Origin of the sequence: Micromonospora sp. NPDC005299 (genome assembly GCF_042872345.1) — a bacterium.
Classification (GTDB): Bacteria; Actinomycetota; Actinomycetes; order Mycobacteriales; family Micromonosporaceae; genus Micromonospora.
On the sequence record NZ_JBIAKG010000003.1, the window covers coordinates 602356 to 658351 of the forward strand.

Genomic DNA, 55996 nt, shown 5'->3' on the forward strand with positions numbered 1-55996 from the left:
GCGCCGCGCACGCCAGCTGCTTCTCGATGGCCCTCTCCAAGCAGCTCGCCGACGCGGGCGCCACCGACGCCTCGGTCGACACCACCGCCAAGGTGCACTTCGACAAGACCGACGCGGGCATGACCGTGACCCGGATCGACCTGGAGACCGTCGGCCAGGTCCCGGGCCTGGACGAGGCCCAGTTCACCAAGCTGGCCGAGGCGGCCAAGGAGAACTGCCCGATCTCCCGGCTGCTCTCCCCCGGCGCGCAGATCACGCTGAACGCCCGCCTGGCCTGACCACGCCGGACACGGCAGGGGTGCCCCACCGGGCGCCCTTGCCGTGCCGCGCGCCGATGTGAAGGGGTGACCGGGCCGCGTGGCCGTGCAGATGAGCCGGGAGCGGTTCGAGGAACTCGTCGGCGAGGCGCTCGACGAGGTGCCCGAGGAACTGCTCGGGCTGATGAGCAACGTGGTCATCCTGGTCGAGGACGACCCGCCGCCGGGCGAGGACCTGCTCGGGCTCTACGAGGGGCACGCGCTCACCGAGCGGGGCTGGGACTACGCCGGCGTGCTGCCGGACCGCATCCTCATCTACCGCAACCCCATCCTGGCGATCTGCGACACCGAGGACGACGTCGTGGACGAGGTCGCGGTGACGGTGGTGCACGAGATCGCCCACCACTTCGGCATCGACGACGAGCGCCTGCACGCCCTCGGCTGGGGCTGACCGGGCCCGTGTCGCGCCCCGCTCGGCCGATCCCCGCTGTTGCGCGGGTCCCCTAACCTCCGGTGCAGGCACACCCCGATGCAGGAGGAAACCCATGCGCAGCGCGCTGTTCTCCGCGGAGAACCTTGAGAAGGAATCCCAGCAGCCGGGCATGCGGCTGCAGAACTCCAAGATGCTGAAGATCGAGCTGAACGGCGAGGCGATGGCCCGGGTCGGGTCCATGGTCGCGTACCAGGGTCAGGTGCAGTTCCAGGCGCTCGGCTCCGGCGGCATCGGCAAGTTCATCAAGCAGCGGCTCACCGGTGAGGGCGTGCCGCTGATGAAGCTCTCCGGGCGCGGTGACGTCTTCCTTGCCGAGCTCGCCAAGGACGTGCACATCATCGACCTGGAGCCCGGCGACGCCCTGTCGATCAACGGCTCCAGCGTGCTGGCCTTCGACTCCACCCTCCAGTACGACATCAAGATGGTCGGCGGCGCCGGGATGGCGTCCTCGTCCGGCCTGTTCAACTGCGTCTTCAGCGGCCACGGCCGGATCGCGATCACGACCAAGGGCACCCCGGTCGTGCTCAACGTCGACCAGCCCACCTACGTCGACCCGCAGGCCGCGGTCTGCTGGTCGGCCAACCTCCAGACCGGCTACCACCGGGCCGAGCAGCTCGGCCTGGGCACGCTGCTCGGCCGGAGCACCGGCGAGGCGTTCACGATGAGCTTCGCCGGTCAGGGCTTCGTCGTGGTCCAGCCCTCCGAGGAGCCTCCGGTGCAGGGCAGCGGCGCCCAGCAGCAGCAGGGCGGCCTGCTCGGCGGCCTGCTCCAGTGACCGCCCGGTGTGCGGGGTGCCCGGTCCGGGCGCCCCGGCACCGTCAGTTCAGCTCGCCGGCGCGCAGCCGGGACAGCCAGGCCGCCGCGTCCGCGTAGTCGGTGTCGGAGAGCCCGGCCGGAGCGGGGACCGGTCGGTCGCCCGCCGCCGGGCTCCAGCGGTGCCGGGGGTACGACCCGAGGAAGCGCACGCCGGCGCAGACCCGGCGCAGCCCCTGCAGCGCCTCGCCGAGGCGTACGTCGGCGACGTGGCCGGTGCAGTCCAGGAAGAAGACGTACCGGCCGAGCGCCTCGCCGGTGGGGCGGGACTCGATCCGGGTCAGGTTCACCCCGCGGGTGGCCAACTCGGTGAGCACCGACAGCAGCGCGCCGACCCGGTCGTGCGCGATGTAGACCGCCAGCGAGGTCACGTCGTCGCCGGTCGGAGGCGGGGGCGGGCCGGGGCGGGAGACCAGCGCGAACCGGGTCACCGCGTCCGGGTGGTCGGCGATCTTGTCGGCGAGCACGGCCAGCCGGTGCCGGGTGGCGCCGATCGGCGCGCAGATGGCGGCGTCGTACTCGCCGCTCGCCGCGCCCGCCGCGGCGGCGCCGTTGGAGAGCACGTCGACCACCGTGGCGTCGGGCAGGTGGTCGCGGAGCCAGCCCCGGCACTGGGTGGACGCCTGCGGGTGGGCCGCCACGTTGCGCACCTCGGCCAGCGCGATCCCGGAGCGGGCGGCGAGGACGAACTCGACCGGCAGGATCACCTCGCGGGTGATCACCAGGGGGTCCCCCTCGGCCAGCTCGTCCAGGGTCACCCCGACCGCGCCGCCGATCGAGTTCTCCATGGGCACCAGAGCGGCGTCCGCCTCGCCGGCCCGTACGGCGTCCAGCGCCTCGCCCACGCTGCGTGCCGGCGTCCGGCCACCTCGCTCGGCGGCGGGGACGGTGCGCAGCGCCTGCTCGGCGAAGGTGCCCTCGGGACCCAGGTAGACGAAGCGGGTCGGCGGTGTTCCCGGCATGTCGACCAGATTACGCACCCGGGGTGCCGTCGCAGGCCAGGGTCCGGATGCCGGACGGGCCGGCGGCGCGTACCTCCACGCCGCAGACGTCGGTGCCAGCGGTGACGAGTTCCAGCGCGGCGGGCCGGCCCCGGGTGACCACCTGGAGTTCCTCGTGCCCGCTCACCGCCAGCACGGTGTACTGCCAGCCCTCCGCGCAGAGCGGCCCCGTCCGCACCGTGACCCGGACGTCGCGGGGCAGCACCCGGGCCGAACCGCGCAGCAGGGCGACCACGCGGTCGCCGGAGGGGCCGGACCGGCAGGGTGTGGCGGTCGGGTCCGGGGTCGGGGCCGTGCGGGCCGGTCCGGTCGGGGTCGCCGGTGCGGTCGGCGTCGCGCTGGGGGTGGCGGAGGCGGTCGGGGCGGTGGTCGCGGACGCGGCCGGGTCCCGCAGCTCGGGCGGCGCGCCGCAGCCGGCGAGGGCGAGCAGGGCGGCCAGCGCCACCGGGAGGCGTCGGCGGGCGGGGTGGGGCGGGATGCAGGGCACGGTGCGATCCTCGGCATCGAGGGATGTCGTCATGGCCGGTCGGCCGAGCCCATCGTAGGAGGATCACCCGGGCGGGTGAAGTCACGCGAGGATCCGGTGCCCGGCCCGCTCCAGCGCACTCGTCGCCTCGGCCAGCCGCACGGCGGGCACCAGCAGATGATCGGTGTCGTACGTGGAGAAGGCCACCACGTTGACCCGGGCCTGGGCGAGCGGGTCGACCAGCGCGGCGAGGGTGCCGGTGACGGCCGCTTCCAGCGGGCCGACCAGCCGCAGGCAACGCCATTCGGTCTCCATGTCCGCCCCGGCGGGTGCCCGCTCGGCGGGGCAGATCACCGAGATGCCGTCGGCGGTCCAGCTCACCGTCACCACGTCGCGGTCGCCCAGCGCGCCCCAGATGTGCGGGGGCAGCACGGTGCCGGCCGGCAGGCGGCACACCGCGTACTCGCCCGGCAACAGAGCGACATCGAGCATGAGGGCACCCTACGGCCTCCACGCGGCTGTGCCCCAGCACCGTCCGGTGCGGCGGTCGCCACACGTCCTCGCAGGTCAGACCGCCGAGAAGAAGGTGAGCGAGCCGGCCACCTGGCCGTCGGTGAGCACCGGCGTGGAGATGGCGTCCACCGTCGTGCCGGCGTCGGAGCCGGGCCCCTGGACCCGGAGCAGCCCCCGGGCCAGCCGGCCGGAGAGCAACGCGAGCAGCGGCGGGATCTTGTCGGTCTCCTGCTCGGTCAGCTCGCTCGGGCTGGCGGTGAAGTCGACCAGGCGCAGGCCGCCCTCCAGCAGCGGCCGGCCGATCACGTCCTCCGGGGCGCCGAGGCAGAGCAGGTCGCAGCCGGACGAGGAGATCGCCACCACGGTGGTGTCGGCGTCGATCAGCAGGCACGGCTCGGCGGCCCGGGAGACCATGCCGGACCACCGCCCGACGTTGTCGGACTCCTGCTCGGTCGGTGTCCCCGCCGCGGGCACGAACACTTCCGAGAGCGAGAGTTCGACGTGGGCCACCGCGCCTCCTATGTACACCGACGGTCTGTCCACGCTAGCCGGTCGTCGCGACGACCGCCCGACCGCGCTGCGTCTCCGGTCGCCGGAGCCGCTCGGGTCGTCCGGGGCTCGGCGGGACCGGGGGACAGGTGTCGGCGCGTCGGTGCCCGGTGCCGGGCGGCCGGGCACGGCGCGGGGCCGACGGCACCACCGGGGCGGAGCCGCGGACCGCGTGGCGTCGCCGGAGACGTTACCGGCGAGCGGCCCGCTTGTCAGCGGCCGTTCGGCCCTCGTCGTACCACCGGTAGTCGGCCGCTGGACGGTACGTGCCGTTGAGCCACGTCGACGGGGCCTGGGCGACCCGGGAGAGCTTCTCGGCGGTGGCCGGACTGATCCGGTTGCCACCGGCCACGAGCAGGCGGTCCAGCTCCCGGTGGGTGGCCATGAGGCAGTCCTTGGGCAGGCCGTAGACGCTGATGACCCCGGAGCCGACGAAGGTCAGCACCGGGGTCACCGGGATCGGCAGGCCGACGGCGTCGGAGAGGGCCTTGCTGGCCCGCTTGGCGTCGCGGCGCGCCTCGGCCACATAGGGCGGACGCTTGCCGTTGATCTGCACGACGTCGCCCGCGACGAGCACCCGGGCCCGGCCGTGGTCGGCGATGGTGACCGCGAAGAGCCCGCTCGGCCCGATGGCGAGGAACCCGGCCCGCTCGTCCCGGGTGCGGTCGAGCAGGACGTCCGCGGTGTCGGTGCGGGGCCACTCGATGACGTGCCAGGCGGGGCCGAGGTGGTCGAGTTGACCGAGGGCCCGGGCCCCGGCCGCCTCCAACCGGCGGGCCCCCCGCTCGGCCCGTCGGCGGCGGGCCCACTCCAGCGGAGTCGGTCGGGCCGGCTCGAGCACCGAGGTGGACTCGACCCGGGGGTGCGGCACCGAGACGGGCGGCAGTGCCCGGCTCGGTACGGCTCGGCGAGCGGGAAAGACAGTCATCGCGACCTCCGGCAAAAGGTCTCTCGAAGTTATGTCTCCACTACCCTACGTTGCGCACCCCGGTGGTCGGCAAGTTGGAGCGCCGGAATGAGTGCGGATGAATGCCATATTCATTCACACTCCTTTTCTCGGATGGTGCGGAAGCCTGTCCTAGGCTGCGAAGGTGACCCACTACGTGGACAGCGAGGTCGGTCGGCTCGGCACGGTGCTGCTGCACCGCCCGGGGCCGGAACTCGCCCGCCTCACCCCACGCAACAACGACTCCTTGCTCTTCGACGCTATCCCATGGGTGGGCCGGGCGCAGGAGGAGCATGACGCCTTCGCGGCCGCCCTGCGGTCCCGCGGGGTCGAGGTGCTCTACCTGGCCACGCTGCTGGCCGAGACCCTCGCCGTGCCGGACGCGCGGGTCGAGCTGACCGAGCTGGTGCTCCGCTCGCCCCGGTTGGGCGACACGCTGCGCCGACGCGTCGCCGACCACCTGACGTACCTCGACCCGGCCGCGCTGGCCGACGTGTTCATCGCCGGGCTGGCCCACGAGGAGCTGCGGATCGGCCCGGACCGCCCCGGCGGTCTGGTCTGGACGCTGATGGACCGGCACGACTTCGTCATCGACCCGCTGCCCAACCTGCTCTTCACCCGCGACTCGTCGGTCTGGATCGGGGACCGGGTCGGGGTGACCAGCCTGGCCATGCCGGCCCGCCGGCGGGAGACCACGCTGACCGACGCGATCTACCGCTACCACCCGCGCTTCGTCGGCACCGAGTTCGTCTACCACCCGGAGCTGGAGCACCTGGAGGGCGGCGACGTGCTGCTGCTCGCGCCGGGGGTGCTCGCCGTCGGCGTGGGCGAGCGGACCACGCCGGCCGGGGCCGAGCGGCTGGGCCGGCAGGTCTTCGCCGCCGGCCTCGCGCACACCATCCTGGTGGTGCCCATCGCCCAGGAGCGGGCCACCATGCACCTGGACACGGTCTGCACGATGGTCGACGTCGACGCCGTGCTGATGTATCCGAACATCGCCAGCGAGCTCTCCGCGTACACGGTCATCGCCGGCGCGGACGGCGAGGACCCGCGGGTCGACGGCCCGGCGCCGTTCCTGCGGGCCGCCGCCGACGCCATGGACCTCGACCAGCTTCGCGTCATCGACACCGGGCTGGATCCGGTCACCGCCGAACGGGAGCAGTGGGACGACGGCAACAACACCCTCGCGCTCGCCCCCCGGCTCTGCGTCGGCTACGAGCGGAACGTGGAGACCAACGCCCAGCTCGAACGGGCCGGCATCGAGGTGATCGCGATCGCCGGGTCCGAGCTGGGCTCCGGCCGGGGCGGACCCCGCTGCATGTCCTGCCCGCTGGTCCGCGAACCGCTGCGCCGCTGAAGGAGGGGACCCCTTACCCGCTCAGCGCAGGGTGAGTTGGCGGCCGAGCAGGCCCTGGCGGGCCCGGCGCCCGGCGGCGTCCAGCGGCTCCCGCTCCTCCAGCGCCTCGGCGTACCGCTTGGCGAACCCGGTCACCGGTTCCTCCCAGTCGGCGGCCGGCACGTCCTCGGGCAGGTCCCAGACCGGCACCAGGCGGCCGTGCGCCCGGAACATGCCGGCGAACCGGGTGTCGTCGCCGAGGGTCAGGGTGCCGGCCACGCTGAGCCGGGACAGCGCGTCCAGCGCCGCGTCCTCGTCCTCCGGCAGCACCCAGCGCACGTGTGCCTTCTCCGGCACCTGACACCAGTACGCGGCCCGCGCCGCGGCCAGCTTGACCGTCGGGTAGATAGCCGCGTTGGCCCGCTCCAGGGACGCCTGCACGCCCGGGTCGTCGGCGGCGCCCGGGTCGAGCCAGAACTCGAAGCCGTCGTGCATGCTGATCTCCAGCGGGCCGTCCACCAGGATGTCCTGGAGGCGGGGGCCCGGGCCGGGCAGCGGCGGCACGCTCACCTGACCGCCCGGCTCGGTCCGCAGCGCGCAGAGCAGCGCGTCGGCCAGGTCCCGCGAGACGTCGCCGGACTGCTGGTGCCGCTGGAGGCCGATGAAGACCCGCCCGTCCGGCTTGGTCATCGCCGGGGCGGCCATCGGCAGCACGGTGGCCAGGGTGACCGGCCGGTCGCCGTGCTCCTCGACCAGCTCGGGGGTCAGCCGCAGCGGCGCGGAGGCGGCCGGGACCAACTCGCGCAGGGCGATCCACTCCGGCTCGTCGACCAGACCCTCGAACGGTCGGGGCACGAAGACGTCGCGCACCTTCTCCCGCTTCGGGGTGGCTTCGGCGGCCCGCTGGCTCTTTCGACGCTTGCTCACGGCGACACAGCCTAGATGCCGGACCGGACGGCCGTGGGGAGGACCCGCCTCCCCGGTCGGCTCAACCGGCCACGACCAGGTCCGGTCGGGTCGACCAGGTCGGGTCGAACTCCGCCCAGACGCTCTGGCCCAGCCCGTCCCGCTCGACACCCCAGCGGCTGGCCAGCCCGGAGACGATGTGCAGGCCGCGCCCGTCGACGGCGTCCGGGGTGGCGACCCGCATCAGCGGGCCGGAGACGGAGCCGCCGTCGGTCACCCGGAGCTGGACGGTCTGCCCAGTGGCCGCCGCCCGCAGCCGCCAGGCCACCCGGACCACGCCCCCGGGCAGCGGGTCCGCGTGCCGCACGGCGTTGCCGACCAGCTCGGCGAGGACCGCGACCAGGTCGGCCAGCAGGGTCGGGGGTACGACGTCGGCGAGCTCGTCGGCGAGCCGGTGCCGGGCCAGGCGCGCGCCGGTGGCGTGGTGGGGCACCACCACGCACCACGATCGTTCGGCCGAACCCGTCCCCACCGTCGTTCCTTCCACCCCGTGCGGGCCGGGTTCACCCCCGTGGCAGCCGCACCTCTGCGACCGTACCCCCACCGGCCCTCGGTCGTAGGGATACCCATCCATTCTGCTGTTCAACGATCTGCCGGACGAGATAGAGCCCCAGCCCGGCCCCCGGGTAGCGACGCCGGTCGCCGGACTCCCCCTGCCAGAACCGGTCGAACGCCCGCTCCACGTGCTCCGGCCGGATGCCCATGCCCCGGTCGGCGACCCGGAAGGAGACGGTGCGTTCGTTCGCCTCGGCGCAGACCTCGATCGGGGTGTCCGGCAGCGAGTACTTGCCGGCGTTGGTGCTCAGCTCGGTGAGCACGGTGGCCAGGCTGTACCGGTCGCCGAGCGCCTTGGGCAGGTCGGCCGGCAGGTCGAGGACCACCCGGTGCCGGACGTCCGCCGGCAGGTCGGGCACCGCCGCCCGCAGCGCGTCGGCCAGGTCGAACGGGGCGGCCGGCTCGCCGCCGGGGCGGTTCTCGGTGGCGGCGGTGAGCAGCCGGTCGACCAGTCGGGCCAGCTCGTTCGCGCGCTGCCCGATGATCCGGGCGGCCTGCCGCCGGTCGTCGTCGCTGAGCGACTCCCAGTGGTCGGTGAGGGTGTCCGCGTACCCCTTGATCACGGTGACCGGGGTGCGCAGCTCGTGGCTGGTCACCGCGACGAAGAGGTCGCGGTCGTGGTCGCGCCGCTGCTGGTCGGTGATGTCGCGGAAGGTGACCACCCGCAGCGTGCCCGGCCCGGGCAGCTCGCCGGACGTGATCCGCAGCCAGCGGCCGTCCGGCAGCCGGTGGTCGAGGACCTGCCCGGACGGGGGGAGCGGGAACGGCAGCGGCTGGCTCAGCGCCTCGCCGGCCGGCCGCCCGGTCACCTGGGCGGCGGCCGGGTTCCAGAGCCGTACGTGGTGCTCGCGGTCCACCACGGCCAGGCCGTCGGCGAGCGCCGCCACCACCGGGCCGTCGCCGTGCACCGGCAGGCCGGTCTGGTCGCCGTACATGTGGGCGATGCAGGCGGCCACGTAGCCGACCACGGCGCGCTGGGAGGCGTCCAGCGGCCCGTCCTCCTGATAGAGGGCGTGCAGGCTGCCCACCGTCAGGCCGCCGATCTCGGCGCGGGCCAGGATCATCCGGCGCAGCCCGCGGGCGGTGAGCTCGTCGGCGAGCGCGCCGGGGATCGCGTCGACCCGGACCTCGCGCACCGGCGGGCCGGAGAGCAGGCAGACGGTGGCCGGGTCGGTGGCCGGCAGCGGGCAGCCGGTGGCGAACTCGGCGCTGCCGGTCGCGGCGATCACCCGGCCGCCGGCGGGGGCGAACTCCACGAACACCAGGCCGGCCGCGCCGATGGCGGGCTCCACCTCGCGGAGCAGCCTGGTGAGCACCGGCAGGCCGGACTCACCCGAGTTGATCATTTTGATCACGCTGGTGTGGCCGGCGATGAGGGCGGTGAAGTCGGTTCGCTCCGGCATGTCCCGAGTGTGCCCCGCCGCCCGGTGCGGGGACACCCCCGGCCGGGCGACCGCCCACCGGTCGGACCGGCCGGCCTCACCGGCCCAAGCGGGCCAACGTCCGGGCCGGGCGGTCGGTGATCACCCCGTCGACCCCGGCGGCCAGGACCAGCTCCAGGTCCGCCCGTTCGTTCACCGTCCAGACGTAGACCTGGTTGCCGGCGGCCCGCAGCGCGGCGACGAGCTGCGGACGGGCGCGGACCAGGCCGATCCCCGGCCCGGCGATCCGGGTGCCGAACGGCAGCCGGCCCAGCCGCAGCCAGCGCGGCAGCACCTCCAGCAGCAGCACCGTGGGCAGCGCCGGCGCGAGGTCCCGGATCCGGCGTACGGCCAGCGGGGAGAAGGACATCACGGTGACCCGGACCGGGTCGTCCGGACCGGGCTCGGCCAGGCCGTACCGGCGCAGCACGGTGACCAGGCGGCGCTCGACGTCCCCGCCGTAGCGGGACGGGTGCTTGGTCTCGATCAGCAGCCGGACCGGCCGCCCGGCGGCCAGCACGGCGTCGAGCAGCCGCTCCAGCGTGAGCAGCCGGGTGTGCGACTCGTCGAGCTGTTCGTCCCCGTCCGCCGCCACCCCGCCGGGGTGCCACGAGCCGAAGTCGAGCGCCTCCAGTTCGGCGAGCGTGCGCGCGCTGACCAGCCCGCGACCGTTGCTGGTCCGGTCCAGCCGGCGGTCGTGGACGCAGACCAGGTGCCCGTCCCGGGTGAGCCGGACGTCGCACTCCAGCCCGTCCGCGCCCTCGTCGAGGGCGCGCAGGTAGGCGGCGAGCGTGTGCTCCGGCAGGTCGTACGACGCGCCGCGGTGCGCGAAGACCAGGGGAACGGTCATGGCCGCGCCGCGCCTCAGGCGACCCGGCCCGGCTGCCCGTCGTCGGTGATCACCGGGCGGCCGGCGGCGGCCCAGTCGCCCATCCCGCCCTCGACGTTGCGCACCTGGTCCCAGCCGTTGCGCATCAGGTAGGCGACCACCTGCGCGGACCGCCCGCCGGAGCGGCAGATCACGGCCACCTCGCGGTCGTCCGGCACCTCGGCGATCCGGGCGGGCAGCTCGGTCATGGGCAGGTGGTGGGCGGCGGGCGCGTGGCCCACGGCCCACTCGTCGTCCTCCCGGACGTCGAGCAGGTAGACGTCGTCGGGCACGGCCGACGCGGGCACGCTGGGAACCTGGGGTCCGAACACGGCTACCAAGCCTAGACGGTTGATCCGGTCAGAGTCGGTTGACCCAGCGGGGATTGGCGGCGGCCCACTCCGGCATCCGGGTGCCGCGCACCGCGTCGAAGAGCCCGCCGCCGCCGTTGTCCAGCACCACGTAGGAAACCTGGTCGATGGTCTGCGGGTAGGAGGGCACCTGGACGCCGTGTAGCGCGTCCGCGGGCAGCCCGCGGAGCGCGAGGAGCAGGTCCTCCAGGGGTACGCCGTTGCTGTCCAGGGTCAGCGCCCCGCCGACCGCCCGGAGCACCCGGTCCAGCTTCACCGGGTCGCTGCGCAGGTGGGTCTGGCCGGCCCGGTCGAGCACCGCCCGGAGCATCTGCTGCTGGTGTCGCTGCCGGTCGAAGTCGCCGCCGGGCAGGTCGTAGCGCTGCCGCACGTAGTCCAGCGTCCGGGCGCCGTCCATCTGCTGGCAGCCGGGGTCGAACTGGGTCTTCGTGTGGATCGACCGGACCGGGGTGTCGACGCACATCCGGATGCCGCCGAGCAGGTCGATGACCTGCTTGAAGCCGGAGAAGTCGATCAGCGCGGCGCCGTCGAAGCGAATCCCGGTGAGCCGGGCCAGGGTGGCGCTGAGCAGCCGGGCCCCGGCCTCGCCACCGCCGCCGTGCTCGTACGCCGCGTTGACCTTGTCCCGGCCGCCGCCGTAGCCGGGCGCCGCCGGGATGGCGACCAGCAGGTCGCGCGGGACGGAGATCAGGTACGCCTGCCGGAGCCCGGCCGGCACGTGCACGATCAGGATGCTGTCCGAGCGCTGGTCCTCGGGGTTCGCGCCGGGCCGGTGGTCGGAGCCGATCAGCAGGTAGTTGAGCGGGCCGGAGAGGTCGGTACGCGAGTGCCGGGCCGCCGCGTCGAGCAGTTGTTCCTTGGTGACCGTGCGGTCGTACCGGTTGCCGAGCCAGTGCAGCCCGGCCACGCCGAGGGTGGCGAGCAGGAGCAGGGCGAGACCGGCGCCGAGCAGGAACCGGGGCCACCGGGCGGGTCGACCCCGCCCGCGTGTGTTCCGTGCTGGCCTGGACGTGACATTCCCCCCGTAGCCGCGACATGAGACCCGCTCACGTCAGGCTACGGGGGGAAGCTCCGGCCGGTGCCGCTTTGGCGCGGCTACCGGCCGGTCACCAGGTCATTTGCGGGTGGACAGGACGGACGGGTTCGACACCACGAAGTCCGCGAGCTTGTCGTTCTTCACCGCCTGGAACATGTCCATGGTCGTCTCGTTGAACTTCTCCCGGCCGTTGCCGGCGGTGCTGTAGGTGCCGCCGTTGGTGCGGAGGGTGACCAGGTCGTTCCCGTTGACGCCCTTGAGCGTGAAGATGAAGTTCGCGATCGGCACGCCGCCGGTGTCCAGGATGAACGCCTTGCCGGCCGCCTTGATCAGCTGGTTCAGCTTGATCGGGTTGGTCAGCATGCCCTTGTCGGTGGCCTTCTTCGCCATCGCCTTGATCAGCTGCTGCTGGTTCTGCTGCCGGTCGTAGTCGCTGTTCGGCAGACCGTAGCGCTGGCGGGCGAAGTCGAGGGCCTCCCAGCCCTCCATCTCCTTGCAGCCCTTCTTGTGCACCACCGGGGTCATCGCCTTGCCGGTCTTCTTCGCGTCCGCGTTCCACATGGGCTTGCCGTCGACCATCATCATGTGGTGCGACTTGACCTCGTGGCTCACGCAGATGCGCACGCTGCCGAGGGCGTCGATCACGTTCTTGAAGCCGCCGAAGTTGATGATCGCGGCGCCGTCGAAGCTGATGCCGGTCATCGACTTGATGGTCTTGGCCATCAACTGGGCGCCGCCCTCCCAGCCGCCGCCGTTGCGGGCGCCGATCTGGAAGGCCGCGTTGATCTTGTCCGTGCCGCCCCGGTAGCCGTTCTTCTCGAAGGCCGGGATCTGCGCCTCGGTGTCCCGGGGGATGGAGATCAGATAGGCCTGGTCGTGGGTGGCCGGGATGTGCAGGATGATGATCGTGTCCGAGCGGACGTCGTCGGCGGCCCAGCGCTGGCGGGCGTCGACGCCGAGCAGCAGCATGTCGATCGGGCCTTCGAGGCTGTTGCCGCCCTCGGCGTCGGTCTTGCCCGCCTCACCGAGCAGGTTGCCCTGGTCGATGCTGCTGGTCGCCTGGCCGATCACCGCCTTGCTGCCGACGATCGCGACACCGCTGGTCATCATCAGCACGGCACCGAGGATCACGGTGAGTTTGGCCCAGAGCGGGTCCTTGCGCTTGGTGCGCTTCTTCCCGCCGCCGGGCCCGCGGCCGCCGTGGCCCGGCTGCGTGGGGACGATCGGGGGAACCCGCCCGGGTGATCCGGGCTCCAGTGACTGAGGGCGACGGCTGGTCTGGACCGGCATGCGTGCTCCAGCTCGGTGATCGGGGGCGGGACCACTGTACGTATCTGTTCCCGTTCTCGCGACCTCGTGCGAGGGCTATTCCCGTCAATCTCGGCCAATGGCTCAGGGTTGTGTCCGAACGGCCAATTGAAAAGATCCGGTCGGCGGTTGGCTCACCATGGGAAGAGCCTTGACCGCCGACCGGATGTGTCGCCTCGCGGGGCGGCGTCAGCCGCCGCTCCCGTCACTGTCGGTCTTCTGGTTGGCCTTCACCCAGTCGGCCATCGTGTCCGACGCGATGGCCTTGTACATGGCCAGCGCCTTCTCCCGGTCCGAGACCACCACCGACTGGCCGTCGATGGTCTGGCCACCCAGGTTCGGGCTGGTGATGAAGGTCAGGTTCTCCCCCCGCAGGCTCCGGAACTGCAGCGCCATGTCGGTCAACGAGAATCCCTGGTCGACCGTGACGGCGGCGGTGACCGCCTTGAGGAAATCGTTGAGCTTCTTGGGGTTGGTCAATGTCCCAGTGCTCGCCGCCTTGTCCATCAGCGCCTTGAGGAACTCTTGCTGGTGACGCATCCGGGCGAAGTCGCCGTCGGGGAACTGCTTGCGCTGCCGCACCCAGTCCAGGGCCTCGGCGCCGTTCATGTGGTTCACGCCCTTGGTGAACGTCCGGTACGGCTTGTGGATCGAGTTGATGGTCCGCTCCACCTTGAGGTCCACCCCGCCGAGGGCGTCGGTGACCTCCTTGAAGCCGGCGAAGTCGATCGCCATGACGTGGTCGATCCGGACGTCGCTGAAGCACTCCACGGTCTTCACGGCGAGCGGCAGGCCGCCGAACGCGAAGGCTGCGTTGATCTTGTTGCGCGAACCCGAGTCGCAGGACGCGCCGGCGCTCTCCGGGATCGGCACGTACAGGTCACGCGGGATCGAGACCAGGTAGGCCTGCTTGTGGTCGGCCGGGATGTGCATGACGATCAGCGTGTCCGCCCGCCACTTGCCGGCGGCGTCCACCTCGGCGTCCGGGTCCCGCGAGTCGCTGCCGACCAGCAGGATGTTCAACGCGCCGTCGACCTGCTTGGCCGGCCGGCCCCCGGTGATCTGGGAAAAGGGGTCCGTCCGGGCCAGGTCGCCGTTGAGGTTGCGGGCGTAGAGCCAGGCACCCGCGCCGCCGAGCAGCGCCAGCACCAGCACCGCGACGCCGGCCACCAGGCCGATGCGTCCCCAGTGCGGCCGCGGGCCGCGCCGGCCGGGACCGCCGGCGCCGCCGCCCGGCCCGCCCGGCCCGGTCGGTCCGCCCGGACCCCCCGGACCGCCGGAGCGCGGCTCGTCGTCGTGCGAGGGGTACCAGCGGGCGTCGGTCGCGCGGGCACGCCCGGTGGTGGCCCGGCCGGAGCCGGGGACCTGGGCGCGGCCCGCGCTCCGACTCAGGCGTGCGGGGAGCGGGACGCCGGCAGACGAGGTCGCTGACATGTAACCGAGGGTAGGTCGGCCGAGCCACCCGCGCCCTGAGGCGCAGCCGGGTGTCAGCCTCCTCCCAGCGGGGCTCAGTACCCTAGCCGGCCGCGGAAGTACTCGATCGTGCGTCGGAGGCCGTCTTCGGGCGTCACGGTGGGCTCGTATCCCAGCAGCTCACGGGCGAGCGTGAGATCGGGGCGCCGCATCTCCGGATCGTCGGCGGCGCGGGTGATGTAGCTCACCTCGGAGCTGCTTCCGGTGAGTGACACGATCGTCTCGGCCAGTTGCCGCATGGACATCTCGTGCTCGGTGCCGCAGTTGATCGGACCGGTCTCGGTCGAGTCGAGCAGCAGCAGGATGCCCCGCACCAGGTCGTCGACGTAGCAGATCGACCGGGTCTGGTTGCCGGTGCCGTGCACGGTGATCGGCTCGCCGCGCAGCGCCTGGGAGATGAAGGTCGGGATGGCCCGGCCGTCGTCCGGCCGCATGCGCGGGCCGTACGTGTTGAAGATCCGGACGATCGCGGTGTCGGTGCCCCGGCTCCGGTGGTAGGCCATGGTGGCCGCCTCCGAGAAGCGCTTGGCCTCGTCGTAGACGCTCCGGATGCCGATCGGGTTGACGTTGCCCCAGTACGTCTCGCGCTGCGGGTGCTCCTTCGGGTCCCCGTACGCCTCGGAGGTGGAGGCCATCAGGAACCGGGCGCCGTCGGCGGTGGCCCGCTCCAGCAGGTGCAGGGTGCCCACCGAGCCGACCCGCAGGATCTCCACCGGCAGCTTCTCGAAGTCGGTGGGGCTGGCCGGGGAGGCCATGTGCAGGATCGCGTCGAACCGCTCGGCCATCGCCGGGTGGTCGGTCGGCAGCCCTTCGGAGATGTCCGCCTCGATCAGCGTGAAGGTCGGCTTCTCGAGCAGGTGGGCGATGTTGTCCTTGGAGCCGGTGACGAAGTTGTCCAGCACCACGACCGTGCAGTCGCGCTCGATGAGCCGGTCGACCAGGTGCGACGGGACGAAGCCGGCGCCGCCGGTGACGAGGATGCGATGTCCGGAGCCGAAGCGGGGAGCGACCTTCATGCCGGCCAGCCTACTCAAGCCGGTGGGCCGGAGCCGACGACGGCTCCGGCCCACCGGGGTGGGGGGTGTGGTCAGTGGGCGCCTGCGCCGGTGAGCGAGCGCACCTCCAGTTCGGCGTACTTGTCCTCGTCGTGCTCCTTCGACAGCAGGGTGCCGATCCAGCCGCAGAGGAAGCCGATCGGGATCGAGATGAGGCCCGGGTTCGACAGCGGGAACCAGTGCCAGTCGTGCTTCGGGAACATGGCCGTCGGCGCCCCGGAGACCACCGGGGAGAAGAAGACCAGGACCACGGCGGCGAGCAGGCCACCGTAGATGGCCCAGACCGCGCCCGAGGTGTTGAACCGCTTCCAGAACAGGCTGTAGAGGATCGCCGGCAGGTTGCCCGAGGCGGCGACCGCGAAGGCCAGCGCCACCAGGAACGCCACGTTCAGGCTCTGCGCGAAGATCGACAGCACGATGGAGATCGCACCGATCACCAGGGCGGAGATCCGGGCGACGTTCACCTCCTGCCGCTCGGACGTCTCGCCGTTCTTCACCACGTTGGCGTAGAAGTCGTGCGCCAGGCTGGACGAGGAGGCCAGGGTGAGCCCGGCGACCACCGCCAGGATCGTGGCGAAGGCCACCGCCGCGATGATCGCCAGCAGGGTGGCCCCGCCCAGGTTCCCGCCGAAGAAGTCCTTGCCGAGCGCCTCGGCGAGCTGCGGCGCGGCGGTGTTGCCGGCCTTGTCCTGCGCGGTGATCGCCTTCCCGCCGACCAGCGCCGCCGCTCCGAAGCCGAGGGCCAGGGTCAGCAGGTAGAAGACGCCGATGATGCCGATCGCCCAGAGCACGCTCTTCCGCGCCGCCTTCGCGGTCGGCACGGTGTAGAAGCGGATCAGGATGTGCGGCAGGCCGGCCGTGCCGAGCACCAGCGCGATACCCAGCGAGAGCAGGTCCATCTTGCTGTAGAAGGTCTTCAACGCGTCGCCGGGTGTCTCCACGCCGTAGCGCAACCCGGGTTCGAGGAAGGCCGCTCCCTTGCCCGAGGCGTCGGCCGCGTCACCGAGCAGGGAGGACAGGTTGAACTTGTACTTCGCCAGCACCAGCAGGGTCATCACCAGCGCACCGGTCATCAGCAGGAACGCCTTGACGATCTGCACGTACGTGGTGCCCTTCATGCCGCCCACGGTGACGTAGATGATCATCAGGGCGCCGACCATGATGATGGTGGCGACCTTCGCGGTGTCGGCGTCCATGCCGAGGAAGGTGGTGCCCGGCTTGATGCCGAGCAGCAGGGCGACCAGCGCGCCCGCACCGACCATCTGGGCCAGCAGGTAGAAGATCGACACCGTGATGGTGGAGACCGCGGCCGCGGTCCGTACCGGGCGCTGGCGCATCCGGAAGGCCAGCACGTCGGCCATCGTGTACCGGCCGGAGTTGCGCAGCAGTTCGGCGACGAGCAGCAGCGCCACCAGCCAGGCGACCAGGAAGCCGATCGAGTAAAGGAAGCCGTCGTAGCCGTACAGGGCAATGATGCCGGCGATGCCCAGGAAGGACGCGGCGGACATGTAGTCGCCGCCGATCGCCATGCCGTTCTGGAAACCGGAGAAGGACCGGCCACCGGCGTAGAAGTCGGTGGCGGTCTTGGTCTGCCGGCTGGCCCAGATGGTGATCGCCAGCGTGATCGCCACGAAGATCAGGAAGAGCGTGATGGTCAGGTTGCGGGCGGTGGTGCTGCCCGCCTCAGCCGCGAGAACCGTGTTCATGGGTCACCTCCCCCACCTCGGCGCGGAGCCGGTCGGCGACCGGGTCGATCCGCCGGTCGGCGAACCGCGAGTAGAGCCAGGCGATGACGAACGTGGAGACGAACTGGAGCAGGCCGAAGACCAGAGCGACGTTGATGTTGCCGACCAGCTTCGTGCCCATGAAGCCCCGCGCGTACGCGGAGAGGATGACGTAGAGCGCGTACCACAGGAAGAACGCGACGGTCATCGGGAAGACGAAGCCGCGCAGCGCGCGCCGCAACCCGGCGAACTCGTCCGACCGCTGGACGGCGAGGTACCGTTCCGCCGCCGACTCGGCGGGTGCGGACGCGGGTGTGTCCGTGGACATCTGTGGATCACCACCTTCGCAGGCGTGGGGGTTTTCGCGCACGGTAGAGAGCGCGCTCCCCTTCGGGGAAGGCTCGGATCGGCCACGGTCGACGGCTGCGCTGAACGGCAGTCCGGCTGCGCCGAGTGACTCAGGTCACTCCGCTCAGCGGTCGGTGGTCAGTCGGTCAGCCCCCGGTAGCGACCGCGGTAATGCAGCAGCGGCGCGGTCTCCTCGGCCAGGTCGACCGCCTCGATGGTCGCCTCGACCAGCAGGCCCCAGCCGTACTCCCGGGCGGTGTCGAGACGGCACCCCGCCCACCCGCCGGCGTCCGCGGGCACCGGCCCGTACGGCGTTTCGGTCCACGGGTCGAGGGCGAAAAGGCCGCCCGGCGAGGGGAAGAGGCCAGCGAACCGGTCGGCGAGCTGCCGGTGCTGCGGGCCGAGCGGCGCGACCGCGAACCGGCCCGCCTCCTCCACCGCCGCCCACAGTTCCGACTCCGGGTCGACCAGCCCGAGCAGCCGGTCCGGTTCCCCCTCCGCCACCAGGGTCGACGAGACGGTCAGCCCGGCCGGGCCGGGCGCGGTCCAGAGCGTCACCGGAGCGGCCAGCCGGCCGCGCAGCCGGCGGACCGGCGAGCGCTGCCCGGCCGGCACGGCGAACGGGTCGGTGTGGTGGATCTCGGCGCCCGGCTCATGATTCACGTGAAACATTGTGCCGCCCCGGCCCCGGGCCCAACCCAGGAAGCGCCGGTGCAGGTCCCGGGCGTCGGGAAGCTGCTCGGTGGCCTCCGCCAGGAGGCGACCGAGGAAGAGCAGCAGTGCGGTCCGATCGTGCCGGTACTCCACGAGCAGCGCCAGCCGGGCCGGCTGGCACGGCCACGGCGCTCCGCACGCCCGGCACCGCCACGCCGGCCGCATCGCCACGTGCGCCCTGGCCGGACCCGGCCGGTTCCAGACTTTGGACGAGTTCGGCCCCGTAAGGGGCCGCTTCTCGCCGAGGTCTCGGCGGTCGTTGCTCATCAACGCCTCCCCGGGAAGGGGTCGCCCCGGCCGGGGGATGGCCGGGGCGACCTGCCGCAGGACCGGCCGCCGGGTCGTTGCCTCCACCAGCCGGGCCGCGCCCCTCCACCCTGGACTCGGCGGCGCGGGCAGGGGAGGATGCCAGGGCTTACTACACAGCGCGATCACGTACTTACCGGAGAGGTAAGGATGAACATCGAGGTGTGGATCCGGGCGCTGAAGGCCGCCCGGGCGGGTGCGGACGTCTCCCAGGAAGGGCTGGCCGCGCTGATCAGGTGGAGCCCGTCAACGGTGGCCGCCATCGAGACCGGGCGACGCCGGCCGACCATGGAGTTCGCGGTCGCCGCCGACCAGGCCCTCGGCACCGGCGGCCTCCTCGCCAGCCTGCTGACAGCGGGTGAGGAGAACAGCGGGCCAGCCTGGTTCGAATCGTGGCCGGGCCACGAGGAGCGGGCGATCCGGCTGTGCTACTTCGAGCCGTGTCTGGTCCCTGGCCTCCTGCAGACCGAGGAGTATGCCCGGTCGGTCGCCTCGGCCGGCGGTTTGTACCGGAGCGATCGAGTGGAGGAGTTGGTCAGCCTCCGGATGAGCCGGCAGCGGCTGCTCTACCGGGAGAATCCACCCGAGTGCGTGTTCGTGATCGACGAGAGCGCTCTGCGCAGACCGATCGGAGGGCCGGCAGCCATGGACCGCCAGCTCGGCCGGCTGCTCGAAGCTGCCGAGCTTCCCTGTGTGCGACTGCATGTTCTGCCGCTCGATGTCGGCGCACATGTCTCGATGGGCGGTGGCTTCGTGCTGGCGGAGCTGCCCGGACACGACCGCCTGCTCTGTCTCGACAACGCCGCTCGCGGTCAGATCGTCGACTATCCGGAGTGGATAGGCTTGGTGCAGCGCAAATGGGAGCATCTGCTTGGTGAGGCGCTCGGCGAAAGTGCCTCTCTGGATCTGATCAACAAGCTGAAGGTGACGCCATGACGAGTGTCGCGCCCCGCTGGCGCAAGTCGGTCCGGTCGGCCAACGAGGGCAACTGCGTCGAGGTGGCGGACAATCTGCCCGGGGTGGTGCTGGTGCGGGACAGCAAGGACCCGTCCGGGCCCACGCTCGCCTTCACCCCGAACGTCTGGCGCTCCCTGGTCACGGGCCTGCGGCGGCACGGGCTCGACTGAAGGCCCTACCCTGCCGGGCATGTCTCTCGTCTCACCGCAGCAGCTCGCCCAGGAGCGCGTCGTCAGCGCGGACGCCATCCTCGGGGGTCAGGTCGACCTGCGCGCGTACCCGCACCGGCACCTCGTGGTCACCGCGAAGCACTCCTGGGGGCGCAGCGGGTTCCGGCCGCTCATGGAGGCGGTCGAGCACCTGTCGAACTACGGCTGGGAGCTGGTCAACGTGACCAGTGTCGGCGACGGGCACCACCTCTACGCGGCCATGCGTCGCACGGCCTGAGCGGACTACGCGGCGAGGGAGCGGCGCGCGGCGGCCAGCACCTCGGGGTCGGCGCAGCCGGCGGCGTACCCGGCGATCCGGCGGCGGATGTCCCGGCGCAGCAGCCAGACACCGATCCGCTCGGCGACCGGGCGCAGGAACCCGGGCCGGCACCGGAAGTTGTACCGCCAGGTGGCCAGGGTGGTGCCCGGCTCGGGGCCCGGCGCGAACCGCCAGCCGCCGCCGAACCGCTCGAAGAACCACGGCCCGCGCACCATCTTCATGCCCACGTTCGTCGGCGGCGCCCAGGAGACGTACTCGCTGACCATGGCCAGGCCGTGCCGGGAGCGGGTGAAGGTGCGCACACCCTTGCCGGGCCGGGTCGCCCCGTCGACGAAGTGCTGCTCCCGGACGAAGGGGTCCCAGCGGTAGCGGACCGGCGCCACGGTCTGGGACACCGCGAAGGCCAGCTCCGGGGGGACCGGAACGGTGGTCACCGCCTCGACGACCGGCATCAGCGCCTCGGGGTGACCGCGGCCAGCAGTTCCGGCTGGCGACGGTCCAGCGCGTCCCCGGCCAGGTACGCGCCGAGCAGCGCGGCGCCCAGCCCGTACGCCAGGCCGACCGGCAGGGCCAGCCAGAGCCAGACGTCGCCGAGCAGCGCGGCGGCCACCACCAGCGGCACGGCGGCCGCCGCCGAGGCCACCATGGACAGCAGGGTGTACAGGCTCTTCGCCATCCCGGCGCCGGTGTTCATGGCGAACGGGTTGCTCGTCTCCGGTAGCGAGTAGCCGCCGAGCACCGAGACGGACGCGTTGATCGCCAGCCCGCAGCCGTACGCGGCGGACAACCCGCCGGCCATCACGCCGAGCCAGCCGGGGCGCCCGAGCACGACGGCCAGCACCACGGCGACCGTGCCGAGGATCGGCACCACGTAGAGCGAGAACGCCACCATCCGGGCCAGCAGCTCCACCCGGCCCGGCACACCCGCCACCACGTTGGCCGCGTAGGCGCTGCCGTCGAAACCGAACTGGTTGGCCAGGGTCACCGAGGCGAGCACCCCGACGAACAGCATCGAGAGGCTGACCAGCACCGGGGACGAGTTGGCCGTGGCCTCCCCGAACGCGGCCCCGCCTTCGGTGGCGAGCCGGGAGCCGCCCAGGTTGACCATCAACGGCACGAAGATGCCGACCACCGCCACGGTGATCAGGTTGGCCCGCCGCCGGGCGTCCCGCCACCAGTAGCGGCACTCCCGGGCGACCAGCGCGCCGAACCGGTCCCGCCGGGCCCAGCCGAGGGCCCGGGGGAAGAACGGCCCGACCGCCGCGCCGGCCACCGTGCCGCGCCGGTCCCGGGACGGCCCGGCGCTCACCGCGCCCACCATCGCCGACTCCAGCGACCGCGACCACCACAGCAGGAGTACGCCGATCGCCGCCACGGTGATCAGGAGCTTCAGCACGGCCGCCGCGGCGTGCCCCTCGGCCACCTCGACGCCGGCCGTCCAGGGCGCGCCGAACGGGGTCCAGCCGACCACCCGGGCCACCCCGGTCAGCCGGTCCCAGTCGGCCTGCTGGACCGCGCCGAGCACGAGCAGTTGCAGCGGGCCGAGCAGGGCGGCGAGCACCGCGAGCAGCACGGCGGCCAGGTCGCGTACCCGGCGGGAGCGGAGCATGGTGGCGAAGGCGCTGGTCACCGCGCGGGCGGCGGCCACGCAGAGCAGCAGGCCGAGGACCACCCCGAGCACCCCGACCAGCGCGGCGAACCAGCCGCCCAGCGCGCCGGCGGTGAACACCAGCCCGGCGACCGTGAGCAGGGTCGACAGCACCGGGACGCTGACCAGGGCGGCCGCGAACAGGCCGGTGACCAGGGTGCGGCGGGACAGCGGGAGCAGCGCGAACCGGGCCGGGTCCAGGGTCTCGTCCACGCCGAAGAAGACCAGCGGCAGCAGCAGCCAGCCGAGGGTCAGCAGGCCGCCGCCGAAGGCGGCGGTCATCAGCGCGTACCGGGACTCGCCGGCCAGGCCGGGCGCGGCGAGCAGGAAGAAGCCGCTGACGGCGAACCAGAGCCCGAACAGCACGCCCCCCACGAACATGGCGATCCGCCAGCCCTGACCGCGGAAGTTGTTGCGCAGCACCCGCAGCTTGAGCCGGACGAAGTGCCGGGGCGAGACGGCCCGGGACGGCCGCTCGGCGGCGGTCACCGGGACAGCCACGACAGCTCCTGGCCGGTCGCGGTCCGCCCGCCGACCACCTCGACGAAAACCTCCTCCAGCGACCGCTCGCCGCGGACCTCGGCGAGCGTGCCGACCCGCTTGATCCGGCCGTCGGCCAGGATCGCCACGTGCGAGCAGAGCCGCTCGACGACCTCCATGACGTGGCTGGAGAAGACGACCGTGCCGCCGCCCACCACGTAGCGGTGCAGGATGTCCCGGATCAGGGCCGCGGAGACCGGGTCGACCGCCTCGAACGGCTCGTCCAGCACCAGCAGCCGGGGGCCGTGCAGCAGTGCGCAGGCCAGGCCGATCTTCTTCTTCATGCCGGCCGAGTAGTCGACCACCAGGGTGCGGCCGGCGTCGGTGAGCGCCAGCACGTCGAGCAGTTCCGCGGCGCGCTGGTCGACAACCGCCGGGTCCATGCCGCGCAGCAGCCCGTGGTAGGCCAGCAGCTCAGCGCCGCTGAGCCGGTCGAAGAGGCGTACGCCGTCGGGCATCACGCCGAGCAGCCCCTTGGCGCGTACCGGGTCGGCCCAGACGTCGTACCCGAGCACCCGGGCCTGGCCGGCGTCGGGCCGCAGCAGGCCGACGGCCATGGAGAGGGTGGTGGTCTTGCCGGCCCCGTTCGGGCCCAGCAGCCCGTAGAACGAGCCCGTCGGCACGTCGAGGTCGACGCCGGCGACCGCGACCTTGGTGTCGAACCGCTTGGCCAGGCCTCGGAGGGACAGCGCCGGGTGCTGATCGGTCATGTCCCCGACCGTAGCCCGCCCCGGCCAGCGGTCGATCCGGCCAGAGGAGGATCTTTTCGTCCTACCTGAGCCGTACGGGTCAGAGGCGCAGCGTCTCCGGGGTGTGCAGGCGGAGCATCGTGACGCCGACGTCCCGGGGCAGCCGCCGCCGGGTGGCCATCGACACCGCGACCATCACGGTGAACGCCAGCGGCACCGTCCACGCGGCAGGCTGGGTGGTGAGGGTGGCCGGCCAGCCGGACAGCGGGGGGCCGAGCACGGTGAGCAGCACCGCGCCGATCGCGGCGCCGCCCCCGACCAGCACCCCGGCGGCGGCGCCCAGGTCGGTCAGGCCGCGCCACCAGATGCCGAGCACCAGCAGCGGGCAGAAGCTCGACGCCGCCACCGCGAAGGCCAGCCCGACCACCTGGGAGACGTCCAGCCCGGAGACGTTCAGGGCGAGCACCGCCGGCACCCCGCCGGCGATCACCGTGGCCAGCCGGAAGCCGCGCACCGAGCCGCGGCCGAGGACGTCGGTGGAGATCACCCCGGCCACGCTGGTGAGCAGGCCGGACGAGGTGGAGAGGAAGGCCGCGAACGCCCCGGCGGCGACCAGCGCGGCGAGCAGCCGGCCGGTGGTGCCGTCGCCCAGCGCCGCCCCGGGCAGCAGCACCACCACCGCGTCGGTCTGGCCGGTGACCAGCAGCTGCGGCGTGTAGACCCGGCCCAGCACGCCGTAGATCGTGGGCAGCAGGTAGAAGACGCCGACCAGGGCCAGCACCACCAGCGTGGTGCGCCGGGCGGCGGCGCCGTCGGGGTTGGTGTAGAAGCGCACGAGCACGTGCGGCAACCCCATGGTGCCGAGGAAGGTGGCCAGGATCAGCGAGTACGTCCCGAACAGGCCCCGGTCGTCGTCGCCGGCCGTGTCGGGCAGCAGCCAGTCGGCGGCGGCGGTGGCCGCGCCGGAGACCTCGGGCACCGGATCACCGGCGGCGAAGTCGAGACGGTCGCCGGGGCGTACCTCCCGGAGGTCGCCGTCGGGCAGGGTGAGCGTCGCGCGGTGCTCGACCACGACGGTGGTCGCGGTCCGGAACGTCGGCCCGTCGGGCGGGGTGACCGCCGGGCGGGCGTCGGCCTGCCACTGCAACGCCAGGAAGATCGCGGGTACGGCGAGCGCCGTGAGCTTCAGCCAGTACTGGAAGGCCTGCACGAAGGTGATCGCCCGCATCCCGCCCAGCGCCACGTTCGCGGTCACCACCACGGCGACGAGCAGCGCCCCCACCGGATAGGGCGAGCCGGCCACCGTGGCCAGGGTCAGCCCGGCACCCTGGAGTTGCGGCACCAGGTAGAGCCAGCCGATGAAGATCACGAAGATGGTGGCGAGCTTCCGCAGTCGCCGCGAGCCGAGCCGCACCTCGCAGAAGTCGGGCAGGGTGAACGCCCCGGAGCGGCGCAGCGGGGCGGCCACGAAGAGCAGCAGCGCCAGGTAGCCGGCGGCGAAACCGACCGGGTACCAGAGCACGTCGACGCCGTACTTGAGGATCAGGCCGGCCACGCCGAGGAAGCTCGCCGCCGACAGGTATTCCCCGCCGATCGCGGCGGCGTTCCAGGTCGGGCTGACCGCCCGGGAGGCGACCAGGAAGTCGGAGGTGGTCCGGGCCAGCCGCAGCCCGTAGAAGCCGATCCCGACGGTGACCAGGGTGACCGCCACGATGGCGGGGACCACGTAGCCGTTGCCCATCAGCGCTCCGGCCGCTGGACCAGGTCGGTGAAGTCCTGCTCGTTGCGTTCCGCCAGCCGCACGTACGCCCAGCCGACCGCGATCAGGAACGGGAAGGCCACCACTCCGAGCAGCAGCCAGGGCAGGTTGACGCCGAGCAGGGTGACCCGGCCGACCGAGGGCGCGATGGCGAAGAGCCAGGGCAGCCCGCCCAGCCCGATCAGCACCAGCAGGCTCAGCCGCAGGGCCAGCGAGAGTTGGGCCCGCATGAGGCCCTGCACCAGCGTCTCGCCCACCCGGGTCTGCTGGGTCAGCTCCGAGCGGGTGCGCTCGGCGCGGCTGCGTGGCCGGGAGACCTCGGCCAGCACGACGCGGGTCCGCCGGGGTGGCTGCGGGGCGCGCGGGGCGGGGACCGGAGCCACCCGGTCGGGCCGCCCCGGAACGTCCTGCTCCTCGCCTCCGGTCATCCCCGGCAGTCTCGCCCGATCAGCGGGAATGTCAAGAGCACGGGGGACGGCCCTGTGGACAACGTGTGGACAACGCTTCACTCCTGTGGACAACCCGGTGGATGACGGCCGCCTGTTTGTGGACGACGGAGGGGATGCCAGGGTGAGCCGGTAGAGGGGAGCTTCTGATCGTTTCGCCGGGAACCTTCGGCCCACGCCACGAGTGGGAGAGATGTGAAGGGAGGTGACGGTGTCCGACGGTGATCTGATCTCCGAGCTCTACGGCGGTTCTTTCCGGCGGCTGGTCGTCCAGCTCTACGCCGTGACCGGGGACCTGAGCGAGGCCCAGGAGGCGGTCCAGGAGGCATTCACCCGTGCCCTGGCCGCGCCCGGACGGTTCGCGCGGCTGGACAACCCGGAGGCGTGGCTGCGGCGGGTCGCGGTGAACGTCGCCCGCAGCCGGCATCGGCGGCGACGCGTCCTCGAACGGCTGCTGCTCCGGATCGGTCCGCCGCCCGCCGTCGCCGACCGCTCGCCGGACCACCTGGCCCTGCTGGCCGCCATGCGCGAGCTGCCCGAGGGGCAACGACACGCGCTCGCACTGCACTACCTGGTCGATCTGCCGGTGGACGAGGTCGCGGCGACCCTCGGCGTCTCAGCCGGCACCGTGAAGTCCCGGCTCTCCCGTGGGCGGCAGGCCCTGGCGGAGCGGCTCAGGGATTCCGACACCACCAGCACCGGGAGGATCGATGTCCGACCGTGAGATCTCCGGCTTCCGGGTCGACACGGTCGCCGGGGCCGTCCGGCAGCCGCCGCTCGACGAGTTGCGGGCCGTGGCGCGTTCCCGCCGACGCCGGTCGCGGGGCCTGGGCGCGACCGCCCTCGCCCTGCTGGCGGCCCTGGTCGTCACGCCGCTGGTGGCCCAGACGGCCCGGTCCGGGTCGACAGCGCCGACCTCGCCGTCGCCCAGCCGCGGCCTGCCGGGCAAGCCCGGCGACTTCACACTGACCGGCCCGGAATCCGGGGTGGACGTGCGCGTCGACGGTTGCCTTCTGCGCTTCGCCCGCACCACCGACGGGGGCCGGACCTGGTCCGACTGGGACGACGCCCGCTACCAGGCCACCAGGTGCGAGCCCGGTCGGGCCGGGCTGGAGTATTCCGTGCTGGGAGACGGGATCTACCTGGTCTATGACGGCGGATTGCGCCGCCTCTCCACCGACCACGGCGGCACCTGGCAGGACGCGAACCAGGCGATCAGCGCGGTGCCGGCGTTCCCGGCCACCGCCCGGCCGGTCCCCTGCCACTTCACCTGCCAGGCCGTGGACGAGCCGCTCGCGGTGGACCCGTCGACGGGAAAGGTCTACCGGCTCACCGGGCCACCGCCGACCCCGCTTCAGCTCTTCAGCCTCTACCCCGCGTCGGACGGCAGCATCTGGACCACGTACGAGACCGGTGGGGCCACGGTCGGTGCCCGCAGCATGGACCGGGGCGCGACCTGGACGACCTGGACGCCCCCGGCGGGAGAAAACCTCCTGGCCCTGGTGGGGGTCGACAGCCGAGAGGGCTATCAGATCGTGTCCGGTGGTGACGAGGGAGTGGAGCTGCAACGGACCACGGATGGTGGGAGGCACTGGTCCACCACCCTGGTCGGCCTGCCCGAGGGGCCGCACTGGGATCTGACGGTGGGGGTGGACGGGTCCCTGCTGGCCATCACCCTGACCGGCCCGGAGGGTCACCGCGTGGCGGAGATGCGGGTCAGCCGGGATGACGGTCAGACTCTCACCGTGGCACGAGGGGACGGCATGCCCGTCGCCTCGGTCAGCGTCGCACCCGGATACGCGTGGCTTTTCGTCGAACGTGCCGGTTCGGGCGGGGAGGCGGACCGCCTGCTCCTGACGCAGGACGGGCGCGTCTGGACACACTTCCTCCTCGCCTCCTGACCGTGCAGGGGCGGGACGCTGTCGGTCCCGCCCCCGCAGACTGCTCAGTCGAGCCCGACGCGCACCGGATCGGCCGTGGCCGAGCCGAGCCAGGTGTGCGGGTTGCCGAACCAGCACCAACCCAGCTTCGGCGCGCCCTGGCTGATCCAGAGCGCCGGCACCCGCTTGTCCCCGCAGCGGGAGCCGACCAGCGAGAAGCACCGGTTGCTGGCCAGCGCCGGCGGGTGCACGGTGACGAAGGCGAGGCCCTCGTCGATGGTGATCGGCAGCCGGCCACGGGCGGTCATCTCCGCCAGCGCGGTGGACGGTGGCAGGTTCCGGTACTCCTCGCCCCGGTCCACGTCGAAGAGCAGATAGGCCGGCCCGGCCGGCACCTCCAGCTCCTTGATCGGGTCGAACGTCGGCAGGTCGTCGGCGGGGAAGTTCCGGTCGAGGATGCCGGGCTTCCGCTTGCCGGCGAGCGTGGTCAGTGCGATCCGCTCCTGGACGGGCACCAGTTCGCGGGTGGTCACCAGCAGGAAGGGCACCCGCCCGTCGGTGGGCGCGGCCAGGTCGGCCGCCCCGGCGACGGCCGCCGCGCGCAGCGGGGTGAGGAGATCGCGGAAGGCGTGCTCGGTCAGCCCGGCAAGGGCCGGGTAGCCGAGCTGCACCAGTCGGTCGAGTTGACGGTCGAATTCGGTCGCGGCGTCGTAGCGGCTGTCGGGCATGCGGCCTCCACTCTGTCGTACGGCCTGCCGTACAGCGTACGACAAGAGGCGGGTATTCCCGACCGGCGGAAGAATTTCTCGAATCAGCGGTTCCAGTCCTGCTTGGCCGCGCGGACCAGCTTGTCCTTCAGCTCCCGGGTGTGCCGCCGGCTCACCGGCAGCTCGGCCCCGTCGATCACCACCACGTAGCCGGAGTTGACCAGCCGCAACTCGGCGATCAGCTTGAGCTGCACCAGGTAGGACCGGTGGACCCGGACGAACCCCGCGTCGGCCCAACGCTCGGCGAGGGTGGCCAGCGAGACCCGGACCAGATGCGAGCCGTCCGCGGTGTGCAGCCGGGCGTAGTCGCCCTGCGCCTCCACCCAGCGCACCGCCGAGCGGGGCAGCATCCGGGTGGTCCCGGCCAGCTCGATCGGGATGGTCGGATCCTCCTCGGCCCGGGCCAGCGCCGCCGGATGCGAGGGGACCACCCGCGAACCGATCACCCGGCGCAGCGACTCGGCCAGCCGCTCGGCGCGCACCGGCTTGCGCACGTAGTCCGTCGCGCCCAGGTCGAAGGCGTCCACCGCGCCGTCGTCGTAGGCGGTCACGAACACGATCGCCGGCGGCCGGGCGAACCGGCGCAGCACCCGGGCCAGCTCCATGCCGTCCAGCCCCGGCATCCGGATGTCCAGGAAGACCACGTCCACGTCGCCGTCGCGCAGCACCCGCAGCGCCTCGGTGGCGTCGCCGGCCGTGTGCAGCCGGGCCACGCGGGGATCGGCCCGCAGGTGGTACGCCAGCTCGTCCAGGGCCGGCGGCTCGTCGTCGACCGCCAGCACGCGGAGAAACCCGGTTGCGGCGTTCATGACGTCGCCCGGACCCCGGGGTGGAACTTCGGCACCCGCATGCTGACCTTCGTACCCGAGCCCAGGCCGGTCTCGACGACCAGGCCGAACCGGTCCCCGAAGGCCGACCGGAGCCGCTCGTCGACGTTCGAGAGGCCGACGTGCTGGCCCGGATCGTCGGCCGGGTCGCTGGCGGCGCCGGCGAGCTCGGCGATGCCGGCGGTCAGCGTCGTCGGATCCATCCCCACCCCGTCGTCCTCCACCGTGATGTGGCACTCGGCGCCCGCGTCCCGGGCCTCGATGCTCACCATGCCGGTGCCCGGCTTGCGGGACAACCCGTGCCGGACCGCGTTCTCCACCAACGGCTGGAGGCAGAGGAACGGCAGGGTCACCGGCAGCACCTCCGGGGCGATCTGGAGGCGCACCTGGAGCCGCTCGCCGAAACGGGCCCGCTCGATCGTCAGGTAGCGGTCGATCGAGCGCAGCTCCTCGGCGAGCGTGGTGAACTCCCCGTGCGCCCGGAACGAGTAGCGGGTGAACTCGGCGAACTCCAGGATCAGCTCCCGGGCCCGTTCCGGGTCGGTCCGGACGAACGAGCCGATCGCGGTCAGCGCGTTGTAGATGAAGTGCGGGCTGATCTGGGCCCGCAGCGCGCGTACCTCGGCGCGGGCCAGGCGCTCCCGGGAGGAGTCCAGCTCGGCCAGGGCGAGCTGGTCGCCGGCCCAGTGCGCGGTCTCCAGGGTCGCCTGCACCAGGCCGGGGGCGGGCCGCTCGCCGGCCACCGCCACCAGCGCCCCGACCACCCGGCCGTCGGCGCTCAGCGGGGCCACCACCGCCCCCCGGACCGGGCAGTCCACCAGATCGCAGTGCAGCTCCGACTCGCGCAGCACCGTCGAGCGCCCGGTGCCGACCGCCCGCCGGGCCGCCGCGAGTAGTTGGTCGCCGTGGTGCGCGCCGTGCCCGTCGAGGGCGAGCAGGGTGTCCCGGTCCGTCAGGGCCAGCCCGGCCGCGCCCACCAGGGCCCGCAGATGGCGTACGGCCTTCGTCGCGCCCGCCGCGCTCAGGCCGCCCCGCAGCGGCTCGGCGGCGAGCCCGGCAGTGTGCAGCACCTCGTAGGTGGCCCGCTGGGTGGCCGTGGCGATGCCCCGGCGGGCGCGCAGCCGCAGCACCGCCCACAGCGCCGCGGCCAGCGCGGTGACCAGCGAGACGACGCCGAACACGGCCGAGAGGTTGCCACCCACGCCCGCGATCCTGACGGGTGGCGGCCCGAAGCGCTAGTACGCGCCCTTGCGGGCGAGCACCACCCCGACGGTCCGCCACAGGATGCTGAGGTCGTAGGCCAGCGACCAGTTGTCGACGTAGTAGAGGTCGAGCCGGACCGCCTCGTCCCAGGAGAGGTCGGAGCGGCCGGAGACCTGCCAGAGCCCGGTCATGCCCGGGCGGACCAGCAGCCGGCGCCGGACGTCGCCGAGGAAGTCGCCGTCGTCGGCGGGGAGCGGACGCGGACCGACCAGGGACATCTCGCCCCAGAGCACGTTGATCAGCTGGGGCAGCTCGTCCAGCGAGGAGGCGCGCAGGAAGCGGCCCACCGGGAACACCCGGGGGTCCTGCTTCATCTTGAACAGCATGCCGTCGGTCTCGTTCTGGTCGACCAGGCCGGCCAGCCGCTCCTCGGCGTCGACGTACATGGTCCGGAACTTCCAGACGCGGAAGGTCCGCCCCTCGTGCCCGACCCGGGGCTGCCGGAAGAAGACCGGACCGGGGTCGGAGATCCGGATGGCGATCGCGACCGCGGCGAAGAGCGGGGCCAGCAGCAGCAGGCCCAGCCCGGCGCCGACCCGGTCCATCAGGCTCTTGGCGAGCAGGGCCGGCCCGGACAGGGTCGGCTCCTCGACGTGCAGCAGCGGCAGGCCCTCGATCGGACGGATGTGCACCCGCGGGCCGGCGATATCGGTGAGCTGGGGCGCGACCACCAGGTCGACACCGGAGCCCTCCAGCTGCCAGGCCATCCGGCGCAGCTCGCCCGGCTCCGCGCTGGCCGAGCCGCAGACCGCGATGGTGTCCCCGCCGACCTCCCGCACCAGCGCGAGCACGTCCCGGCCGGCGTAGACCGGCACCGGGGTCTCGATGCCCCGGGCGGCGGCGTACCCGTCGGTGAGATGGATGGCCACCGGGACCAGGCCGGCCCCCGGGTTGCGGGTGACCGCGGTGAAGACCTCCAGGCACTCCGGCAGGGTGCCGACCAGCACCATCCGGTGCCCGGCCTGGCCGACCCGGCGGCGGACGGTGTGCAGCGCCAGCCGGGCCACCATCCGGCCCAGCAGGATCAGCAGCATCGCGCCGAGCAGGGCGAAGCCGACCGTCCACCGGGACAGCGCGTAGGTCTTCGTCGCGAAGGCGATGAAGGAGACGGTGGCGGCGACCGCCACGCCGGCCCGGGTCACCCGCTTGAACTCGTCCGGCCCGAGGCCGAGATAGCGCCGGTCGTAGGCCCGGTTGCCCCACAGGATGAGCAGCCAGCCGAGCGGCAGCAGCAGGAACGCGACGGTGTAGAACCACGACTGGGGCGCGTGCCGGAAGCCCGAGTCGGCCTGCTGGAAGATCTGGATGGCCAGGTAGCTGGCCAGCGCCGCCGCGCCGAAATCGATGAGCAGGAGGATCGCGATGTAGGGGCGGTGCCAGCGGGACACCCGGCGTCGGGCGCGAGCCCACGCCAACCGGGGTACGCCGTTGTGCGACGGCGGAGTCGGCGGCTGGATCTCGAAGCTGTCGACGTGCCGCACGCTCTCGCTCCGGCCTGTGTTGGTTACCGGGCGCTGGAGGCTTGTCGTCACCTCAACCCATGTCCTCCCGCATGACCCGCGCCCTCACTCGCCGTGAGGGCCCGAGTCGCCCACCGTCCCAGTCTCCCACGCGGGCCCGGCCCGGACCGCCCCCGGAGGGAGAAGCCGTCCGATGATGCTCGCGAGGATCTGGCCGGCTCCGAGTCGGTTGTGAAGCCGGGGACCGAGCCACTATACCGATGGATGGCGGCCCCGGTAGAGGTGCGGAGTGGGACCTTCGGTGATCCGCGGACGATTCCTCTCCGTAACCGAAGAGTGTGGTTACTCACCGTACGAGGCGGGACAACCGTCGGTCAGCCAGCGGCTTGCCGCCGGTCTGACAGGTGGGACAGTACTGGAGGCTCGAATCGGCGAACGAGACCTCCCGCACGAGGTCGCCACAGACCGGGCAGGGCAGCCCCTTCCGGGCGTGGACCTTGAGCCCGGAGCGCTTCTCGCCCTTCAGCTCCGCGGCCCGCTGCCCCATCGAGCGCCGCACCGCGTCGCCGAGCACCGCGCGGGTCGCCGCGTGCAGCGTGGCGAGCTGGTCGTCGGTCAGCCGGTCGGTGATCGCGAACGGGGAGAGCTTCGCCGCGTGCAGGATCTCGTCGGAGTACGCGTTGCCGATCCCGGCGAGCACCGACTGGTCGGTCAACACCCCCTTGACCTGCCCCCGGCGCCCGCGCAGCCGGGCGCCGAAGGTGGCCAGGTCGGCGTCGAGGGCGTCCGGGCCCAGCTTGCCCACCCCCGGCACCAGAGCCGGATCGGTCACCAGGTACGCGGCCAGCTTCTTCTGGGTGCCCGCCTCGGTGAGATCGAACCCGGAGCCGTCGTCGAGGCGTACCCGCAGGGCGATCGGGCCCTTGCCGGGGCGCAGCGGGGCGGTCGACGGAAACGCCTCCCGGTAGTGCAGCCAGCCCGCGCGGGCCAGGTGGACCACCAGGTGCAGGCCCTCGTCGAACCGGACATCCAGGAACTTGCCGTACCGGCCCGCGCCGACCACCGCCCGGCCCGCGACCGCGCTCGGCGGCGGGTCGTACGTCTTCAGCGCGCTGATCGCGGCGACCTCGAACCGCTCGACCCGCCGGCCGACCGCCCGTTCGCGCAGGTAGCCGGCGAGCGCTTCCACCTCCGGTAGTTCAGGCACCGTACAAAGGTAGCCTTCTTTCCCGTGAGAATCGTGGTGGCACACAACCGGTACCGGGAAGCCCAGCCCTCCGGCGAGAACACCATCGTCGACGCGGAGATCGCCCAGCTGACCGCGGCCGGGGTGGAGGTGCTGCCGTTCCTGCGCAGCTCCGACGAGATCCCCGCGATGTCGAAACCGGCCAAGGCGCTGCTGCCGATCTCGCCGATCTGGGCCCCGAAGGCCCAGCACGACCTGGACCGCCTGCTCGCCGAGCACCGCCCGGACGTGCTGCACCTGCACAACCCGTACCCGCTGCTCTCGCCCTGGGTGGTGCGGACCGCGCACAAGCGCGGCGTGCCCGTGGTGCAGACGGTGCACAACTACCGCCAGGTCTGCTCCTCCGGGCTCTACTTCCGCGACGGCGTGATCTGCCAGGACTGCCGGGGCCGGGCGCTGGGGGTGCCGGCGATCGTGCACCGCTGCTACCGGGGCTCCCGGGCGCAGAGCGCCCTGATGGCCACCACGCTCGCCGTGCACCGCCCGACCTGGAAGTCCGTGGACCGGTACATCGCGCTCACCACCGCGGTCGCCGACCACCTGCGCGACTACGGCATCCCGGACGAGCGGATCGTGGTCAAGCCCAATGCGGTGCCCGACCCGGGGACCCCGGCGCCGCCCGGGGACGGGTTCCTCTTCATGGGTCGGCTGAGCCCGGAGAAGGGGCTCGACCTGCTGCTGAACGCATGGCGGCGGCACCCGGTGGGGTCGCTGGGCCCGCTGCGGATCGCCGGCGACGGCGAGCTGCGCCCCCTGGCCGAGGCGGCCGCCGCCGAGCGGCCCGACGTGGTCTACCTGGGCCAGCTCGACCGCGCCGGGGTACGCGCCGTGCTGGCCGACAGCGCGGTGGTGCTCGCCACCTCCACCTGGCACGACGTGTTGCCCACCGTGATCATCGAGGCGCTGGCCAGTGGGCGACCGGTGCTCGGCACCGCGCTCGGCGGCATCCCGTACCTGGTCGGCGCGGACACCCCCCGGGAGCCCGCCGGCACCGGCCCGGCCGAGGTGGCCACCGCGGCGCCCGGCGACGGGCACGTCTCCCTGCCCACCGGGGTGCAGCGCGGCGAGGCCGGCTGGGTGGTCGCGCCCGACCCGGAGGCGCTGGCCGCCGCCCTCCCCCTGGCCCGGGCCGGCGCCGCGACGCTCGCCCCGGCCGCCCGGACCCGCTACGAGCGCACCTTCCACCCCGACGTGGTCACCAAGCGCCTCATCGACATCTACGCCGGGGTCACCCCCACCGCCCACTGAGCGGGGCGAGCCGCACCGTCAGTGCAGGGAGGCGCGGGCGGAGAAGGCGATGCTGGCCAGGAGGAAGCCGCCGTTGACGATCGTGAAGGCGACGATCACCCAGAGGGTCAGCGCGGGGGCCACGGTCAGGACCAGGCCGGCCAGGAAGACCACGGCGCCGTAGTCGCGGACCAGCTTCACCAGGCGGACCGGGAACGAGGTCGAGGTGACCATGCTGGCCGCGTTCGGGCCGGCCTGCATCACCGAGGTGACCAGGTTGACCATCCAGGTGCCGGCGAAGACCGCCACCAACCAGGTGGGCGTCGAGGGGCGCTGCGCCACCACGGTCGCGCCGAGCGCGGTGACCAGGGCGATCTGGGCGGCCACGTCGCAGAGCACGTCGACCCGTGCGCCGGCCGGGTTGTTCTGCTTGGTGACCCGGGCGAGCTGCCCGTCCGCGCAGTCCAGCGCGTACGCGATCTGCCAGGCGACCAGGGCGACCAGCCCGACCGCCCAGGCCGGGACGGACCCCGCCGCGACGTCGTCGGCGAGCGCCACCACGGTCACCGAGGCGGCCAGGCCGAGCACCAGGTTGGTGACGGTCAGCGCGGTCGGCCGCAGCCCCAGGCGCTGGGCGACCAGCGCGAAGACCGCGCCGATCCACTGACTGATCGACTCACTGAACAGGCCGCCGCCCCGGTTGACCCGGTGGAAGTCGGCGACGGAGGGGCGGGACGGCTCAGCCAAGGTGGTCGCGGAGTGCACCGGCGTAGTCTGCCAGCCGGTCCCGCGTCTCGGTAGGCGACATCGCCAGGTGTTCGAGGATGGTGTAGCGGTCCGGCCGGGTGGCCGGCGCGAACTGCACCGCCTCCACGAACTGCTCGTCGGTCAGGCCCACGTCGGCGGGCAGCCGGGGGAGGCCGTGCCGGGCCAGGCAGGCCGACATCTCGATGAGCCGGCGCTCGTCGCCCCGGAGGAAGGTGCAGAACAGGGCGCCCAGGCCGGCCAGCTCGCCGTGGGAGGCGGTGCCCGGGTAGAGCGAGTCGACGGCGTGCATGATCTCGTGGCAGCCGCCGCTGGCCGGGCGGCTGGTGCCGCAGACCGCCATGGCCAGGCCGGTGGAGATCAGCGCCTCGGCGAGCACCGTCACGAAGCTGTCGTCGCTCATGTCGCCCCGGTGGGCGAGCACCGCCTCGGCGCCCATCCGGGCCAACGAGGCGGCGAGCCCGTCGACCGGCTCCCCCCGGACCTGCCGGGCCAGCTCCCAGTCGGCCAGCGCGCTGATGTTGCTCACCACGTCGCCGATGCCGGCCCGGTTGTGGCGCTCCGGCCCCGCCTCGACGAAGTCCAGGTCCACGATCACGGCGATCGGGATGTGCACCCCGTAGGAGCCCTTGATCCCCTCGGTGACCAGGCTGGCCACCGGCGACGCGATGCCGTCGTTCGCCAGCGCGGTCGCCACGGTGACCATGGGCAGCCCGCGCCGGGTGGCCGCGTACTTCGCCACGTCGATGGTCTTGCCGCCGCCGATGCCCACCACCGCGTCGTACGACCGGTTGCGCAGCTTCGCGCCCAGGTCGTCGGCGGCGTCCAGGGTGCCGCCGGCCACGGTGAACAGGTCCGCCGACCGCAGCGAGGGGCGGATCAGCTCGGCGATCTGCTCACCCTGCCCGGGACCGACCACCACCGCCACGTCGCCCCCGGCGGAGATCCGCCCGTCGGCGAGGATCGCGGCGAGGTCGGCCACCGCACCGCGCCGCACGTCGATGTGCAGCGGGGTGAGGATCGTCCGGGCTAGTAGCGGCACGCGATCTCCCACGCCCGAGCCAGGTCCGCGTGGTTGTCGACCTCGACCCAGGAGACGTCGCCGATCGGCGCCGCCCGCACCTCGCCGCCCCGGTCGGCGAACTCCTGGTAGCCGTCCTCGTAGTAGAGGTTCGGGTCGCGCCGCCAGGTCGCCTCCAGGGCGTCGGCGAGCGCGCCGGCCACCTGCGGCTCGATCAGCGTCGCGCCGATGTACTCCCCGTACGCCTCACCCGGGTCCATCAGCTTGGTGATGCGGGTGAGCTGGCCGGCCGCGTCGAAGGTGGTCTTCATCTCCTCCTCGGCCAGCGCCTTGATGTTGTCGACGGCCAGCAGAATGCCGGGGCCGCGCTCGGCCAGCAGGGTCTTCTCCACGCTCACCGGGTGCACGGTGTCGCCGTTGACCAGCAGCACCCCACGGGAGAAGTGCTCCCGGGCCAGCCAGAGCGAGTAGGCGTTGTTCCACTCCTCGGCCTTGTCGTTGTGCACGAGGGTGATCCTGACGCCGTGCTTCTCCTCCAGCGCGGCCTGCCGCTGCCGGACCGCGTCCGCCGCGTAGCCCACCACGATCACGACCTCGGTCAGCCCGACCTCGGCGAGGTTGCGCAGCGCGATGTCGAGGATGGTGGTCTCCCCGTCGACCGGCACCAGGGCCTTGGGCAGGGTGTCGGTGTACGGGCGCAGCCGACGCCCCGCACCGGCCGCGAGCACCATCCCGATCATGCCGGCACCATCCTCTTCTCGACTCCGCTCCACTCGGTGGAGGATAACGTCGCGCCGCCGGCGGCCGTGGTTCAGCCCGGCAGGGCGGCCAGGTCGGCGAGCATCTCCAGCCGTTCCTCGGCGGCGAGCACCGCCCACGGGCCGGCCGCCCGGCGGTCCGTCTCCTGCTCGATCGCGACCCGCTCCGGCCCCGCGGGCAGCCCGGCGACGCTCGCCGCGGTGTGCCCCGCCGCGGTCCACGCCGCCGCGTACGCGTCCGCCCGGTGGTACCGCAGGGTGCCCAGCCGGTTCAGCAGCAGCACCCCGGGCGGGGTGCCGACCGGCTCGTGCGGCGGGGCCATGGTCGCGAAGGCCCCGGGCCCCGCCGACACGAACGCGTCCGCCAGCACCCGGCCCAGCGCCGAGACCAACCGCTCCACCCGCTCGTCGTGCCCGGCCCACAGTTCCTCGGTCACCTCGGCGTGCACGCCGTACAGCTCGGCCAGGAAGGCGAGCCCGCGCTCGGTGGCGCAGAAGCCGCCGTCCGGGAAGCGCTGGATCATCCCGTACGCGACCTGCTTGTCCAGCGCCCGCCGGCTGGCGGCCGGGTCGCGGTAGCGGGTCACCGCCGCGAAGCCCGCGGCGTCCACCGTGCCGCCCGGTGCGGCCAGCCGGGTGCGGAACTCCACCAGGACGCCGGTGGCGGCCGGACCGCCGTACCGGGAACTGAGCTCCGCGCCGCCGCCGTCGCGGCCGGCCAGCATTCCGGCGACGAAGGTCCGGTCGACCGCCGGGGCGACCAGCCCCGCGAACCGGTGCGGCGGAAGCGTTATCTCCTCGACCGTTCCGGCGCGGTGCGTCGGAACCCACGCCGCGCCGCGACCCGGAACGGTCGCGCTCACAGACCGATCGAACGCAGGGCGGCGAAGGCGTTCTCGGCGATCCGCCGGATCAGCCCGTCGTTGACGTCCCGGTGCTCGTCGAGCAGGTCGACGTCCCGCTCCGCCAGCCAGCGGAACTCGGTGTGCTTGCCCTCCTCCAGCCGGGGCCGGCTCAGGTCGCCGTCCACCCGGACCAGGAAGTCGGTCTCCACGCGGGTCAGTCCGTCGTCGCCGGTGTACCGGTATTCGCCGACCTGGCCGAGCACGTGCGAGACGGTCCACCCGGTCTCCTCGGTGACCTCCCGGAGCAGCGCGTCCTGCACCTCCTCGCCCGGTTCGAGGTGGCCGCCGACGATGTCCCAGCAGTTGGGGAAGAGGCGCCGCTCGGGGGACCGGCGCTGGATGAAGATGCGGCCGTCGTCGTCCACGATCAGCGCGCCGGCACAGCGGAGGGGCTCGGTGGGCACCTCACGACAGTAGCGATTCCGCGCCGTTCATGGCGATGCCCGGTCTTGTCCCGTTCCGCATCGATGGCCCACCATGTCCGTACCGAGGCCGCCGTCCCACAGAGGTGATGCGTGATGCAGGTACGAGAAGCGATGTCCAGCGAGATTCTCGTGGTCGGCCCGGAGCACACGCTCCGCCAGGCGGCCCGAATGATGTCGGCCCGCCGGGTGGGGTCGGCGGTCGTGATCGACCCGGATTCCGAGGGGATCGGGATCATGACGGAACGCGACGTGCTCAACGCAATCGGGGCCGGGCTCGACCCCGACGTCGAACGCACCGGTGCGCACCTGACCTGGGACGTGGTCTACGCGGGCCCGGACTGGACGGTGGAGGAGGCGGCCGCCGCCATGGCCCGGGGCGGGTTCCGGCACCTGGTGGTGCTCGACGGCCGGGAGGTCGCCGGGGTCATCTCGGTACGCGACCTGATGCGGGTCTGGGCGCGGGAGCACACCGCCCCCCACGTCTGAACCGACGGCGGAAAGGGCGATGGCCCGGCCGATACCGGCCGGGCCATCGTCGTGTCGTACCGCCTCGGGTCAGGGACCGACGAAGACGGCGGTGCCCCGCCAGTCCACGTCGTCGACGCCCGGACCGCTGCGCACGGTGGCGGAGCCGGTCGGCGCGCCGTCCGACCACGCCATCGAGGAGAGGTTGCCGGTGGTGCGGGAGACGACGTAGAGGGTGTCGCCGTCCAGGAACAGGCCGTTCGCGTCGGCGAAGGCGGTGGTGCCGGTGACCGTGCTCCGCTCGGCGCCGACGACGCCGGTGTCGGGCGCGAACCCGCGCCAGAACAGGGTGCTCTGGCCGGCCAGCGAGTAGTAGAGGCGGCCGCCGCTGTAGAACATGGCGGTCACGTTGGGCAGTTCGGCGGAGAAGTTGACCGCCATGCCCGCGTAGGTCTGGCCCTCCGGCGCGGAGCCGGTGACGACCAGGTCCCACTTGGCGTCGTGGTACGGGTCGAGCTTCTTCGGGGTGCCGAAGGCCTCGCCGTTGAACGAGCGCTTGTAGAGGTCGCCGTTGACCCCGTAGAACAGGTCACCGCCGACCCAGAAGGCGCCCTTCACCGTGGACCACCGGGTGTTGTCCGAGTTGGCCACCGTGGTCGCGTTGCCCACCGCGGTAGCGCCGTCGTACGACCGCTTGGTGATGCTGTCCACCGTGGTGGCCGGCGGCACCGGCGGGAGCTTGACGACCTCGATGCCCTGGACCAGCGGGTTCTCCAGCACCCGACCGAAGTCGATGTCGATGTTGCCGTCGCTGGTGAGCGCGAAGGCCCGCATGGTGCCCTTGTTGGTGGCGCCGATCGAGGCGATCGGGTCGAAGTCGTTCAGCTTGAGCACGCCGTCGATGCTGACGTCGAACTTGCGCTTGCCGGCCGTGGCCGTGCCGGCCCACCGGTTGGCCAGGTAGAGCCGGACCTGGACCGGGGTGCCTGCCGGGACCGGGAAGTCCCACTGCATGTCCGGCGTGGTGGACTGGTCCCAGCGCTCGCTGTTGAACAGCGCGACCGGAGTGCCGGCCGGCACGGTGGCGTCGAGCGTCGCGTCGGTGGTGTAGGTCGTGACGCTGCTGCCCGTGTTGTGGTTGGCGCTCGGCGCCGCCAGGCTGTCGGTGGCCCAGGCCGGGCCGCTCGGCGCGGCCAGCTGGTCGCCGCCCGCGTTGACCCGGTAGAGGACGTCCGCCGCGTCCGGCGTCGGCGCGGTCTTCACGATCTCGATGCCCTGGACGAGCGGGTTCTCCACCACCCGGCCGAAGTCGATGTCGACCACGCCGTCGCTGACCAGCGAGAAGGACCGCATGGTGCCGCGGTCCGTGGCGCCGGCGGCGGCCACCGGGTCGAAGTCGTTCAGCTTGAGCACGCCGTCGATGCTGACGTCGAACTTGCGCTTGCCGGCCGTGGCCGTGCCGGCCCACCGGTTGGCCAGGTAGAGGCGCACGTCGATCCGGGTGCCGGCGGCGACCGGGATGTCCCACTGCATGTCCGGCGCGGTGGACTGGTCCCACCGCTCGCTGTTGAACAGCGTCGCCGGGGTGCTCGCCGGCACCGTGGCGTCGAACGTCGCGTTGGTCGTGTACGTCGAGACGCCGTTGCCGGTGTTGTGGTACGCGCTGGGCGCGGTGGCGCTGTCGCCGGCCCAGTCCGGGCCGCCGTCGGTCGCCGGGATGGCCGGACCGCCGGCGTTGACCCGGTAGAGGACCTCGCTCTGCGCCGCCCGGCCGGCCTGGTAGACGTCGCCGGGCAGGCCCTTGGTGCTGGTGGAGTGCGGGGTGGCGCCGCCGCTCAGCGGGAAGAAGGCGAGCCGCTTCCGCTGGTAGTCGAAGTTGCCGATGTACTCCTGGTCGCTGCCCAGCCAGAGGCCCTCCGGGGTCACCAGCATCTCGGTGACGCCGTAGCCGCGGGGGTTGCGGCCCGGGTTCCAGGACAGCGGCAGGCCGCTGGCCGGGTCGAGGGCCGCGATGCTGGCCCGCGGCACCGCGCCCGGGCCGGCCTTGTCGCGGGCGAGCGGGTTGTTCGACCAGCGGAAGTGACCGCCGACGTAGACGGCCTCCTCGCTGATGCCGGTGGAGAGGAAGGTGTCGCCACCGCTGAAGTTGGTCCAGGTCGGCTGCTGCCCGTCGCCGCTGGCGGCGGTCTCCCAGCGGGCCGCCGAGTCGCAGAGCGTTCCCGGGTAGGACGCGCCGGTGGTCACCACGACGAAGTACTTGCCGCTCGGGGAGAACTGCACGTCCCGCACCCACGAGTCGAACGCGGTGTACTTGCAGGCCCCCGAGTAGCTGGCGGTGTTCCAGTCGGCGATGGTGGCCGTGGTCTCGCCCAGGTCGATCCGGACGATCTGGTCGTGGACGACCCCGTTGGCCTTCTTGAAGTTGCCGATGACCACGAGATGCTTGCCGTCCGGCGAGACGGCCAGCTTCTCCACGCCGACGCCGGCCTTCGCGCCGCCGTTGGTGCTGGTCCAGTTGTGGTTCTCGGTCAGCGCCACGGTGAGGTAGTCGGTGACCGCGCCCGTGGTGGGGTTCAGCGACGCCAGGCCGTTGCGAGTGGTGCCGGCCACCGTGCTGAAGATGCCACCCACCAGGAGCTGGCCGTCGACCAGGGCGAGGTCGGTCACCGTGCCGTTGAACGCCTGGTTCTTGAACGTGCTCACCGGCGTGCCGTCCGCGACGTTCAGCAGGACCAGCTTCCGGAAGTTCTGGTCGCCGACCTTGTTGAAGGTGCCGGCCACGTAGACGGTGCCCGGCGTCGGACCGGCGATGATCGCGGTGACCGCGGGGTCCTCGGTGTTGCCGGTGGCGAGCACCGGGGCGAAGGCCTCGTCGAGCTTGCCGGTGGCCTTGTCGAAGGCCAGCAGACCCTTCCGGGTGACCTCGGTGGTCGAGGAGCCGCGGTTCTGCGCCTTGGTGAACGAACCACCGACGATCACCTTGCTGCCGGCGTCGTAGATGGCCACGACGTTGCCGTCGTTGATGTTCGGCGTCTTGTCCGTCGGCACCTCGCTGACCAGCGTGGTGTGGTCCGGGGCGGGCGCGGCGAGCGCGGGTACGGGGGTGAAAAGGGTGGCGATGCCGAGCACGGCGGCGCCGAGGGCGGACACCGAGCGGTGTCTCAGGATCGAGGAAGGCACAGGCTACTCCGGGGGAAACGTCGGAGGCGCTGCGGTCATGGCCGGTGCCGGCGCGAGGTGGGGCGCCGCACGACCGACCGCAGACGTGAGAGCCATACCTTCTCGCATCCGGCCGCCGCCCGTCCACCCGGGACCGGGGTTTTTGACCGAGCAAACGCCCCAGGTCACACGAAAAGACGAGGGAAGATCATCGACCCGCTACGGAGGGTGGCGCCGAGGAGACACTGAGGTCCGGCGGCGGGGGGTTGAAGTACGGGTCGGTGGCCATCTCGCGGAACACCGCCTCGCTCTCCGGGTCGTTGCCGAAGGTGCTGTCGTACAGGGGTTTCGTGGTCTGCCGGGCGGCGAAGTAGATCGCCGCCTTGATCTGCGGGTGCTTCTTCAGGTACGGCCCGACCTCGCGCATCCAGTTGGCCCGCTGGCCGGGCCGGCCCTCCTGGGTGAGCCCGAACTCGCCGATCACCACCGGACGCGGGTGCTTCTGGGCGAAGGCCATGAAGTGGTCCATCCGGTCGGTGAAGCTGTTCCACTCCGGGCCGGGGTAGACGTCGGCGCAGAGCCAGTCGACCTGGTCGTCACCGGGGTAGTAGGCGGCGGCGTCCCGGTCGGGTTCGGCGAAGCCGTCGGCGTGGGGGCACCACACCCAGGCCGCGTTGGTGACGCCGGCCTCGGTGAAGATGGCCCGGACGTGCTTCCAGGCGGCGACGTAGTCCTCCGGGGAGTGCATGCTGGCGGCCAGGTTCGGCCGGTCCATCTCCCACCGGTAGCGCAGCAGCACCGGCACCCCGAACTCCTTGACGTCCGCGGCCCGCTGCCGGATCAGCGAGTCGTAGACGCCGCTGACCGTCGACCGGGTGTCGGTGCCCTGCCAGGAGATCATCTGGAGCTTCCCCTGGGACTGGAAGGCCCGCTCCGTGGCGCCCGGGAAGGCCTCGTTCCACTCGTGGAACATGTGCGCGATGGCCAGCTCGCCGCCGGCCGCGCGGTTGAACTCGTCGAACGAGGCCGCCCGCCCGGTGGCGTTGTGGAACTGCGGCTTGACCCAGGCGCCCACCCAGGCGCCCTTCTCCGGCAGCTCCGGCCCGCGCCCGGTGGTCCGGACCGGGCCGGTCCGGGGCGTCACCGTGGGCGGGGGCGGTGCCGCCGCCGTCGTCGCACCGTCCGGCCCGTCGGTGGAGCCGAAGTCACAGCCCGCCACCGCCGGAACGAGACAGGCCAGGGCGAACACGGCCGCCATCGTCCGTCGTAACCGTCGTACCACCGCAACCTCTCCCCAGGATGGTCGCCGGCCCCACGGTCCTCGGCCCCGGCGGCCCCGCGTCAGCGGAGCGGCACGCCGGGACGGGCGGGCGACCCCTGGCACTCTACCGCTGCGGCGGACCTCACGCGGTGTAGCCGAGTTCCCTGAGCAGCGGCCCAGCCTCGGCGAGCACGTCGGCCAGGTCCTGTTCGGTCAGTCGCTGCCGCCAGCGGCCGACCGAGTTCGGGCGGGCCTTGGCGAACCGGGCGTGCAGCGCCTGCCGGCCGGCCGGGTCGTCGACCGCCAGGAAGTCGGCGACCACCTCGGCCGCCTCGGCCGGGCGGCTGACGATGTCCTCGTAACGGAGGTGCCGGACCCGCTCCGCCGGCACGTCGGCGAGCTGGGCCAGCGCGCTGCCGGTGAAGCGGCGCCACATCCAGGCCGACCGGCCCAGGTCGGAGACCCGGCTGAACTCCTCGCGCCGCTCGGGCTCCACCCAGAACCGGGGCGCCGCGCCCCACGGGGTGCCGCCCCGGCCGCTCCTGCCGGTGCCCGTCGAGGCCGCGTTCAGCCACGGCTGCTCGGCGTGCGACACCGCCACGTCCCGGCCGTCCCGGTAGACGTGCAGGAAGACCGCGTCCGGGAAGACCTCGGTCAGGAACGGCACGATGAAGCAGTTCTCCGGGTCCTTCTCGGCGAACCGCAGCCCGCCGTGGCCGGAGGCCGCGAGCAGCGCACCGTAGTAGCCGCGGAAGTAGCGGGCCGCCCGCTGCGGGGTCCAGGTCCCCTCGTACACGCAGCGGGCCACCGCCTTCGTCAGCCGGGGCTCGAAGTGGTAGGACACGTCCGGCAGCGCGCCCACGCAGCTGCCCAGGAACGTGGTGCCGGAGCGGGGCGCGCCGAGGATGAAGATCGGCCGCTCGACCTTCAGGCTGAGCTTGCGGTTGGCGGCCTCCACCGGCCGCTCCAGCTCCCGGCGTTCCTTCCGGTCGGCCAGCAGGCCGACGGCGGCGAGCTTCGCGGCCTTCACGGCCGACAGGCCGGAGTGCGGGGCGAGGGGCGTGCTGCTGGTCATCGGGGTCCCATCGGTACGCAGGAACGGGTCAGGACTGGGCGGCCGGGTTCGCGCCGGTGCGGTTGCGGCCCCGCCGCAGCGCGCGCAGGGCGTCGAGGTGCAGGGTGGTCCGCCAGCGCCAGGCGCCGGCCAGGTACGCCGCCGCCCCGCCGGCCGCCACCAGGGCGAGCACCGGCGCCGGGGCGTCGAGCAGGCTGGCCACCCCGAGCGGCAGGCCGAACGCGGCGACGGCCAGCGCCATCGCGGCCCGGGTGCCGGTCCCGAACGGGTGCAGCCGCATCGACCACCAGAGCTGGGTCAGCGGCACCAGGTTGGTCACCAGGATGGAGACCGTCCAGGCCAGGGCCGCGCCGAGGATGCCGTACCGCGGGATGAGCAGCAGGTTGGCGACCACGTTGAGCACCGTGCCGGCCATCGCGTTGTAGAACGTCCACGCGGTCCGGCCGGCCATGTTCAGCACCATGTCGACCATGCCGCAGCCGGTGGCCACCAGCATGGTCAGCGCGAGCAGCACCACCACCCGGTGACCACCGCCGTAGCCGGAGCCGAACAGCGCCAGCATCGGCGTGGCGAACGCCGCGAAGACCAGGTAGGCCGGCCAGGAGAGCAGCACCAGCCACCCGGTGGCGGCCTGGTAGAGCTGCCGCGCCTCGGCGCGGTCGCCGCGGGCGAAGGCGGCGGCCAGCCGGTGCTGCACCGAGCTGGAGAGCGCGACGCTGGAGAGCTGGCCGAGCGCCAGGAACCGGGTCGCCGCCGTGTAGATCGCGGCGTCGGCCGGCCCGCGCAGGGCGCTGAGCAGCACGATGTCCAGTCGCTGCACCACGATCGCGGCCAGGCTGCTGACCGCGCGCGGCCCGGTGAACCGCCAGAACGGCCCGACCAGCTCGCCCGCCGGCACCGGCCGGGTCACGTGCCGGCCGGCACGCCGGACCAGCCGGCCCAACCAGATCAGGGCGACCGCCGCGGCGAGCAGATAGGGCACCACCCAGGCCAGCGGCAGCGCGACGGTGGCGGAGAGCCCGAGCCAGGCGGCCACCGCCACGGCCAGGAACTGCACCAGGGTGCGGCCGAGCCGTTCCACGGTGAGCAGCGGCCGCATCTGGCCGAAGCCGCGGCAGGCGGCGAGCGCGTAGTCGTTCAACGCGGCCAGCGGCACGAAGGCCAGCAGGATGCGCAGCGCGGTCACCGCGCCCGGGCCGGCCTCCGGCATGGTGGCCTCGGCCAGCGCCGGGGCGACCAGCCAGCCGGCCAGGCCGAGCAGCACGCCGACCGCCAGCACCGGCAGCAGCCCGGCGAGGATCGTGCCGCGGATCCGGTCCCGCTGGTCGAGGGTCCGGTGCCGGCTGACGAAGTAGACGGTCCCCACGTCGGTGCCGAGCCGGGCCCCCGACGCGGCGATCATGAAGGCGCTGGTCGCCGCGAAGAACATGCCGGCCTCGCGGACCGACCAGCCCCGGGCGATGACGATGTTCAACCCGAAGCCGGCCACCGCGGCCAGGCCCACCCCGACCAGGTTGGCGAAGCCCTGCCGCGCCGCGCCGCCCAGGCCCGCGCCCGCTCCGGGACCGCCGGCCGGTGCGGTCAGCGTCGAGGTGCCGCCGGCGTCCGCCCGGGTCACCGCCGCCACGACGGCACGCGTCCCCACCAGGAGGCCAGCCGCTCGTCGTACGGGGCGAAGTGGTCCTCCAGCCGGGCCCGCAGCTCCGCCGACATCGGCGAGCGGGACCGCGAGTTGTGCTTGCCGAAGGCGATGTCCGCCCACCGGGGCAGGCCGAGGAAGTCGCAGACCGCGTCGAAGGACGGCTGCGGATCGGCGAAGAAGTCGTCGCTGTCGATCACGTGCAGCCGCTCCCGGCCGACCAGCGCCTCCAGCCGCTCCACCTGCTCGATGTAGCGCCCGCGGGCCAGGTACGCGTTGTGCTGGAGGTGATGGCTCAAGTACGTCGGGTCGGCGGTCATCCGCTCCCGCTCACCGGCCGTCCGTTCCTCCTCCAGCGCCAGCGCCCGCTCGAAGTCCCGCTCGGTCTCGTAGCCCCGGGCCAGCTCATGCGAGTGCGCGGAGTAGGCCCGCTCCACCGGGTCGCGGAGCAGCACCAGCAGCTTCACCGAGGGCAGGTCCTTGGCGATCCGCTGCCCGGCCAGCGGGTGGAACATGTAGTAAGGGCTCGACTCGCCGGTGATCCCGCGTACCCCGAGCTGCGCCTTCACCGCCTCGGCCTTGCCGGTGGTCGGGAAGTGCCCGAGGTACCAGCTCATCCCCCGGTGGTAGTCCACGTCGAAGTAGTGCACGCCCTTGTGGTAGGCGGGCGGCAGCACCCCGGGGTGCTGCGAGAGCGTCTTGAACAGCGAGGTGGTGCCGCAGCGCTGCGCCCCCACGATCAGGAATCCCGGCACCATCCGCGACCCGGCGGTCAACCGACCGACCGTCCGGCTCACCGACTTCACCGCGCGGAGCGCCTGCTCCTTGGCCAGCGTCACGTACCCACTCCTCACTCTCACCGGGCCCGACGGGCCAGGTGCTCCTCCACGGCGGGCAGCAGCCAGGTGTCGACGTGCCCCAGTCGCGCACCCGCCTCCGCCTGCCGGTCCCGCAGATAGCGTGCCCCCAGCTCCACCAGGTAGAGCACCGCGACCAGGTCGGCGCCCCGGCCGTCGGAGTCGAACGGCGTCAGGCTCCGGTCCGCCCCGGCGATCAACGCCCGCGCGGCCTCGATCGGCTCCACCCCGTCGTTGCCGATCGCGGTCTGCACCGCCCGGTGCAGCGCGTCGTAGCCGACCGGCACGTCCGCCTCGAACCGCTCCCAGTCCCAGACCAGCACCCGGCCGTCGGCCAGCACCGCGCTGTTGCCGCCGTTCCAGTCACCGTGCCAGGCGCCGAACGCCACCGTCGGGTCCAGGTCCGCGACCGTCTTGAGCACCGCGCGCAGCCGCCCGGCCTCCGGGCGCGCGCCGAGCGCGTCCACCGCGTCGGCCAGCCGGGCCGCGTGGTCGCTCCCGGCCCAGGACCGCCGGCGTACGCCCAGGCAGCCGGCGACCGCCACCATGGCCGCCCGCTCGGCCGCCTCGGCGACGGCCGGGGTGGCCCGGGGCAGCCGCACCGGCAGCGCCTCCTGCACCAGCAGCGCGTGCCCGTGCCAGTCGCCGTGGTGGCGTACCCCGGCCACGGTCACCGGGCCGAGCGGCAGGCCGGCCAGCCGGCGCAGCGCGGCGGCCTCCGCGTCGACGAGGGCGCGGGTCAGCGGGTCGACGCCGAGCTTCGCGTACCCGAGGGCCCGGCCGTCCGGGGCGAGCAGTTGCAGCACCGGCTTGCGATTCGCCCGGGCCGGCCCGATGTGCAGGCTGACCAGCGCCCGCTCGCCCAGCACCTCGGCCAGGTACGCGTCCAGCCCACCGCCGGTCACCACCAGCCGGTCGCGGAACACCAGCGGCCCCAGCCCGAGCCGGAACGCGGTGGCCAGGCCCTGCCGGACCAGCCTGGCCTTGCGGCCGACCGCCTCGGTGGAGTGCCGGACGGCGCTCGCCGCGGCCCGGCCGGAGCCGGTGGGCACCAGCAGCCGCGGGCGGGACGCCGAGGGCACCACCACCCAGCCGGCGCCACCTCTGCGCAGGGCCGGTTCGGCCGGCTCGGGCCAGATCAGCCCGGCCAGCTCACCGAGGTAGGCGGAGCGGCCGTCGCCGTCCGGAGGTACGCGGAACACCATCAGTGGTCACCGGCTGCTTCCAGTCGGGCCCGCAACCCGGCCACGGTGCCCCGGGGCGGCGCCGGCGCGAGCGCCCGGCGGAGCCGGTCGTTGCGGGCGAGCAGGGCGACCGAGATCAGGCCGTAGGCGAGGGTGGCTTCCAGTGCTCCGTAGGTGAACTGGAAGAAGAGCATGAGAATGAGCACGAGACTGCCGGCGATCCCGATCGCGCTGTGGTCGCGCCGGTAGCGCCAGAGGCAGTAGAGGAAGAAGCCGTTGTAGCAGATCGCGCCCACGTAGCCCTGGCCGACCAGCAGCGCCCAGAGCTGGCCGTTGCTGCCCAGTTCCCGGTTGCCGCACTGCTTGCAGTCGTCGGACTTGCCGATGGCGATCGACCGGTTGCTGCCGATCAACGCCCGGTTTCCGCCGTAGCCGAGGACCGGTGAGTGGTTGGCCGCGGCCACCGCGCCCTCGGAGAGCGTGGTGCGGATGTCGTCGCTGTGCCCGTTCTGCAACCGCTCGTCGAAGGTGCGGCCCAGCGGTGTGGCGATGATCAGCACCCCGATCAGCCCGACCGCCAGGGCGAGCCCGCCGAGCACCGCCATCCGGCCACGCAGGGCGAGGCGGAACGCCACGTAGACCGCGGAGATGCCAAGGCCGATCCAGAGGCCGCGGTTGAGCGAGTAGATGATCGGGAAGATCGCGGCCAGCGCGATCGCCACCCCGGCCACCCGGCGCAGCGGCCGCCCCAGCACCACCCAGCCGACGATCAGCCAGATGAGCAGGATCGCCGTGTTCTCGCCCCACGAGTTCGTGTAGGTGAACGGCGCGGACGGTCGCGGCGAGCTGGCCTCACCCTCGATCACCTGCTGGACCTGGGCGAACTTCACGTCCATGAGCGAGACGACGAAGGGTTGGCTGGCGATCGAGTGCGGCAAAATGAACCGCAGCGGCGCGACGAAACCGAGGGTCGGGAAGAGCGAGCCGAGCCAGCCGCCGATCACCACGACCACGCCCATGAACCCGAAGAGCCGGACGATCCGGCGCCGGGACAGCTCCCGCTCGCCCAGGTTGTAGACGTAGAGCATGACCACGGTCATGCCGACGAAGTTGGCGAGCCGGATGGCCCAGCCGATGTACCGGCCGCCGCCGCCCGGCGGCAGCGTGTTCGGCGCGGTGAGGCCGAGCATCGCGGCGGAGAGGACCAACCAGAGCAGCAGGAGCAGCCAGATCCCGAAGCCGGGCGGCACCCGGACCGGGCCCCGGCGACGCAGCTGCACCAGCATCGGCACCGCGAAGACGACGAAGACGAAACTGGACACCCCGAGCGCCCACCACAGTGGGTAGAGCACGAAGAGCGCGATCAGCGGCCATGCCGTGGGCAACCGCAGCGACCAGCCCCTCGGCCGCACCGCGGCCGGCGTGAGCCGGGTCCCGGCGGGCGGTGGCACGGCCGCGCCGACCGGGGCCGACCCGCGCGCCGGGCGGGGCGGGGTGACGGTGCTCATTTCACGGTGACCTTGGCGGTGGTCGGCGCGTAGATCACCCAGGCATTGCCGGGCTGCGGGTGCAGGAGGTCGCCTCCGTTGTCGGCGAGGGTGCACACCATCCCGAGGCCCGGCTTGCGCCACCGGCCCTTCGCGCTGGACGGCCCGGAGACCGCGATCAGCGCGCCCTCACCGAACACGTTCGCGGACGGGAGCGACCGCGGCGACGGGTTCCGGACGTCGAGCGTCCGGTATTCCATGGTCAGCACGATCACCGAGGCGGCGGTCACCGTGGCGGTGCCCACCTTGCCCACCCAGAGCGACTTCTGCTGGTCGTACCGCCAGACCATCGGCGGGCCGCCGGAGACGGCGACCGACAGTTCGGTGGCCGGGACGAGGTCCCGCGCGGCCAGGGCGGCGCCGTCGGTGGCGTGGTCGAGCGGCGCCGTGGGCGGCTGGCCGCCCTTCGGTGCGGCCTTGAGCAGCGCGGCCGTCGAGGTGTAGCCGTCGTCGATGACGTCGCCGTCGTCCGGCGTGATCCCGGCCAGCCCGGACTTCTCGAACTGGGTGAGGAAGCCGGTGGGGCCGCCGTCGTAACCGACGAACGGGCGCAGCACGGCGACCGACCGGATGTCGACCGGGCGGATCTCGGCGACCGGGCCGACCTTGGCGGCGTCGCGGGACTGGAACACCGCGGTCAGGTGCAGCGTGTCGGACTCGGCGAACTCGGCGTAGACCAGGTCGGCCGCGTCCAGCCCGGCCGGGGTGGTCGACGGGCTGACCCGCAGCGGCACGGCGACCGCCTGGCGGCCGGCCAGCGGCGCCGCGCTCACCGGCGCGCCGGTCAGCGGGCCGGCCGGCAGGCTCGGGGTCGGGCTCGGCGCGGGCGTCGCCGGGGCGCTGCCCGGGTCGACCACGTCGACGCTGCCCGCCTTGGGCTGGGGCTCGCTGCACGCCGTGCCGAGGCCGACCACGAGGGCCGGGGCGAGGGCGGCACGAAGCATCTGCCGCCGGTTCACCCCAGGTCCTCGCCGGAGTCGAGCGCATAGCTGCGGCCGTCGCCGTCACCCCGGGACCGGTAGGTGCCGCCGCTGCCGTTGACCGGCAGCGGCTTGCCCGGCACCGGCGGCTTGACGGACGCCTTGCCCGGCGCGGGCGGCTTCGCCGGCCCGGAGCCGGAGCCCGGACCTGACGGGTGCATCCGGGGCAGCACCATCGTGGACTCGGCGGACGGGCCGGGGCTCGGCCGGGGCTTGGGCCGGTTGACCGGGGCCGCCGGCCGGGTGGCGCCGGGGGCCGGGGCGGGCAGGCGCGGGGCCAGCACGGCACCGATCACCGGGGCGTTGACCTGCTCGAACTGCTGGAGGGCGGCGGTGATCTCGCCGCTGCGGGTCCGCCCGCTCTCGGCCACCACGATCACCGCGTCGACGTGCCGGCCCAGCGCCTGGGCCTCCACGGCGAGGGTCGGCTGGGCGGTCTCGATGATCACGTGGTCGAAGCGCGCGGACAGCTCGCGCAGGATCTCCAGCAGGCCGGAGACCGGCAGCTCGACCTCGGCGTCCAGGTCGCCCGGGACGAGCACCCGGAGCTGGCCGAGGCCGGGCAGCGGGGCCAGCGCCTTGAGCGCCGGCACGTCCCGGCGGAGCACGGAGGCGAGGCTGTGCCGCCCCTCGGCCACCCCGGTGATGCCGCTCAGCGCCGAGTCCGGCTTGGTGGTGATCAGCGCGACCTGCTGGCCGGTGCGGGCGTACGCGGCGGCCAGGTTGGCCGCGACGAACCCGGCGGCGGCGCCGGCCGAGCCGTCGCAGAGCAGCAACTGGCGTCCCCGGCCGGCCTGCGCCGGCTCGGGCACCGCGGACAGCAGCACGTTGCGCAGCCGGCCCAGCTCGCGGGAGATCTTGTGGGTGGCCGGCAGGACCGTCAGCGACGGGGTGCGCGCGGGCAGCTCCAGCAGCAGCGGCAGGCCGACGCGGTCGGAGATGTCGCGCCCCCGGCGGATGCGGGTGTCCAGCCGGTCCAGCACCAGCGCCAGCACGATGCCGAGCAGCAGGCCGGCGCCGATGCCGCTGGCCAGGTTCAAGGTCCGGTTCGGTGAGCTGGGGCTCTCCGGCAGCCGGGCGTCCGAGATGATCTCGCCCGGGTCGTTCTCGGCGGAGAGCAGTGGGCTGAGCCGGTTGTTCAGCGAGGTGAGCTGATTGGTCAGCACGTTCCGATCGGCCTCGGCGCGCTCCCGTTCGGGGCTGTTGGACGGCGCCGCGGCGATCCGCCCGGCGACCACGCTGAGCTGCTTGTTCACGTCGGTGATCTGCTGCTTGAGCGCGGTGGTCTCGTTCTCCAGCGCCTTCTGCGCGGTGGCCTTGCGCAGGTCGAGGTAGGCCTGCGCGAAGGCGTGCGACCCGGACTGCGCCTGGGCGGGGCTGTCCGCCTCGTAGCCCACCTGGAGGATCTGGCTGTTCGGCGGGACGGTGACCGTCACCGACTTCACCAGCTGGTCGGCTCCGGTGTCGACCTTCATGAGGCCCTTGGCCCGCTCGGCCACGACCAGCGAACGGACCACCTGTGCCTCGGTGTCGAGGTTCACCTTGGCGTTGGGGTTGCTCTCCGCGCCGGCGCTGAGCGGGCGCACGAGCAGCGACGTGCCCGACGTGTAGCGCGCGTGCTGGAGCTGGCTCACCGCCAGGCCGCCGGCCAGGCCGAGGACCGCGGCGAGGAGCAGGATCCACCAACGGCGGCGCAGCCAGCCCAGGTAGGCCATGAGGGCAAGACCGTCGGAGTCGCTCTCGGCCAAATGGGGTGAGGGCATCAGAGTCTGTCGCTCCCTTTCGGCCGAGCCGGGCAGTCCACGGCGCAGCTGGACCTGACCGTGACCTTGAGTGTCCCCGATCCGAACGATGAGGGAAAGTCTGCTCCCGTTCCGGTAAGCCTGCCCAGGTGTAGGCAGCCCGCGTAGATATGGCCGATCGGCGCTGGCCATTCGGCGGGTTTCCCGGTGTTGGGCCCGACCTGCCCCCGGGGTCGGCGTCGCCGTCGGCCCTCGTGCGGAGCGGTGACGGAATCCTGACACATCATCGGCCGGCGCCGTTGGCCCGGCCCACCATGGCGGTCGTAGCCCGGCTGACCTCGGTCGTCGCGCGCCCCGCCGGATCCCGTTCACGGGATTCGCGGGGTGACCCGACCGGTCGGTGGGGATCCGTCCAACGGCCCCTTCAGTTGTCCACCCCGCGCCAGTAGGTTGTCATGGCGCGTCCGGGGGTCATTCACGAAAATCCGGACGTGGTCGCGGCGTACGGGGAGGAACATTCTGGTGAGCGGGTCAATCGACGACTCGGGTCAGGTCCTGCTGGTCGGCTCCAGTGGCGGGCATCTCGCCCAGCTCCTGGCGCTGGAGCCCTGGTACCGGGAGCGGCGTCGGGCGTGGGTCACCTTCGACACCCCGGACGCCCGCTCGCTGCTCGACGGTGAGGACGTGGTCTGGGCCCACCACCCCACCACCCGGAACGTCCGGAACCTGGTCCGCAACGCCTTCCTCGCCCTGAAGGTGATCCGCCGACGCCGCGTCGACGCCGTGGTCACCACCGGCGCCGGGGTCGCCCTGCCGTTCGTGGTCGCGGCCCGGCTGCGCCGGATCCCGACGGTCTACATCGAGGTCTACGACCGGATCGACAGCGCGACGCTGACCGCCCGGCTCTGCCGTCCCTTCCTCTCCGCGATGCTCGTGCAGTGGGAGGAGCAGCGCCGCATGTACCCGGAGGCGACCGTCGTGGGGAACCTCCTGTGAGCGCGAGGAGTGAGCAGGTTTTGCGAGCCCCGCAGTCGCGAACGAAGGTGGCGCTGTGAGCGCGAGGAGTGAGCCGGTTTTGCGAGCCCCGCAGTCGCGAACGAAGGTGGCGCTGTGAGCGTTCATCTGCCCCGGCAGCGCGACGGCCGGCCGGTGCCGTACGTGCTGGTGGTCGTCGGCACCGACGTGCACCGGTTCGACCGGCTGGTGGGCTGGCTGGAGCGGTGGCACGCCGACCGGCCCGAGGTCCGGCTCGTCCTCCAGTACGGCCACAGCCGCCCTCCGGCGCTGCCCGAGGCCACCCCGTTCCTGGGCCACGAGGAGCTCCAGCGGGCGATGGCCGAGGCGACGCTCGTGGTGAGCCACGGCGGCCCGGCCACCATCACCGAGGCCCGGCGCACCGGCCACCTGCCGATCGTGGTGCCCCGCGACCCGAGCCACGACGAGCACGTCGACAACCATCAGCAGCTCTTCTCCCGGCGGCTGGGCACGGCCGGGATGGTCCGCCTCTGCGAGTCCGAGGCGGAGCTGGTGGCTGCCCTCGACGAGGGGCTGGCCGACCCCGCCCGGTTCGTCCTGGCCGCGGACCCGGGCCGGCCCGATCCGCGCGCCGAGGCGGTGGCCCGGGTCGGCGCGGTGATCGACGGCCTGGTGGCTCGCCAACGCGAGCGCGCCGGCGGGCGGCGCCGGTGAGCGCCCCGGAGCTGGCCGAGCCCCGCGTCCTCTTCGTCGGCGGCCTCGGCCGCAGCGGGTCGACGCTGCTGGAGCTGCTGCTGGCGCAGAGTGCCGACGTCTGCGCGGTCGGTGAGGTGGTGCACCTCTGGGAGCGGGCGCTCGGCGCCGACGAGCGGTGCGGCTGCGGCGAACGCTTCACCGCCTGCCCGTTCTGGCAGCAGGTGGGTGAGCACGCCTTCGGCGGCTGGTCCGCCGTCGACCGCGACGACGTGCTGGCGCTCAAGGACCGGGTCGACCGGACCCGGCACATCCCCCGGCTGGCGAAGAACGCGCTCTCCGCCGAGCAACTCGCCGACGTCCGCCGCTACGCCGACCTCTACACCCGCATCTACCGGGCCGCCCTGGCAGCGACCGGCGCCCGGGTGGTGATCGACTCCAGCAAGCACGCCTCGCTCGCCTTCGCGCTGCGCTGGGCCGAAGGGCTCGACCTGCGGGTGCTGCACCTGGTCCGGGACAGCCGGGCGGTGGCCTACTCGTGGGGCAAGCAGGTGCGCCGGCCGGAGGTGGTTGACGGCGAGGATTTCATGCCGACCTTCTCGCCGTTCGAGGTGAGCAAGCTGTGGACGGCGCAGAACGCCGCGTTCCACCTGCTCGCCGCCCGGGCGCAGGTGCTCCGGCTGCGCTACGAGGACTTCACCGCCGACCCGGCCGGCACGGTCCGCCGGCTCCGCGAGTTCGCCGGCCTGCCGGACGACCCCGAGGCGCTGCGCATCCTCACGGATCCGCCCGCCGCGCCCTTCCGCGCGCACAGCATCGCCGGCAACCCGCTGCGGTTCAGCGGCGGGCCGTTGACTGTGCGGCGGGACGAGGCGTGGCGGAGCCGCCTGCCGCGCCGCAGCCGGGCCGTGGTCAGCCTGGCCACGCTTCCCTTCCGAGTCCGCTACGGCTACCTGGGCCAGCGGGGATCCGACGAGTCCGTGGAGAAAGCATGAGTGGGCCGAGCATCTCGGTCGTCGTACCGACGCGGGACCGTCCGGAGCTGCTGCGCGCGGCGCTCGACGCGATCCTCAGCCAGGCGCACCCCGGCCTGATCGAGGCCATCGTGGTCTACGACCAGTCCGAGCCGGACCGGTCGCTGGAGCTGGACCGGGGCGACCGGCGGGTCCGGGTCATCACCAACACCCGCAGCCCGGGGCTGGCCGGGGCGCGCAACACCGGCATCGAGGCGGCCACCGGCGACCTGGTCGCGTTCTGCGACGACGACGACGAGTGGCTGCCCGGCAAGCTCGCCGCCCAGCTCGGCGCGCTCGACGTGCACCCGGACGGCGCACTGGTCAGTTGCGGCATCCGGGTCAGCTACGACGACCGCACGGTGGACCGCTCGCTGGACCGGTCCCGGGTGTCGCTGGAGGCGCTGCTCCGCGACCGGCTCACCGAGCTGCACCCCTCGACGTTCCTGATCCGCCGGGCCGCCCTGCTCGACGCGATCGGGCTGGTCGACGAGCAGATCCCGGGCAGCTACGCGGAGGACTACGAGTTTCTGCTCCGGGCCGCCCGGTACGCCCCGCTGGTCAACGTGGAGAGCCCGTACGTGCTGGTCCGCTGGCACAAGCGGTCGTACTTCGCGCAGCGCTGGGAGACCATCTCGACCGCGTTGCAGTGGCTGCTGCGCCGCTACCCGGAGTTCGCCACGGTGCCGCACGGCGAGGCGCGGGTGGCCGGCCAGATCGCCTTCGCCCAGGCGGCCATGGGCAACCGGCGGGACGCCGTGCGCTGGGCCCGGCGCACCCTGGCCCGCAACCCGCGGGAGCCGCGCGCCTACCTGGCGCTGGCGGTGGCCAGCCGGGCCGTGCAGGCCGACCGGGTGCTGCGCACCCTGCACAAGCGCGGCCGGGGCATCTGAGCCGTACGCGCGAAACGGGCGGGCGACCAGCCGGTCGCCCGCCCGTTTCCGCCGCGCGGGGTCAGGCCACGCAGAAGGACTTCCACGCCTGGATGCTCGGCTGGTCGAGCAGCCGGAAGTCGCCCTGGCTGACCACCTGGTTGTAGTAGGCCACGAATTCCGGCCGCTGGCCGTTGAGGAAGCCGGTCATCGAGCGGATCCAGGTCGCCCGCCCGCTACCCGAGTCGCCCGGCACCAGGTCACTGCCGGTCTCCGCGACGCCCCACGGCTTGCCCAGCGCCTTGGACTTGCTGATCATCTCGCCGTAGATTTCCTGCGGCGAGGCGTACCGCTTCCACTTGGCGCCCCAGTTGTAGCAGTCCCAACCGAGCGTCTCGATCACGTCGCCGCCCGGGTAGAAGGCGTCGAAGCTGCGTCCGGACTTCGGGTCGAGCGTCCAGCACATCAGGATCAACGTGTTGATCAGCTTGGGGTTGTTGGCCCGGTTCGCCAGCCCGGCGACCCGCTTCCAGGCCGTCCGGTACGCCGTCGTGGTGAACCCGCCGCGCTCGACGTCGTCCTCGGGCTCGTGGAAGTAGGACCAGTACACGTTGTGGTCGCGCGGGATCGAGGCGAACCAGGAGGCGAGCCGGGAGTCGTACTTGCCGGAGTTGATCTCCTGGGGGGAGGCCTTGAAGGAGACCACGACGGTCCGGTCCACGACGTCGGCCCGGCTGCCGTTCCAGGCGGGCGGCAGCCCGGGGAAGAAGACGCGGGCCATCCGCAGCTTGCCGAAGGTCCGGTCGGAGCGGCTCAGCGCCTGCCCGAAGCTCTCCCCGTTCTGCACGCCGATCGACGCGCCGGGGAGGGTCAGCCGGGTGCCGGCGAAGCCCGGGACGGAGCCGGCGGAGGTCGACGGCGACGCGGTGGGCTTGCCGCCGAG

At 73.0% G+C, this 55996-nt stretch carries 57 protein-coding genes (2 of these 57 running past the window's edge); 15 read left to right on the plus strand and 42 right to left on the minus strand.

What is annotated here, in order from left to right; genetic code table 11:
* The 3 genes from ACFYPD_RS12295 to ACFYPD_RS12305 all read left to right on the plus strand — a co-directional run.
* Positions 1–278, plus strand: partial view of an OsmC family protein gene (locus ACFYPD_RS12295; protein ID WP_387111958.1) — the 3' portion only. 151 nt of this gene lie to the left of the window's left edge; only the last 278 of its 429 coding nucleotides appear in the window; its start codon lies beyond the left edge, outside the window; its stop codon occupies positions 276–278.
* Between the two features lie 85 nt (positions 279–363).
* Positions 364–708, plus strand: coding sequence for a metallopeptidase family protein (locus tag ACFYPD_RS12300; protein WP_387112387.1), 345 nt, complete (start codon positions 364–366; stop codon positions 706–708).
* A gap of 94 nt (positions 709–802) precedes the next feature.
* Positions 803–1525 carry an AIM24 family protein gene (locus tag ACFYPD_RS12305; protein WP_387111960.1) on the plus strand — a complete coding sequence of 241 codons (723 nt, stop codon included), beginning with the start codon at positions 803–805 and terminating at the stop codon, positions 1523–1525.
* Positions 1526–1568: 43 nt separating this feature from the next.
* Here ACFYPD_RS12305 and pheA read toward each other — a convergent pair whose 3' ends face one another.
* The 5 genes from pheA to ACFYPD_RS12330 all read right to left on the minus strand — a co-directional run bounded on the left by pheA (position 1569) and on the right by ACFYPD_RS12330 (position 5020).
* Positions 1569–2525, minus strand: coding sequence for a prephenate dehydratase (gene pheA / locus ACFYPD_RS12310; protein WP_387111963.1), 957 nt, complete (start codon positions 2523–2525; stop codon positions 1569–1571).
* Positions 2526–2535: 10 nt separating this feature from the next.
* The gene (locus tag ACFYPD_RS12315; RefSeq protein ID WP_387111966.1) at positions 2536–3051 is read right to left on the minus strand and encodes a hypothetical protein; all 516 of its coding nucleotides are present in this window, start codon (positions 3049–3051) and stop codon (positions 2536–2538) included.
* Between the two features lie 81 nt (positions 3052–3132).
* A complete protein-coding gene (locus tag ACFYPD_RS12320; protein ID WP_387111968.1) occupies positions 3133–3522 on the minus strand; it encodes an ACT domain-containing protein in 390 nt (129 codons plus the stop codon).
* Positions 3523–3597: 75 nt separating this feature from the next.
* Positions 3598–4053, minus strand: coding sequence for a PAS domain-containing protein (locus ACFYPD_RS12325; RefSeq protein ID WP_387111971.1), 456 nt, complete (start codon positions 4051–4053; stop codon positions 3598–3600).
* 229 nt (positions 4054–4282) lie between these two features.
* Positions 4283–5020 (minus strand): hypothetical protein, encoded by a 738-nt coding sequence (locus ACFYPD_RS12330; protein ID WP_387111974.1) that lies wholly within the window; start codon positions 5018–5020, stop codon positions 4283–4285.
* Between the two features lie 163 nt (positions 5021–5183).
* On the opposite strand from ACFYPD_RS12330, the gene ACFYPD_RS12335 reads away from it, so the two are divergent.
* Complete coding sequence (locus ACFYPD_RS12335; RefSeq protein ID WP_387111977.1) at positions 5184–6395, plus strand: arginine deiminase; 1212 nt, start codon at positions 5184–5186, stop codon at positions 6393–6395.
* Positions 6396–6416: 21 nt separating this feature from the next.
* On the opposite strand, the gene ACFYPD_RS12340 is transcribed toward ACFYPD_RS12335, so the two are convergent.
* The 12 genes from ACFYPD_RS12340 to ACFYPD_RS12395 form a co-directional block, all read right to left on the minus strand.
* Positions 6417–7301, minus strand: coding sequence for a DUF5926 family protein (locus ACFYPD_RS12340; protein WP_387111980.1), 885 nt, complete (start codon positions 7299–7301; stop codon positions 6417–6419).
* 61 nt (positions 7302–7362) lie between these two features.
* A complete protein-coding gene (locus ACFYPD_RS12345) occupies positions 7363–7779 on the minus strand; it encodes an ATP-binding protein (protein WP_387112390.1) in 417 nt (138 codons plus the stop codon).
* Positions 7780–7843: 64 nt separating this feature from the next.
* Positions 7844–9298 carry an ATP-binding protein gene (locus ACFYPD_RS12350; protein ID WP_387111982.1) on the minus strand — a complete coding sequence of 485 codons (1455 nt, stop codon included), beginning with the start codon at positions 9296–9298 and terminating at the stop codon, positions 7844–7846.
* A gap of 76 nt (positions 9299–9374) precedes the next feature.
* The gene (locus ACFYPD_RS12355; RefSeq protein WP_387111985.1) at positions 9375–10166 is read right to left on the minus strand and encodes a glycerophosphodiester phosphodiesterase; all 792 of its coding nucleotides are present in this window, start codon (positions 10164–10166) and stop codon (positions 9375–9377) included.
* A 14-nt stretch (positions 10167–10180) separates the two neighbouring features.
* On the minus strand, positions 10181–10516 hold the full coding sequence (locus ACFYPD_RS12360) for a rhodanese-like domain-containing protein (RefSeq protein WP_387111987.1): 336 nt from the start codon (positions 10514–10516) through the stop codon (positions 10181–10183).
* Positions 10517–10544: 28 nt separating this feature from the next.
* Positions 10545–11462: an LCP family protein gene (locus ACFYPD_RS12365; RefSeq protein ID WP_387111990.1), complete on the minus strand. Its 918-nt coding sequence runs from the start codon at positions 11460–11462 to the stop codon at positions 10545–10547.
* Positions 11463–11669: 207 nt separating this feature from the next.
* Positions 11670–12881 carry an LCP family protein gene (locus ACFYPD_RS12370; protein ID WP_387111993.1) on the minus strand — a complete coding sequence of 404 codons (1212 nt, stop codon included), beginning with the start codon at positions 12879–12881 and terminating at the stop codon, positions 11670–11672.
* A 207-nt stretch (positions 12882–13088) separates the two neighbouring features.
* Positions 13089–14333 (minus strand): LCP family protein, encoded by a 1245-nt coding sequence (locus ACFYPD_RS12375; protein WP_387111995.1) that lies wholly within the window; start codon positions 14331–14333, stop codon positions 13089–13091.
* A 74-nt stretch (positions 14334–14407) separates the two neighbouring features.
* Positions 14408–15388 (minus strand): UDP-glucuronic acid decarboxylase family protein, encoded by a 981-nt coding sequence (locus tag ACFYPD_RS12380; RefSeq protein ID WP_387111998.1) that lies wholly within the window; start codon positions 15386–15388, stop codon positions 14408–14410.
* 71 nt (positions 15389–15459) lie between these two features.
* Positions 15460–17133 (minus strand): cation acetate symporter, encoded by a 1674-nt coding sequence (locus tag ACFYPD_RS12385; RefSeq protein ID WP_387112001.1) that lies wholly within the window; start codon positions 17131–17133, stop codon positions 15460–15462.
* The gene (locus tag ACFYPD_RS12390; RefSeq protein ID WP_107074910.1) at positions 17111–17479 is read right to left on the minus strand and encodes a DUF485 domain-containing protein; all 369 of its coding nucleotides are present in this window, start codon (positions 17477–17479) and stop codon (positions 17111–17113) included. Before ACFYPD_RS12390 ends, ACFYPD_RS12385 begins: the two co-directional genes overlap by 23 nt.
* A gap of 158 nt (positions 17480–17637) precedes the next feature.
* Positions 17638–18306: a flavin reductase family protein gene (locus tag ACFYPD_RS12395; protein ID WP_387112393.1), complete on the minus strand. Its 669-nt coding sequence runs from the start codon at positions 18304–18306 to the stop codon at positions 17638–17640.
* Between the two features lie 363 nt (positions 18307–18669).
* On the opposite strand from ACFYPD_RS12395, the gene ACFYPD_RS12400 reads away from it, so the two are divergent.
* From ACFYPD_RS12400 to ACFYPD_RS12410, 3 genes are read left to right on the plus strand one after another with little or no spacing between them, the layout of a single operon-like run.
* Complete coding sequence (locus ACFYPD_RS12400; RefSeq protein WP_387112004.1) at positions 18670–19455, plus strand: Scr1 family TA system antitoxin-like transcriptional regulator; 786 nt, start codon at positions 18670–18672, stop codon at positions 19453–19455.
* Positions 19452–19646 carry a DUF397 domain-containing protein gene (locus tag ACFYPD_RS12405; protein ID WP_387112007.1) on the plus strand — a complete coding sequence of 65 codons (195 nt, stop codon included), beginning with the start codon at positions 19452–19454 and terminating at the stop codon, positions 19644–19646. The genes ACFYPD_RS12400 and ACFYPD_RS12405 overlap by 4 nt, the downstream gene beginning before the upstream one ends.
* A gap of 19 nt (positions 19647–19665) precedes the next feature.
* Complete coding sequence (locus ACFYPD_RS12410) at positions 19666–19923, plus strand: hypothetical protein (protein WP_254341126.1); 258 nt, start codon at positions 19666–19668, stop codon at positions 19921–19923.
* 5 nt (positions 19924–19928) lie between these two features.
* On the opposite strand, the gene ACFYPD_RS12415 is transcribed toward ACFYPD_RS12410, so the two are convergent.
* The 5 genes from ACFYPD_RS12415 to ACFYPD_RS12435 form a co-directional block, all read right to left on the minus strand.
* A complete protein-coding gene (locus ACFYPD_RS12415) occupies positions 19929–20417 on the minus strand; it encodes an SRPBCC family protein (RefSeq protein ID WP_387112010.1) in 489 nt (162 codons plus the stop codon).
* Positions 20417–22114: an ABC transporter permease gene (locus ACFYPD_RS12420; RefSeq protein ID WP_387112013.1), complete on the minus strand. Its 1698-nt coding sequence runs from the start codon at positions 22112–22114 to the stop codon at positions 20417–20419. Before ACFYPD_RS12420 ends, ACFYPD_RS12415 begins: the two co-directional genes overlap by 1 nt.
* On the minus strand, positions 22099–22863 hold the full coding sequence (locus ACFYPD_RS12425) for an ABC transporter ATP-binding protein (RefSeq protein ID WP_387112016.1): 765 nt from the start codon (positions 22861–22863) through the stop codon (positions 22099–22101). Before ACFYPD_RS12425 ends, ACFYPD_RS12420 begins: the two co-directional genes overlap by 16 nt.
* A 79-nt stretch (positions 22864–22942) precedes the next feature.
* Positions 22943–24583, minus strand: coding sequence for a cation acetate symporter (locus ACFYPD_RS12430; protein ID WP_387112019.1), 1641 nt, complete (start codon positions 24581–24583; stop codon positions 22943–22945).
* Positions 24583–25029, minus strand: a complete 447-nt coding sequence (locus ACFYPD_RS12435; RefSeq protein WP_387112022.1) for a hypothetical protein — start codon at positions 25027–25029, stop codon at positions 24583–24585. Before ACFYPD_RS12435 ends, ACFYPD_RS12430 begins: the two co-directional genes overlap by 1 nt.
* A 229-nt stretch (positions 25030–25258) precedes the next feature.
* Here ACFYPD_RS12435 and ACFYPD_RS12440 point away from each other — a divergent pair, with 229 nt between their 5' ends.
* Together ACFYPD_RS12440 and ACFYPD_RS12445 are read left to right on the plus strand one after the other, a co-directional pair.
* Positions 25259–25771: an RNA polymerase sigma factor gene (locus ACFYPD_RS12440; RefSeq protein WP_387112025.1), complete on the plus strand. Its 513-nt coding sequence runs from the start codon at positions 25259–25261 to the stop codon at positions 25769–25771.
* The gene (locus ACFYPD_RS12445; RefSeq protein WP_387112028.1) at positions 25758–26948 is read left to right on the plus strand and encodes a WD40/YVTN/BNR-like repeat-containing protein; all 1191 of its coding nucleotides are present in this window, start codon (positions 25758–25760) and stop codon (positions 26946–26948) included. The genes ACFYPD_RS12440 and ACFYPD_RS12445 overlap by 14 nt, the downstream gene beginning before the upstream one ends.
* A gap of 44 nt (positions 26949–26992) precedes the next feature.
* Here the strand turns inward: ACFYPD_RS12445 and ACFYPD_RS12450 are convergent, their stop codons facing one another.
* From ACFYPD_RS12450 to ACFYPD_RS12470, 5 genes are all read right to left on the minus strand, one after another.
* Positions 26993–27655: a DUF5701 family protein gene (locus ACFYPD_RS12450; RefSeq protein ID WP_387112030.1), complete on the minus strand. Its 663-nt coding sequence runs from the start codon at positions 27653–27655 to the stop codon at positions 26993–26995.
* 83 nt (positions 27656–27738) lie between these two features.
* Positions 27739–28503, minus strand: a complete 765-nt coding sequence (locus ACFYPD_RS12455; RefSeq protein WP_154229174.1) for a LytTR family DNA-binding domain-containing protein — start codon at positions 28501–28503, stop codon at positions 27739–27741.
* The gene (locus ACFYPD_RS12460; protein WP_387112032.1) at positions 28500–29723 is read right to left on the minus strand and encodes a sensor histidine kinase; all 1224 of its coding nucleotides are present in this window, start codon (positions 29721–29723) and stop codon (positions 28500–28502) included. The genes ACFYPD_RS12455 and ACFYPD_RS12460 overlap by 4 nt, the downstream gene beginning before the upstream one ends.
* Positions 29724–29756: 33 nt before the next feature.
* Complete coding sequence (locus ACFYPD_RS12465) at positions 29757–31265, minus strand: sugar transferase (protein ID WP_387112034.1); 1509 nt, start codon at positions 31263–31265, stop codon at positions 29757–29759.
* 325 nt (positions 31266–31590) lie between these two features.
* Positions 31591–32451 carry an Fpg/Nei family DNA glycosylase gene (locus ACFYPD_RS12470; RefSeq protein WP_387112037.1) on the minus strand — a complete coding sequence of 287 codons (861 nt, stop codon included), beginning with the start codon at positions 32449–32451 and terminating at the stop codon, positions 31591–31593.
* 24 nt (positions 32452–32475) lie between these two features.
* Here ACFYPD_RS12470 and ACFYPD_RS12475 point away from each other — a divergent pair, with 24 nt between their 5' ends.
* Positions 32476–33738 carry a glycosyltransferase gene (locus ACFYPD_RS12475; RefSeq protein WP_387112039.1) on the plus strand — a complete coding sequence of 421 codons (1263 nt, stop codon included), beginning with the start codon at positions 32476–32478 and terminating at the stop codon, positions 33736–33738.
* A gap of 18 nt (positions 33739–33756) precedes the next feature.
* On the opposite strand, the gene ACFYPD_RS12480 is transcribed toward ACFYPD_RS12475, so the two are convergent.
* The 5 genes from ACFYPD_RS12480 to ACFYPD_RS12500 form a co-directional block, all read right to left on the minus strand.
* A complete protein-coding gene (locus ACFYPD_RS12480) occupies positions 33757–34482 on the minus strand; it encodes a CDP-alcohol phosphatidyltransferase family protein (protein WP_387112041.1) in 726 nt (241 codons plus the stop codon).
* Entirely contained in the window at positions 34457–35524 is a 1068-nt protein-coding gene (locus tag ACFYPD_RS12485; protein ID WP_387112043.1) for an iron-containing alcohol dehydrogenase family protein, read from the minus strand. Before ACFYPD_RS12485 ends, ACFYPD_RS12480 begins: the two co-directional genes overlap by 26 nt.
* Entirely contained in the window at positions 35512–36243 is a 732-nt protein-coding gene (locus ACFYPD_RS12490) for a sugar phosphate nucleotidyltransferase (protein WP_387112045.1), read from the minus strand. Before ACFYPD_RS12490 ends, ACFYPD_RS12485 begins: the two co-directional genes overlap by 13 nt.
* Before the next feature lie 71 nt (positions 36244–36314).
* Complete coding sequence (locus tag ACFYPD_RS12495; protein WP_387112048.1) at positions 36315–37124, minus strand: hypothetical protein; 810 nt, start codon at positions 37122–37124, stop codon at positions 36315–36317.
* Positions 37121–37570 (minus strand): NUDIX hydrolase, encoded by a 450-nt coding sequence (locus ACFYPD_RS12500; RefSeq protein WP_387112050.1) that lies wholly within the window; start codon positions 37568–37570, stop codon positions 37121–37123. The genes ACFYPD_RS12495 and ACFYPD_RS12500 overlap by 4 nt, the downstream gene beginning before the upstream one ends.
* Before the next feature lie 114 nt (positions 37571–37684).
* On the opposite strand from ACFYPD_RS12500, the gene ACFYPD_RS12505 reads away from it, so the two are divergent.
* On the plus strand, positions 37685–38077 hold the full coding sequence (locus ACFYPD_RS12505; protein WP_387112052.1) for a cyclic nucleotide-binding/CBS domain-containing protein: 393 nt from the start codon (positions 37685–37687) through the stop codon (positions 38075–38077).
* 69 nt (positions 38078–38146) lie between these two features.
* On the opposite strand, the gene ACFYPD_RS12510 is transcribed toward ACFYPD_RS12505, so the two are convergent.
* The 9 genes from ACFYPD_RS12510 to ACFYPD_RS12550 all read right to left on the minus strand — a co-directional run bounded on the left by ACFYPD_RS12510 (position 38147) and on the right by ACFYPD_RS12550 (position 51521).
* The gene (locus ACFYPD_RS12510) at positions 38147–41206 is read right to left on the minus strand and encodes a malectin domain-containing carbohydrate-binding protein (RefSeq protein WP_387112055.1); all 3060 of its coding nucleotides are present in this window, start codon (positions 41204–41206) and stop codon (positions 38147–38149) included.
* A 217-nt stretch (positions 41207–41423) separates the two neighbouring features.
* Positions 41424–42473: a glycoside hydrolase family 26 protein gene (locus ACFYPD_RS12515; protein WP_387112058.1), complete on the minus strand. Its 1050-nt coding sequence runs from the start codon at positions 42471–42473 to the stop codon at positions 41424–41426.
* Positions 42474–42618: 145 nt separating this feature from the next.
* The gene (locus ACFYPD_RS12520; protein ID WP_387112060.1) at positions 42619–43551 is read right to left on the minus strand and encodes a sulfotransferase family protein; all 933 of its coding nucleotides are present in this window, start codon (positions 43549–43551) and stop codon (positions 42619–42621) included.
* A 28-nt stretch (positions 43552–43579) separates the two neighbouring features.
* Complete coding sequence (locus ACFYPD_RS12525) at positions 43580–45169, minus strand: flippase (protein WP_387112063.1); 1590 nt, start codon at positions 45167–45169, stop codon at positions 43580–43582.
* The gene (locus ACFYPD_RS12530; RefSeq protein WP_387112065.1) at positions 45166–46029 is read right to left on the minus strand and encodes a sulfotransferase family protein; all 864 of its coding nucleotides are present in this window, start codon (positions 46027–46029) and stop codon (positions 45166–45168) included. Before ACFYPD_RS12530 ends, ACFYPD_RS12525 begins: the two co-directional genes overlap by 4 nt.
* A 17-nt stretch (positions 46030–46046) precedes the next feature.
* A complete protein-coding gene (locus tag ACFYPD_RS12535) occupies positions 46047–47252 on the minus strand; it encodes a hypothetical protein (RefSeq protein ID WP_387112068.1) in 1206 nt (401 codons plus the stop codon).
* On the minus strand, positions 47252–48739 hold the full coding sequence (locus ACFYPD_RS12540; RefSeq protein ID WP_387112069.1) for an O-antigen ligase family protein: 1488 nt from the start codon (positions 48737–48739) through the stop codon (positions 47252–47254). The genes ACFYPD_RS12535 and ACFYPD_RS12540 overlap by 1 nt, the downstream gene beginning before the upstream one ends.
* A complete protein-coding gene (locus ACFYPD_RS12545) occupies positions 48736–49737 on the minus strand; it encodes a DUF3048 domain-containing protein (RefSeq protein ID WP_387112072.1) in 1002 nt (333 codons plus the stop codon). Before ACFYPD_RS12545 ends, ACFYPD_RS12540 begins: the two co-directional genes overlap by 4 nt.
* Complete coding sequence (locus ACFYPD_RS12550) at positions 49734–51521, minus strand: Wzz/FepE/Etk N-terminal domain-containing protein (RefSeq protein WP_387112074.1); 1788 nt, start codon at positions 51519–51521, stop codon at positions 49734–49736. Before ACFYPD_RS12550 ends, ACFYPD_RS12545 begins: the two co-directional genes overlap by 4 nt.
* Positions 51522–52019: 498 nt before the next feature.
* Between ACFYPD_RS12550 and ACFYPD_RS12555 the strand changes: the two genes are divergently transcribed.
* The 4 genes from ACFYPD_RS12555 (at position 52020) to ACFYPD_RS12570 (ending at position 55074) form a co-directional block, all read left to right on the plus strand.
* On the plus strand, positions 52020–52496 hold the full coding sequence (locus ACFYPD_RS12555; RefSeq protein WP_091265599.1) for a UDP-N-acetylglucosamine--LPS N-acetylglucosamine transferase: 477 nt from the start codon (positions 52020–52022) through the stop codon (positions 52494–52496).
* Between the two features lie 162 nt (positions 52497–52658).
* On the plus strand, positions 52659–53189 hold the full coding sequence (locus ACFYPD_RS12560) for a glycosyltransferase (protein WP_387112396.1): 531 nt from the start codon (positions 52659–52661) through the stop codon (positions 53187–53189).
* Entirely contained in the window at positions 53186–54163 is a 978-nt protein-coding gene (locus ACFYPD_RS12565) for a sulfotransferase family protein (RefSeq protein ID WP_387112076.1), read from the plus strand. The genes ACFYPD_RS12560 and ACFYPD_RS12565 overlap by 4 nt, the downstream gene beginning before the upstream one ends.
* Positions 54160–55074 (plus strand): glycosyltransferase family 2 protein, encoded by a 915-nt coding sequence (locus ACFYPD_RS12570; RefSeq protein WP_107078870.1) that lies wholly within the window; start codon positions 54160–54162, stop codon positions 55072–55074. Before ACFYPD_RS12565 ends, ACFYPD_RS12570 begins: the two co-directional genes overlap by 4 nt.
* A 61-nt stretch (positions 55075–55135) precedes the next feature.
* On the opposite strand, the gene ACFYPD_RS12575 is transcribed toward ACFYPD_RS12570, so the two are convergent.
* Positions 55136–55996 carry the final stretch of a hypothetical protein gene (locus ACFYPD_RS12575; protein ID WP_387112077.1) on the minus strand. It continues 894 nt past the right edge of the window, so only the last 861 of its 1755 coding nucleotides appear in the window; its start codon lies beyond the right edge, outside the window; it ends in the stop codon at positions 55136–55138.

Coding starts and splice junctions, on each gene's coding strand:
- ACFYPD_RS12305 (WP_387111960.1), top strand. CDS start 803: ATGCGCAGCGCGCTGTTCTCCGCGGAGAACCTTGAGAAGGAATCCCAG.
- pheA (WP_387111963.1), bottom strand. CDS start 2,525: ATGCCGGGAACACCGCCGACCCGCTTCGTCTACCTGGGTCCCGAGGGC.
- ACFYPD_RS12320 (WP_387111968.1), bottom strand. CDS start 3,522: ATGCTCGATGTCGCTCTGTTGCCGGGCGAGTACGCGGTGTGCCGCCTG.
- ACFYPD_RS12330 (WP_387111974.1), bottom strand. CDS start 5,020: ATGACTGTCTTTCCCGCTCGCCGAGCCGTACCGAGCCGGGCACTGCCG.
- ACFYPD_RS12350 (WP_387111982.1), bottom strand. CDS start 9,298: ATGCCGGAGCGAACCGACTTCACCGCCCTCATCGCCGGCCACACCAGC.
- ACFYPD_RS12355 (WP_387111985.1), bottom strand. CDS start 10,166: ATGACCGTTCCCCTGGTCTTCGCGCACCGCGGCGCGTCGTACGACCTG.
- ACFYPD_RS12370 (WP_387111993.1), bottom strand. CDS start 12,881: ATGCCGGTCCAGACCAGCCGTCGCCCTCAGTCACTGGAGCCCGGATCA.
- ACFYPD_RS12375 (WP_387111995.1), bottom strand. CDS start 14,333: ATGTCAGCGACCTCGTCTGCCGGCGTCCCGCTCCCCGCACGCCTGAGT.
- ACFYPD_RS12380 (WP_387111998.1), bottom strand. CDS start 15,388: ATGAAGGTCGCTCCCCGCTTCGGCTCCGGACATCGCATCCTCGTCACC.
- ACFYPD_RS12385 (WP_387112001.1), bottom strand. CDS start 17,133: ATGAACACGGTTCTCGCGGCTGAGGCGGGCAGCACCACCGCCCGCAAC.
- ACFYPD_RS12390 (WP_107074910.1), bottom strand. CDS start 17,479: ATGTCCACGGACACACCCGCGTCCGCACCCGCCGAGTCGGCGGCGGAA.
- ACFYPD_RS12400 (WP_387112004.1), top strand. CDS start 18,670: ATGAACATCGAGGTGTGGATCCGGGCGCTGAAGGCCGCCCGGGCGGGT.
- ACFYPD_RS12405 (WP_387112007.1), top strand. CDS start 19,452: ATGACGAGTGTCGCGCCCCGCTGGCGCAAGTCGGTCCGGTCGGCCAAC.
- ACFYPD_RS12410 (WP_254341126.1), top strand. CDS start 19,666: ATGTCTCTCGTCTCACCGCAGCAGCTCGCCCAGGAGCGCGTCGTCAGC.
- ACFYPD_RS12415 (WP_387112010.1), bottom strand. CDS start 20,417: ATGCCGGTCGTCGAGGCGGTGACCACCGTTCCGGTCCCCCCGGAGCTG.
- ACFYPD_RS12425 (WP_387112016.1), bottom strand. CDS start 22,863: ATGACCGATCAGCACCCGGCGCTGTCCCTCCGAGGCCTGGCCAAGCGG.
- ACFYPD_RS12430 (WP_387112019.1), bottom strand. CDS start 24,583: ATGGGCAACGGCTACGTGGTCCCCGCCATCGTGGCGGTCACCCTGGTC.
- ACFYPD_RS12435 (WP_387112022.1), bottom strand. CDS start 25,029: ATGACCGGAGGCGAGGAGCAGGACGTTCCGGGGCGGCCCGACCGGGTG.
- ACFYPD_RS12445 (WP_387112028.1), top strand. CDS start 25,758: ATGTCCGACCGTGAGATCTCCGGCTTCCGGGTCGACACGGTCGCCGGG.
- ACFYPD_RS12450 (WP_387112030.1), bottom strand. CDS start 27,655: ATGCCCGACAGCCGCTACGACGCCGCGACCGAATTCGACCGTCAACTC.
- ACFYPD_RS12455 (WP_154229174.1), bottom strand. CDS start 28,503: ATGAACGCCGCAACCGGGTTTCTCCGCGTGCTGGCGGTCGACGACGAG.
- ACFYPD_RS12490 (WP_387112045.1), bottom strand. CDS start 36,243: ATGATCGGGATGGTGCTCGCGGCCGGTGCGGGGCGTCGGCTGCGCCCG.
- ACFYPD_RS12505 (WP_387112052.1), top strand. CDS start 37,685: ATGCAGGTACGAGAAGCGATGTCCAGCGAGATTCTCGTGGTCGGCCCG.
- ACFYPD_RS12515 (WP_387112058.1), bottom strand. CDS start 42,473: ATGGCGGCCGTGTTCGCCCTGGCCTGTCTCGTTCCGGCGGTGGCGGGC.
- ACFYPD_RS12520 (WP_387112060.1), bottom strand. CDS start 43,551: ATGACCAGCAGCACGCCCCTCGCCCCGCACTCCGGCCTGTCGGCCGTG.
- ACFYPD_RS12535 (WP_387112068.1), bottom strand. CDS start 47,252: ATGGTGTTCCGCGTACCTCCGGACGGCGACGGCCGCTCCGCCTACCTC.
- ACFYPD_RS12540 (WP_387112069.1), bottom strand. CDS start 48,739: ATGAGCACCGTCACCCCGCCCCGCCCGGCGCGCGGGTCGGCCCCGGTC.
- ACFYPD_RS12550 (WP_387112074.1), bottom strand. CDS start 51,521: ATGCCCTCACCCCATTTGGCCGAGAGCGACTCCGACGGTCTTGCCCTC.
- ACFYPD_RS12570 (WP_107078870.1), top strand. CDS start 54,160: ATGAGTGGGCCGAGCATCTCGGTCGTCGTACCGACGCGGGACCGTCCG.